Origin of the sequence: Aurantiacibacter hainanensis, assembly GCF_036321025.1 — a bacterium.
GTDB classification, from domain to species: Bacteria; Pseudomonadota; Alphaproteobacteria; order Sphingomonadales; family Sphingomonadaceae; genus Alteraurantiacibacter; species Alteraurantiacibacter hainanensis.
The window spans coordinates 1,061,276-1,115,490 of record NZ_JAZAPB010000002.1 but is presented as its reverse complement, the minus strand read 5'-3'; the positions used below and the strand labels follow the sequence as shown (position 1 = coordinate 1,115,490).

Below are 54,215 nucleotides of genomic sequence, written 5' to 3'. Positions count from 1 at the left end.
GACGCGAAGATCACCGGCACCAACGACTATGCCGACATTGCCGGCGCCGACGTCGTGATCGTCACCGCCGGCGTGCCGCGCAAGCCCGGCATGAGTCGTGATGATCTTCTCGGCATCAACCTGAAGGTGATGAAGGCCGTGGGCGAAGGCATCAAGGCCAACTGCCCCGAAGCCTTCGTGATCTGCATCACCAACCCGCTGGATGCGATGGTCTGGGCGCTGCGTGAATTCTCCGGCCTTCCGCACAACAAGGTGGTCGGCATGGCAGGCGTGCTCGATTCCGCGCGCTTCGCCACCTTCCTCGCCTGGGAATTCGACGTCTCGGTGAAGGACGTGAACGCCTTCGTGCTGGGCGGCCACGGCGACACCATGGTGCCCGTCACCAGCTACACCACCATCAACGGCATCCCGGTGAACGACTTCGCCAAGATCAAGGGCGTATCGGAAAGCCGCATCGACGAGATCGTGGATCGCACCCGCAAGGGCGGCGGCGAGATCGTGGGCCTGCTCGGCAACGGCTCGGCCTACTATGCCCCCGCCACCAGCGCGATTTCGATGGCCGAGGCCTATCTCGGCGACCAGAAGCGCATCCTGCCCTGCGCCGCGCACCTCACCGGCGAATACGGCGTTGACGGCCTCTACGTTGGCGTGCCTGCCGTGATCGGTGCCGACGGCATCGAGGGCGTGGTGGAAATCGACCTCAGCGACGAGGAAAAGAACAACCTCCAGGTCAGCATCGACGCGGTCAAGGAACTGCTCGAGGCCTGCAAGGGCCTGGACGGCAGCCTGAAGTGATCGCTTTCGCCGCCCCTCTCTTCCTTCTTGCAGCGACTACGTCTGCGCCCGCTGTCGACGAAGCCAGAGCCCATGAGATTTTCTGGGACGCCTGCGTCGACGGCGAGGCGAGGTTTGAGCGGGGTGAGGCAATCCCAGTAGATTATGGTGATCTGCCGCCGGCGATCCGCAATTGGTATTGGCGCATGGAAGATGAAGTCGTCGCCTACAGCGTCGGCGACACCGGGAAGCTCTTCCTGGTCCTCTTCGAACACGCAAGGCCCAAGGGTAACGATTACTCCAGTGGTTGCGCGGTCATCGGGGAAAACCTCTCGATTCAGGCCGCAGAGCTCTTCGTACGCATCAACCTGACGACCGAAGGCGCGCAAATCGGACGTTGTGATGGGGAATTCCATCAAGAATGCCCGAACGGAGAATATTTCGACCTCTATCCCGAGGACTATTCGTATGTTGTGTCGGGGCGCGAATTGCGCGGCGAGTACCTAGCCCTGCAAGTCGCGCGCATTCCAGAACGTATTCGGGATCGTCACCGCGTCGCGATTTCCCGTCGCCGATAAACTTATCATGCGCGCCCTGCCGCGCAGTTTGAATGGAGCAGTTTGAATGTCCATCCTCGTAGACAAGAACACCAAGGTCATCACCCAGGGCATGACGGGTGACACCGGCACGTTCCACACCCAGCAGGCGCTGGACTACGGCACGCAGATGGTGGCGGGCGTCACGCCGGGCAAAGGCGGCACGACGCATATCGGCCTGCCCAACTTCAACACCGTGCGCGAAGCCAGGGAAGCCACCGGCGCCACCGCATCGGTGATCTACGTGCCGCCGCCCTTCGCGGGCGACGCGATCCTTGAAGCGATCGAGGCCGAGGTCGAGCTGATCGTCGCCATTACCGAGGGTATTCCGGTGATGGACATGATCACGGTGAAGCGCGCGCTGACCGGCTCCAAGTCCCGCCTGATCGGCCCGAACTGCCCCGGCGTGCTGACGCCCGAAGAGTGCAAGATCGGCATCATGCCCGGCTCCATCTTCAAGAAGGGCAGCGTGGGCGTCGTCAGCCGCTCGGGCACGCTCACCTACGAGGCCGTGCACCAGACCACGCAGGTGGGCCTGGGCCAGACGACCGCTGTCGGCATCGGCGGCGATCCCGTGAACGGCACCAACTTTATCGACGTGCTCGACCTGTTCCTGGACGACGACGCCACCAAGTCGATCATCATGATCGGCGAGATCGGCGGCAGCGCCGAGGAAGAAGCGGCCGAGTTCATCAAGCAGGAAGCCGCCAAGGGCCGCCGCAAGCCTATGGTCGGCTTCATCGCCGGTCGCACCGCCCCTCCGGGCCGCCGCATGGGCCACGCGGGCGCCATCGTGTCGGGCGGCAAGGGCGGCGCGGACGACAAGATCGCCGCGATGGAAGATGCGGGCATCCGCGTCTCTCCCAGCCCCAGCGAGCTGGGCACCACGCTGGATGCATTGCTGAAGGAACTGGCCTGACCGCCAGCCTTCATTGAGTCTCAAGGAGAGACCGATGGGTAAAGAGCCGGACAATTTCCTTCCCGAACTGCCGTCGCAGGAAGGCGCGCAGCCGGGGCCGTCGTGGGGCAACCCGCGCTGGCCCCTGGCCGACAGCGCTGGCGACTGGGCGCAGGCCATGGACCCGACCGACATGGTCGCCGTGGTGAAGGATGCAGCCGCCAGGGCTGGCAAGCCCACCGATACCGCCAGTATCGAGGCGGCGGCGCGCGATTCCATCCAGGCGATGATGCTGATCCGGCTCTATCGCGTGCGCGGCCACCTGGGCGCAGATCTCGATCCGCTGGGCATCTCGCACCGCGACAATCCCGAAGAACTGACGCTGGCCTGGCACGGTTTCGAGGGGCAGGAAGACAAGGAAGTCTACGTCGGCGGGGCCTTCGGCTTCGACTGGGTGCGGGTCGGCACGCTCTACGAGGCGCTGCGCAACACCTATTGCGGGCACGTGGGCCTGGAATACATGCACATCGCCGATACCGAGGAACGGCGGTTCCTGCAGGACAAGTTCGAGAGCCCGGAAGACACCATCCAGTTCACGCCCGAAGGCAAGCGGGCGATCCTGAAGGCGGTGATTCGCGGCGAGGAATACGAGAAGTACCTCGCCAAGAAGTACGTCGGCACCAAGCGGTTCGGTCTCGACGGCGGCGAAGCCATGATCCCGGCGCTGGAAGCCGTCATCAAGTACGGCGGCTCCCTGGGCGTTCGCGAGATCATCTACGGCATGGCCCACCGCGGCCGGCTGAACGTGCTCGCCAACGTGATGGCAAAGCCCTACCACGTGATCTTCCACGAATTCTCCGGCGGCAGCGCCAACCCCGACGACGTCGGCGGATCGGGCGACGTGAAGTATCACCTCGGCACCAGCACGGACCGCGAGTTCGACGGTATCAAGGTGCACATGAGCCTGGTGCCCAACCCCTCCCACCTCGAGGCGGTGGACCCGGTTGTTCTGGGCAAGACCCGCGCGCAACAAGCCTTCCGCGACGACCTGGACGATCACGAGCAGGTCCTGCCCGTGCTGATCCACGGCGACGCGGCCTTCGCGGGCCAGGGCGTGGTGTGGGAATGCTTCGGCCTTTCCGGCGTTCGCGGCTATTCCACCGGCGGCTGCATCCACTTCGTGATCAACAACCAGATCGGCTTCACCACCAGCCCGAAGTTCGCGCGCAGTTCGCCCTACCCGTCCGACGTGGCGAAGGGCGTTCAGGCGCCGATCCTGCACGTGAACGGCGACGATCCGGAGGCGGTGACTTTCGCCTGCAAGCTGGCCATCGAGTACCGGCAGCGCTTCAAGCGCGATATCGTGATCGACATGTGGTGCTATCGCCGGTTCGGCCACAACGAGGGCGACGAGCCCAAGTTCACCCAGCCGCTGATGTACGACGCGATCAAGAGACATCCGCGCGTTTCGGAAATCTATTCCGAGCGTCTCAAGAGCGAGAACGTGCTGGAAGAAGGCACCGCGCCCGACATGCGCAGCGAGTTCATCGCCCATCTCGACGAGGAATTCGAGGCCGCCAAGAGCTACAAGCCCAACGAGATCGACTGGTTCGCCGGTCGCTGGAGCGGTCTGCACAAGCCGGCCGACCCGGAAACCGCGCGCCGCAACGTGCATACCGCGATCGAGGAAAAGCTGTTCAACTCGCTGGGCCGCACGCTGACCACGGTCCCCGACGATCACGAGATCCACAAGACGCTGGGCCGCGTGCTCGATGCCAAGCGCGAGATGTTCAAGACCGGCGAGGGCTTCGACTGGGCGACGGCGGAAGCGCTGGCGTTCGGCAGCCTCGTGACCGAAGGCTTCGGCGTGCGCCTGTCCGGCCAGGATTCCGGGCGCGGCACCTTCAGCCAGCGCCATGCCATCTGGGTCGACCAGAAGACGGAAGACAAGTACATCCCGCTCGCCACGCTGCCGCACGGCAAGTTCGAGGTGTACGATTCCACCCTCAGTGAATTCGGCGTGCTCGGCTTCGAATACGGCTTTGCCCTGGCCGATCCCAAGACGCTGGTTCTGTGGGAAGCGCAGTTCGGCGATTTCGCCAACGGCGCGCAGGTGATGATCGACCAGTTCATCGCCGCGGGCGAGGTGAAATGGCAGCGTGCCAACGGCCTCGTGATGCTGCTGCCGCACGGATACGAGGGACAGGGCCCGGAACACTCCTCCGCCCGTCTCGAACGTTTCCTGCAGCTGTGCGCGAACGACAACATCCAGGTCTGCAACATCACCAGCCCGGCCAACTACTTCCACGTGCTGCGCCGCCAGATGCTGCGTCCGTTCCGCAAGCCGCTGATCATCATGAGCCCGAAGAGCCTGCTGCGCCATCCCAAGGCGAAGAGCGACGCTTTCCGCTTCCAGGGCGACCATCATTTCCAGCGCATCATGTCGGACAAGACCGAGATCGCCGATACGAAGGTGCGTCGCCTGGTGCTGTGCAGCGGCAAGGTGGCCTACGACCTGATGGAAAAGCGCGACGAGGAAGGCCTCGACGATGTCTCCATCGTGCGGATCGAGCAGCTCTACCCCTTCCCCGGAGAGCCGCTGGCCGTGCGTATGAAGCGCATGACCAACCTGGAAGAGGTGGTCTGGTGCCAGGAGGAACCGCACAACAACGGTGCGTGGTTCTTCGTGCAGAACCGCATCGAGGATGCGCTGACTGCCGCCGGGCACGACGGCATGCGCCCGCGCTATGCCGGCCGCGAGGAGGCTGCGTCTCCCGCCACCGGTTTCGCCAGGCGCCACCAGGCACAGCAGGAAGCGCTGGTGTCGGTCGCGCTGGGCCTCTCCGAACGCGGAAACACCGCCGCCCAGCGCAAGACGCGCAACACCAAGTAAGTCAGACCCGACAGGCAAGGAACGCTAAGTCATGGTAACCGAAGTTAAAGTCCCCACGCTTGGTGAATCGGTCACCGAGGCCACTGTCGGCGAATGGCTGAAGCAACCCGGCGACGCGGTGGAGGCCGATGAGCCCATCGCCAGCCTGGAAACCGACAAGGTAGCCGTGGAAGTGCCCTCGCCCGTTGCGGGCGTGCTGAGCGAGTTCACCGTCGAACTGGGCGAGACCGTGGAAGTGGGCGCCGTGATCGCGCGCGTGGAGGAAGGCGCCGAGGGCAAGGCTTCAAAGCCGGCCGCTGCCAAGTCCGACGACAGCGCGGACAAGGAAAGCGCCAAGGAAATGGAAAAGCTGCCCGACGACGATGGCGGCAAGGGTGGCTCTGCCGGGGGCGATGCGCCGACCATGTCGCCCGCCGTACGCCGCGCGGTGCTGGAACACGGTGTCGATCCCACAACCATCAAGGGCTCCGGCAAGGACGGCCGCCTGACCAAGGAAGACGTGCTGGCCGCCGCCAAGGCCAAGGGCTCGGGTGACGCCGCGCCTGCGCCCACGCCCTCCCCGTCGCCCTCGCCCGCTCCCGCCCCCTCCGCCAAGGGCGAGCGCCGCGAGGAACGCGTCAAGATGACGCGCATGCGCCAGACCATCGCCAGGCGGCTGAAGGGCGCGCAGGAAGAAGCGGCGCTGCTCACCACCTTCAACGATTGCGACATGACCGCCGTGATCGAGGCGCGCGAGGCCTACAAGGACCTGTTCGCCAAGAAGCACGGCATCAAGCTGGGCTTCATGTCGTTCTTCGCCAAGGCCGCTGCCCTGGCGCTGAAGGACGTGCCCGCCGTCAACGCGCAGATCGACGGGGACGAGATCGTCTACTACGACTACGTCGACCTGTCGGTGGCCGTCTCCGCGCCCAACGGGCTGGTGGTGCCCGTGGTGCGCTCCATCGACCAGATGAGCTTTGCCGAGATCGAGCTCGCCATCGCCGACTATGGCAAGCGCGCCAAGGAAGGCCAGCTGACCATGGAAGACATGCGCGGCGGCACTTTCACCATCTCCAACGGCGGCGTGTTCGGTTCGCTGATGAGCACGCCGATCATCAACCCGCCGCAAAGCGCCGTGCTTGGCCTCCACCGCATCGAGGACCGTCCGGTGGCCGTGAACGGTGAAGTCGTGATCCGCCCGATGATGTATCTCGCCCTGTCCTACGATCACCGCATCATCGACGGGCGCGAAGCTGTGACCGCGCTGAAGATCATGAAGGAAGCGATCGAGGATCCGATGCGGATGCTGATCGACCTGTGAGGGCTTCGCATATGAAACTACCCATCGTCTTGCTGGTTCTGGGCACCGTCTCGCTGAGCGGATGCGACGCTGCGTCGGACATCGCGGGCGATGCGCTGGAAGGCGAATTGCGGAATGCCGTAACGGCGCAGTGCCAGCAGGTCGCCGAGAATGCGAGCATCGCGGCCCCTCGGATAAGCCAGGTCTGCGAATGCGTGGCCGACACCTACATCGAAGATCCCGATCTCACGCTCGATGACATCAGCAGGGAACGCGTCACCTCCATCGTGAACGATTGCGCGGCCTCTACGGACCCCGATCTCGAGACCATCGAGTCGATTCCGGCGGAGGAAGCCGGTGGCTGAGAACCGCGACAACGACGTACGGATTATCGGTGACGATTCCGGCGGACGTGTCGCGGCAATCGCCGGATTGAAGATTATGGCGGAAGCGATCAAAAATCCGATGTGGATGCCGATCGAGCCTTGATGCAAGCCGATGCACAGGATCTCAAAGGGGAGCTGACTTTTGCCAATCAGGCAGCCCATCGCTGGGACGACTTCTGGCGGCGCTTCGGTGGCGCGCCCGACCTGCGCGACAAGACCTTGCTGGATTTCGGCTGCAATCGCGGAGGCTCCGTCCACCGCGCCATGCAGGAAGAGGCCGCGCGCGCAATCGGCGTCGACACCAATCCTGTCACCACGTCCTTCGGCAGCGAGAAGCTCTCGCGCAGCTGGGGCGACCGTGCGCAGATCCTTTGCGGCGACATTCGCGACCTGGAAATCGACCCCGTGGATGTCGTCATGTCGACCAACACCATGGAACACGTCGAGGATATCGAGGGCTCGCTATCCGCGCTGGTTGCGGCCTGCCGCCCGGGTGGCGAACTGTTCATCGGGTTCAGCCCGCTGTGGTATTCGCCCTATGGCCACCACCACTATCCGCGAACGCGCCTGCCCTGGATGCACCTGCTGCGAGGCGATGATTTCGTGCTTGATGATCTGGCCAGACATGTCGGCCTGCGATACGAGACCCTGCAACAGGCCGGCTTCAACCGCGCGACGCCGGACCGTTTCCGGGCCGCGCTCGCCGCGCAGGATGTCGAGGTCCTGTCGGCAAGGCGCAACATCGGGCGCTCTCGCTGGCGATCGTTCGTTTCCCAATCGATGCTGGCGCTGGCCGTGATACCGGCGCTGGAAAAGTATGTGACCGTGGGCTTCTATTGGCATCTGCGCAAACCGCCCGCGCAAAAGGAAGGTAATTCATGAGCGACTACGACGTTCTTGTCATCGGAGCCGGTCCCGGCGGTTATGTCGCGGCAATCCGCGCGGCCCAGCTGGGTCTGAAAACCGCCTGCGCCGAGAGCCGCGAAACGCTGGGCGGCACCTGTCTCAATGTCGGGTGCATCCCGTCCAAGGCCATGCTGCACGCGTCGGAGTACTTCGATGCCGCCAGCAATGGCACGATGGAGCACATGGGCATCGAGGTGACGCCCAAGCTCAACATGGACAAGCTGCATGGCCAGCGGATCGAAGCGGTCGAAGGCCTGACCAAGGGCATCGAGTTCCTGTTCAAGAAGAACAAGGTCGACTGGAAGAAGGGTCACGCCAAGTTCGTGGATGCCAACACCGTCGAGATCGGCGGCGAGAAGGTGACGGCGAAGGAAGTGGTGATCGCCACCGGGTCCAGCGTCACCCCTCTCCCGAACGTAGAGGTCGACAATTCCAAGCACGTGGTGGTGGATTCCACCGGCGCGCTGGAACTGCCCAAGGTGCCAGAGCACATGGTGGTGATCGGCGCGGGCGTGATCGGCCTCGAGCTGGGCAGCGTCTGGCGCCGCCTCGGCGCGAAAGTCACCTGCATCGAATTCCTCGACGAAGTCCTGCCCGGCATGGACGGCGACGTGCGCAAGGAAGCGCGCAAGATTTTCAAGAAGCAGGGCATCGAGTTCAAGCTGTCGACCAAGGTCACCGGCGTATCGGTGAAAGGCAAGACGGCCACGCTCACCCTCGAACCCGCCAAGGGCGGTGAAGAGGAAACCATGCAGGCAGATTGCGTGCTGGTGTCCATCGGCCGCAAGCCCAACACCGAAGGGCTGGGCCTGGAGAACATCGGCCTCGAAACCAACGAGCGCGGCCAAATCGAGGTGGACGGCGAATTCCGCACTTCGGTCGAAGGCGTGCGCGCGATCGGCGACGTGGTGCCCGGCCCCATGCTGGCGCACAAGGCCGAGGACGAAGGCATCGCCGTCGCCGAATGGATCGCGGGCCAGACTGGCATCGTGAACCACGACGTGATCCCCTCTGTCGTCTACACCTGGCCCGAAATCGCCGGCGTCGGCCTGACCGAGGAGCAGGCTATCGAGAAGATGGGCGGCGACAAGAAGGCCGTGAAGTCCAGCAAGTTCCCCATGATGGCCAACAGCCGTGCCAAGACCAACCACGAGCCCGATGGCTTCGTGAAGGTCATCGCCGAGGCCGAGAGCGACCGCGTGCTGGGCGTCTGGGCCATTGCCTCCGTCGCCGGAACGATGATCGCCGAGGCCGCGCTGGCTCTGGAGTTCGGCGCGACGAGCGAGGACATCGCCTACACCTGCCATGCCCACCCCACCCATCCGGAGGCCCTGAAGGAGGCCGCCATGGGCGTTCAGGGCAAGCCGATCCACATCTGAGGTGGTGATCAGGGATCGCCTACCCGCGCTGCTGGCGCTGGCGATCCCGGTGCTGGCAGGTTCGCTGTACATGTTGCTGGCCGGGGCCCCGTCCCGCTATGCAATCACGAACTGCGCGGCGCTGGCCCTCGCCTGCCTGTGGATCGTCGGCGGGCGCGGGCCGCACACGTCCACCAGCCGTCACCTTCTGACAGGCACCCTGCTGCTGGTGCTGCTGGCACCGCTGGCGGTCAGCCCACAAGTCCCGTCCGTGACAGGAGAGGTGGTGCGGCGCTGGTTCCCCCTCGGTCCGCTCACCTTGCACACCGGGATGCTGGTCACGCCCGCCCTGTGCATGCTGGCGGCGCGTCACCGCACCCTGGGCGCTCCGACCCTGCTCGCCGCCCTGGTGATCGCCTACCTGCAGCCCGATGCCGCCACCGGCTTTGCCCTCACCTTCGCCGCTGTCGGGCTTCACCACGTAACCAGGGACTGGAAGGTCGGCATCGTCGCCGTGATCGGCTTCTTCGCCTCGCTGGTGATGGCGGTTCGCGGTGAACTGCCGGCACAGCCGTTCGTGGAAAGGGTGCTGGTGGACGCAGCCGCGATCAACCCCGCCCTCGCCATCGCCTTGGGATTGGCGCTGGCCGCCGCTTTCGCCCTGGTGCTGTTTTCGATACCCTTCGACCGTACGAAGCGCTTTACCCTTGCGGGGCTCCTGTTCGGCTTTGCGCTGCTCGCGCTGATGTCGAGCTATCCCGCCCCGCTGATCGGCTATGGCGCGGCGCCCATTCTCGGCTTCGGCCTTGCCCTCGGACTGCACAGGATACCGCAACGATGACAGATATTTCGCCCTTTCACCTCGCCTTTCCGGTCGACAACCTGGAGGCCGCCCGACATTTCTGGGGCGAGGTCATGGGATGCCCGGAAGGCCGGTCTACCAGGGACTGGTGCGATTTCGATTTCTACGGTCACCAGATCGTGGCGCACCAGGCCCCCTCCATCGTCGCCAAGGCCGGGCACGGCACCAATCCGGTCGACGGAGACGATGTGCCCGTACCCCATTTCGGCATCGTGATGGACATGGACGACTGGAAGGCCCTGGCCCAGCGGCTGATCGAAAAGGGCGTGGAGTTCGATATTGCGCCGCGCGTGCGGTTCGAAGGCCAGCCGGGAGAGCAGGCGACGATGTTCTTCTGCGACCCCGCCGGCAACGCCATTGAGATGAAGGCCTTTGCCGACCGATCCAAGCTTTTCGCCACGGAATAAACCGACTATCGGGCGCGCATGGCTCATCAGAAAATCATGCGACGCTTTGCCAAGTGGCATATCTGGCTTGGCTGGCTTGTCGGCGTTCCGGTGCTGATGTGGACCGTCACCGGTCTCATCATGGTATGGCATCCCATCGAGTACGTGCGCGGAAACCATCTCACCGCCGAGATGCCGCCGATCCAGACCCAGGCGCTGGTCCTGCCTCGTCTGAGCGGGCCGGTGCGCAGCGTCACTCTGGAAAGCCTTCCCGATGGGCCGGGCTGGATCGTTGTGGAGGAAAGCGGCGCGCGTTTCCGCTATTCGCCGGAGGACGGAAGGCTCTACAACCCCGTGCTCGAAGCCGACGCGCGCGATATAGCCGAGGCCGCCTATGCCGGCCCCGCCGAGCTTGAAAGCGTCACCTATTTCCCCGCCGACGTGGCACCGATGGACCTGCGCACGCCGGTGAATTCGTGGCAGGCGCGCTTTGCCGACGACACGAACGTCTACATCCACGCGCAGACCGGCGAAGTGCTGGCGGTGCGCAGCGGCTGGTGGCGCATTTTCGATTTCGTCTGGGGCCTGCACATCATGGACCTGGAGACTCGCGAGGACACCAGTCACCCGATCCTGATCGTCTTCGCCGCGCTCGGCGTGGCGGGGTCGCTGCTCGGCTGCATCCTGATGTTCCGGCGGCGCAAGGCCAAGGTAAAGGTCAAGGCGTGATCGCGCCCGTCCTGCCCCCGTTTCTGGACCTGGGCGGAACGGCCGTTTTCGCACTCTCGGGCGCGCTTCTGGCCGCCCGCCTGAACCAGACGTTCGTCACCTGCGCCTTCTTCGCCCTGCTGACGGGCGTCGGCGGAGGCTCCGTGCGCGACGCGCTGCTGGGCGTGCCGGCCTTCTGGCTGAGGGATTTCTGGGTCGCGCCCGTCATCCTCGTGGTGGCGCTGATCGCGTGGTTCACACCGCGCAAGTGGTGGGAAGGCAGCTGGCTTGAATGGGCCGACGCGCTGGGCCTGGCGCTGTTCAGCACGCTGGGCGTGGCCAAGGCGCTGGCCTTCGATGTCGCTCCAATTGCAGCGATCATCCTTGGCGTGGTGACAGGCTGCGTGGGCGGCATCGTTCGCGACGTGATCGCGGGCGTGCCCTCCATCCTGATGAGGCCGGAGCTCTACGTCACCGCCGCGGCGCTGGCCTCCTCGCTGTGCGGCGTGCTGATCCTGGCCGGCATGCAGCAAGCCTGGGCCATGGGAATCGCCGCGCTGGCAGGCTTTACCCTGCGCGGCGCAGCGATGTTCTGGAAGATCGAATTGCCCGCCTATGCGCGGGAGGTATCGGACTAGCGCGCAGGCTGCTGGAAATCAGGGGTCTGCGCGGTGGTGTAGCGGCCGTCCCCTTCCCAGCTCTCGTCCGGTTCGGCTTCCGACTGCCAATCCTCGCCGTAACCTTCTTCGCCAGGGAGCGGGCCACCCGGATAGGCAGGACGCGGACCATCGGCTGCGGGCACGTCAGCCAAGGGCTCGTCATCGTAGGAATAACCCTCGTCCGCCGCCGTGCGCGTGGATGCGCGGGCACGGGCATAGTCGGCATCGTCCCACTGGTCGCCGGCCGCTGCGGCGGCGGCGGGCGTCTGCGAATAGGCGACGGAGCCGTAGTCGATACTGCGGATCTGGCCGCCATTGTCGATGAAGCAGGTCCAGCGCTCGCCGTTGTCCAGAACGCCCTCGACGTTCCAGCCGCTGGCGGAGCGATCCGCCCGGTCGACGCTTTCCACGCGGCTGTCGCGGTATTCCACCTCGTCCACGCACATGTCGACGGCGCCTTCGATGCCGCGGCTGTCGTAGTCGCGATCCCGGTCGTAGCGGATATCTTGCCGGCGCGGTTCGTACCGGTCGCGGTCGCGATTGCTGTTGGCCGAACCGATGATCGCAGCGAGCGCGCCGAGCACGACGACACCGGCCACGACGTCGCCGGCATCGATGCCGCGATCACGGTGACGGTGGCCGCGATAGCGACGCCACTGGTTCGCTTCGGCCGGGGCACCCGTATCCACCTTTGCGGTATGGACCTGCGCAGGCGCGCCAGCAGCAGGTATGTCCAGCGCGGCGGCAGGCGTGGCGATCATGGAAAGCGCGGCTGCCATGGCTACACCGCTGGCATATCTGGACGAACGATAGATCACGGATGGTTCCCCCTTGGGAATGGTATTGCCGACACAGCTAGGCGGTCCAGACTGACTTCAGCCTGAACCGCCTATGCGTGTCATGTCGATGGTCTGGCGATCAGAGACCGCGGATGCCGTCGATGTCGATATCGACCACGCGGCCCCTGCGGATGTCGCATTCGAAGCGGCCTTCATCCCAGCCATCGTTGCGATAGCCGCGACGGTAGTCGCCCCGGCCCCAACCGCGACGGTCGCGATAGCGATAATCGTCGCGAACGGCGATGCGGCCCTTGACCTCGAAGCCGCGGCGTTCACGGTCGACATCACGAATTTCGTAGACTTCGGCACGGCTGCCGGTGCGGCGCTGGGCATAGCGTTCGACTTCGCGGACGCACTGCTCCACGGCATAGCGGCCGTTGTTGGCATATCCGCCACGGTAATCGCCGCGATAGCCTCGGCGGTCATACCGGTCGTAGCGGTCGTAGCGATCGTTATCTCTCGAGGACAGGATGGCGGCGAGGCCGCCCAGGACGACGGCACCGGCGATTACTTCGCCTGCGGAAATGCCGTTGTCGCGGTCACGATAGCGATGATCGTCCGCCATGGCGGGAGACGCCGAGGCCACCGCCATCGCGCCAGCCGCGACAGTTCCGAGCGTGCCCTTGGCGAGAGCTTTGGTAATGGGCTTCATGAGGTGTCTCCTTCTCATCCGGGTGACGGGATTGCCACCGTCGAGTAAGGTTCTACCGCACGGGCCGTGAGGTGACGCTGAACTCGCGTGTTAGCGAGCGTTCAGGAAAGCACGCCCTTTCCTGAACTCGATTCAGGATGGCTGAAGGCCGGTCCACTGGGCCAGGAATGCCGCGATATCAGAGGCTTCCTCTATGGCCTTGTCCGTCGGCTTGCCCGATCCATGGCCTGCGCGGGTTTCCACCCGGATCAGCTGCGGGCGGTCGCCCAGGTCCGCATCCTGCAAGGCTGCAATGTACTTGAAGCTGTGTCCGGGCACGACGCGGTCATCGGTATCGGCGGTGGTCACCAGCAGGGCGGGATAGGGCGTGCCGCGGCGAACGTTATGGTACGGCGAATAGCCCCGCAGGATATGCCAGTCCTCCTCGCGGTCCGGGTAGCCATAGTCGTCCACCCAGTAACGGCCGGCAGTGAAACGGTCGAACCGCAGCATGTCCATTACGCCCACGGCGGCATTGCCCGCCGCGAACAGATCGGGCCGCTGGTTTACGACTGCGCCCACCAGCAGGCCGCCGTTCGAACCGCCCTGGATGGCAAGCCCCTTCTGCGGCGTTATGCCTTGCGCGATCAGATACTCGGCCGCGGCGATGAAATCGTCGAAGACGTTCTGCTTGTTCGCGCGTCTGCCGGCGTCGTGCCAGGCCTTGCCGTATTCCCCTCCGCCGCGAATGTTGGCGACTGCATATGCGCCGCCCGCTTCCACCCAGGCCAGCCGGCTGGTGGAAAAGCCTGGCGTCAGCGATACGTCGAAACCGCCGTAGCCGTAGAGCAGCGTGGGAACCGCCTTCCCGCTGTCGGCCACGTCGGCGCGGCGCATGATGAACATGGGTACGCGCGTGCCGTCCCTGCTCTCGTAGAAGCGTTGCTCGACCACGAAATCGTCAGGATCGAAGCTCAGCTCCGGCTCCGCGAAGACGGTGCTGTCTCCGCTCGCGATGTCGTAGCGATAGATCGTCGCCGGACGATTGAAGCTGGAGAAGGCGTAGAACATCTCCGGGCTGTCGGGAGAGCCGTAGAAACCGCTGGCGCTGCCGATCCCCCCGAAGTCGATCTCGCGCACCAGTTCGCCGTCAAGCCCATGGACATAGGCCGCGGACGACGCGTGCTCGAGGTATTCGATCACCAGCTTTCCGCCCACCAGCGCCGCATCGGCGATGGGCTGTTCGCGTTCGGCGATCACTTCAGTCCAGCCCGCTTCGGGAGCGTCCATGTCATACGAGACGAGGCGGTAAAGCGGGGCGTCCTTGTTGGTGACGAAGAACAGGCGCGAGCCGAGCGAATCGACCGGCCGCCAGCTGTTCTCGAAGCCGGTGACCAAGGGCTGCGGATCCCAGCCTGCCTCGAGATCGATCACGTGCACTTCGTAGCGGGCATCGGTGCCGGTGGAGGACATGATCACCGCCCAGCGGCCATCGGTCGACGTTTGCGCGACGTGGTTGCGCTCGGGATGGTCCGGCGTCGCGAAGACCAGCCGATCCTCATCCTGGCCGGTCTCCAGGGCATGGTAATAGACAGCCTGGTCCATGTTCAGCGCCTGGAAGTCTCCCCCCGCCTCCGGCTCGGGAAAACGCGAATAGAGAAATCCGTCATTACCCACCCAGGCGAGGCCGGTGAACTTGGCCCAGCGTATGTGTTCGCCCAGCTGCTCTCCGGTATCCACGTCGAGAACGTGGAGGATGCGCCAGTCGGTGCCCCCGTCCTGCACGCTGTAGAGCAGCTTTCTCCCATCGGGAGACGGCACCCAGCCACCAAGCGCGGTGGCGCCGTCCGCAGCCCATTCGTTGGGATCGATCAGCAGTCGCGGCTCCGCATCCAGACTGTCGCGCACGTACAGGGGCGACTGGTTCTGCAGGCCAGTGTTGCCCGTGTAGAAATACCGTCCGCCACGCTCCACGGGTACGGAATAGCGCTCGAAATCGAAAAGCTCGCCGATGCGCCGCTTGAACCAGTCACGGGCGGGCAGGCCTTCGAGGTAGGCGTCGGTAACGGCATTCTGCCGCTCCACCCAGCCGGCGACCTCGGGGTTGTTACGAACGTCGTCTTCCAGCCAGCGGTAGGGATCGGCAACCTGTTCGCCGAACAGGGTCTCGACGAGGTCGCCCTTGCGGGTTTCGGGATAGTCGGGTGCAGTCATGTGAGTTCCGGACCTAGTCCTTCAGCGCCGCCAGCGCGTCGCGCGTGAAAGCGACGATATCGAAGCCGCTTCCGCCTGCCGGGTCTTCCCCGCGCCGCACGATCACGACATCCTCGCTGGGGATGACGACGACGTATTGGCCGCGATTGCCACGCGCGGCGAAGGCATCGTCCGGAATGCCGTCGAACCCGCTCATGATCCACCATCCTGCGCCGTAGCCCCATTCGCCGTCGGGTTGCGGCCCGCTGGGCGCGGAGACGTAGTCTGTCCACCCTTCGGGCAGCACGCGGGTGCCATCGGGCAGCAGACCGTCGTCGAGGTGGAGCTGACCGAGCCGCGCAAGATCGCGCGCGGTGGTCCAGACCTGGCTGGAAAGGACATAATTGCCCTGCCAGTCCGTCTCGGCGACTGTGTGCGCCATGCCTGCGTGCGCGAAGAATTCGGCGGGCGAATGCTCGGCAAAGGTTTCTTCGATCGCGTAGACGGCCATCAGCGTGTCGTTGTTGGCGTAACGCCAGTAAGTCCCCGGCGCATGGAGCAGCGGCCAGTTGGCGGCGCGCTCATCCACCGTGGTGCCGCCGTAGTAGAGCGGATCGGTGCGGTTGCCCGGCGTATCCGAATAGCGACCCGTCGCCATGCGCAGGGCATGATCCACCGTGATGGCGGCGCGGGGATCGCCCGTTCCGGCACCAAGCCCTGCCGAAGCCGCGACATCGGCCTCCCCTCGCTCGACGGCAGCGCCCACCAGGGTGGCCGCGATGCTCTTGGCGACGGACCAGGTCCGCTGGGGCACGTCCGGGCCGAAGCCTTCGGCATAGCGTTCCTGCCGCACGGTGCCGTCTTCCATCACGAGGATTGCAGTGGTGCGGCTGTCGGCGCCGTAGTCCGGCGTGAAGGCCCGTTCTGCCACGCCGTCCAGCTCCGCGCCGGAAGGCCCGCTCGGCAGGGTCGAAGACGAGGCGACCTGCGCGGTTAGCGTCGCTTCGGCCTGCTCCGGGGGAGAGGCTCCGATTGGCAGGATGTTGCAACCTTCGCCCGCCTCGTGAACGGCGATGCGCGGGGGCATGGCCTCCGCCCAGTCGACTTCCACCCGCTGAACCATGCTGGAGGCGCGCACGTAGCCATCGGCGCTGGAGACGTTCACGGCCTCGTCCAGATCGCTGGCCTGACCCTGACGGACGACGCGATATGCCAGTTCGGGCACGATTTCATCGAGCGGCGCCTGAATGCCCGTGAGTTCCCATTCCATCACGCTCTCGGGCGTTCGCACTGCTCCGTTACGCTCCGCATTGGCAATGGCGCTGCACAGGAACATGGCCTTGTAGCCTGCTGCGAGCGCGCGGTCGTACCGGGCGTCTAGGTCGGCTTGCGACTGGGCGAGAACGGGAAGCGGGGCGAGGAGCAGCGCGGTGGCGGCTGCGATTGATGTGCGGATCATGCGCCCCTTGTGACACCGCCTGCGCAAAAGAAAAGGGCCGCGCGGATGTTCTCCGCGCGGCCCTTCGTGTGTTCGTTTACGAGCGCTTACGCTTACGCGTCCTCGTATTCGTCCTCGGTCATCACCGGGCCGGAATCCTGGCCCTTGGCTTCCTCGTCGCGGTCCACCAGTTCGATGTAGGCGATGGGGGCGGCGTCGCTGGCGCGGTAGCCGGCCTTGATGATGCGGGTGTAGCCGCCTTCGCGATCCTTGTAGCGCTCTGCCAGGACGTCGAACAGCTTCTTCAGCTGGGCATCGTCCATCAGGCGGCTGGCCGCCAGGCGACGGTTCGACAGGCCGCCACGCTTTGCCAGCGTGATCAGCTTCTCGACGTAGGGGCGCAGTTCCTTGGCCTTGGCCGTGGTGGTGAGGATCTGCTCGTGCTTGATGAGAGCCGCCGCCATGTTGCGGAACAGCGCGGTGCGGTGCTGCGACTTGCGGCTGAGCTTACGGCCGGAAATGCCGTGACGCATATTCTATACTCCAGTTCGAAAAGGGCCCGTCTTACGGAAGCCCAGTGCAGGCCGGAAAACGGGGTCCGGCCCAAACCCCTTTGCGGCAATTAGCCGAGCAGTTCCTGCTCCAGCTTCTTGGCCATTTCCTCGATGTTCTCCGGCGGCCAGCCGGGGATGTCCATGCCGAGGCGCAGGCCCATCGAGGAAAGGACTTCCTTGATCTCGTTGAGCGACTTGCGGCCGAAGTTCGGCGTGCGGAGCATCTCGGCCTCGGTCTTCTGGACCAGGTCGCCGATGTAGATGATGTTGTCGTTCTTCAGGCAGTTGGCCGAACGCACCGACAGTTCCAGTTCGTCCACCTTCTTGAGGAGGTAGCGGTTGAGCTGGTTGGTGTCGCTTTCCTGCGGCTCTGCGGCAACGCCGATCATGGCGCTGGAAGGCTGCGGGATGCCGTCCTCGAAGTGGACGAACAGCGTCAGCTGGTCCTGCAGGATGCGCGCGGCGTAGGCGATCGCATCCTCGGGGGTGACGGTGCCGTCGGTCTCGATGGTCAGCGAAAGCTTGTCGAAGTCCAGTTCCTGGCCGACGCGGGCGTTCTCGACCTTGTAGCTCACCTGCTTGACGGGCGAGTACAGGCTGTCCACCGGGATCAGGCCGATCGGCGCATCGGCCGGACGGTTCTGCACGGCGGGGGCATAGCCCTTGCCGGTATCGGCGGTGAGTTCCATGTTCAGCGTCGCGCCCTCGTCGAGGTGGCAGAGCACGAGGTCCTTGTTGAGGACTTCGATGTCACCCGAAACGGCGATGTCGCCGGCCTTCACTTCACCCGGGCCGGTGGCGGAAAGCTGCAGGCGCTTGGGGCCCTCGCCTTCCATCTTCAGCGCGATCTGCTTCACGTTCAGGACGATGTCGGTCACGTCCTCGCGCACGCCGGCCAGCGAGGAGAATTCATGCAGCACGTTCTCGATCTTGATCGAGGTGATGGCGGCACCCTGAAGGCTGGCAAGCAGGACGCGGCGCAGAGCATTGCCCAGCGTCAGGCCGTAGCCACGCTCGAGCGGTTCGGCGACGAAAGTCGCCTTGCGCTTCTTGTCGGCGCCTTCCTTGATGTCGAGAGTGTTGGGCTTCTTCAGTTCCTGCCAGTTCTTCGTATTGACGGACATGGACTTCCCCTAAAGGTATTTCGTGGCGCAAAGGCCGCGGAGCGCTGGAACGCCGCGGCCGATGCGAGTGACTGTTTGCGGGACGAGAGCCCCGCGGCAGGCTTCGATCAGACGCGACGACGCTTGGACGGCCGCACGCCATTGTGCGGGATCGGCGTCACGTCGCGGATGCTGGTGATGGTGAAGCCCACCGCCTGCAGCGCCCGCAGCGCGCTTTCACGACCCGAACCCGGGCCCTTGATCTCAACCTCGAGCGTCCGCACGCCGTGTTCGGCGGCCTTCTTGCCAGCGTCGTCGGCGGCGACCTGCGCGGCATAGGGCGTGGACTTGCGGCTGCCCTTGAACCCCATCATGCCGGCGCTGGACCAGCTGATCGCATTGCCCTGCGCATCGGTGATGGTGATCATGGTATTGTTGAAGCTGGCGTTGACGTGAGCAACACCGCTGGAAATGTTCTTCTTGTCGCGGCGCCGGATACGGCCTGGTTCGCGTGCCATCGTCTTTGTTCCTTATATACCTAAGAAGGGAAAAGCGCGGGAGTTCCCGAGCTTACTTCTTCTTGCCGGCGATCGGCTTGGCCTTGCCCTTGCGGGTGCGGGCGTTGGTGTGGGTGCGCTGGCCGCGAACGGGCAGGCCCTTGCGGTGACGCAGGCCGCGATAGCAGGCGAGGTCCATGAGGCGCTTGATGTTCATCGCGGTGTCGCGACGAAGGTCGCCTTCCACGGTGTAGTCAGCGTCGATCGTTTCACGGATCTGGAGGACTTCGGCGTCCGTCAGGTCCTGCACGCGGCGGGAATGATCGATGCCCAGCTTGTCGGCGATCTTCTTCGCCGTGGTCGGACCGATACCGTGAATATAGGTGAGCGCAACGATAACGCGCTTGTTGGTGGGGATGTTTACCCCGGCAATACGAGCCACTTAATTCTCCATGCTCCACAGGGGATGCGCCGCGAAGGGACGCCCCTATCTCATCGCTAAAAATATCCGTCCGACGGTGCCGATAGCGAAAACAGGAGGCCGGCCGAAAGCTGCCGCCTGATGATGTCTGTCGATACGCATGGACGAATAGAGCGCGCAGATAGGGTGATTCCCCTCGCGCGTCAACAGGTCAAAGCGAGCCAACGGAAAGTTCCGTTGCCCGCTGGAGCAATCCCTGCTCCGGATCCGCTATATACCGCGCCAGCGCGGCCTAGTCAAAATTCGCGTCAGCTCTCTTCAACAGCGCCGCCCAGCCTCTCGACCAGACCGTTGAGGAATTCGGTCTGCACGCCGTCCACGACGGGCGCGAAATCGGCGGCGGCAAAGCGCGCCTGGCCGCCGGTCACGTATTCCCAGTTGATCCGCGTGCCCTGCTCCACTTCTTCCAGCGTGACGGTAAGCGTGCCGACCAGCCCTTCGGCCTGGAGCGGGCCAAGCGAGCCGGACATGCGCAGGGTGCTGCCCGGCATCACCATGATCACGCGCATGTGCTCGACCGAGCCTTCACCCGCGCCTTCGGCACCGGGAAGGGTTTCGCAGAAGCAGCCGCCGGCCCGCGCGTCGAGACTGAGATTGGCGGAGTCGTTCGACCAGGTATGGCTCCACCAGTTTTCCGGGTGGACGAGCGCTTCCCACACGGCGTGGCGATCCGCGGTGACAACGGCGCTGTCACGCGTGGCGAAGCCGCCGCTCGAGGATTCCACCACTTCCGCGGCGGCGGGCGCCGCCAGGAATGTCGCTCCCAGAGCAATCGCCAATGTTCGCATCTGTCCCTCCGCCCACTGGCGGAGAGATAAACCGAACCCTAGGCGGAGGCCAAGACCTTCTCGATGGCGGTGGTTACGGCATCGATGGAATCCATGCCGTCGACCCGCTGCACGATGCCGCGCCTTTCATAGAAGGGCAGGATCGGCGCGGTCTTGGCGCGGTATTCCTTCATGCGGGTGCGAACGGTGTCTTCCGTATCGTCGGGACGGCGCTTGAACTCGGTAGAGCCGCACTTGTCGCAGACACCGGGTGTCGCGGGCAGCTTGTGCCGTTCGTGGTATCCTTCCCCGCAATTCGCGCAGGTGAAGCGACCCGTGACGCGGTCGACCAGCGCCTCTTCATCCACCACCAGTTCGATCACGTGGGTCAGCTTGCGATCATGCTTGGCGAGCAGTTCGTCCAGCGCCTCGGCCTGGGCCTCGGTGCGGGGATAGCCATCGAAAATGGCGCCCACGTCATCGCCCATCGCGGCCAGCTCGGCATCGATCAGGGCGGACACGATCTCGTCCGACACCAGTTCGCCGCGATCCATGATCTCCTTGGCCTTCACTCCAACGGGAGTCTGCGCCTTCACCGCGGCGCGCAGCATGTCGCCGGTGGAAAGCTGACGCATTCCGTGATGCTGGACCAGATTGGTGGACTGCGTCCCCTTCCCCGCCCCGGGAGGCCCCAACAGGATGATATTCATGAAAGTGCGAATCCCCTCTTCGAAGAGACCGCATCGCTATCCTAGCGCATGCGGCCCTTCAACTTGGCCTTCTTGATGAGGTCCCCGTACTGGTGGGCCAGCAGGTGCGACTGGATCTGGCTGATGGTGTCGACGGTCACGTTGACGACGATCAGCAGGCTTGTGCCGCCCAGGAACAGCGGCAGGCCAGTCTGCGCGATACCCCATTCGGGAATGATGCAGACTGCCGTCAGGTAAATGGCACCGACCACCGTGATGCGGGTCAGCACGTAATCGAGATAGTCGGCCGTTCGCTTGCCCGGACGGATGCCCGGAATGAAGCCGCCGTTCTTCTTCAGGTTCTCCGCCGTGTCCTCGGGATTGAAGACGACCGCGGTGTAAAAGAAGGCGAAGAACATGATGCCGAGGCCGTACAGCAGCATGTACAGCGGCTGCCCGTGCGCCAGGTACTGGTTGAGCGTGACGATCACGCCGCCCCAGGTGCTGGAGGTATCGACGGAATTGCCCGCGAACTGCGTGATCGTCAGCGGCAGCAGCAGCAGCGAGCTGGCGAAGATCGGCGGGATCACGCCGGCGGTGTTCAGCTTCAGCGGCAGGTGCGAACGGTCGGCCTGCATGCCGCCGCGTTGCGTTGCTCGCTTTGGATACTGGATCAGCAGCCGCCGCTGGGCGCGCTCGAAGAAGCAGATGACGAGGATCAGGACCACGACCATCACCACGAGTCCGCCGATCAGTACGCCGCTGATCGAACCGGTGCGGCCACCTTCGAACAGGTTCGCCGTGAACGTGGGGAACTGGGCGACGATGCCCGCCATGATGATCAGCGACACGCCGTTGCCGATGCCGCGCGCGGTGATCTGTTCACCCAGCCACAGCAGGAACATGGTGCCACCCACCAGGTTGATGACGGCCACCACCCGGAACATGACGCCGGGGTCCACCACGGCCTGCAGGCCGCTCTGTGCACCGTAGGCTTCCAGTCCGCTGGCCAGGAACCAGCCCTGGATGGCGCAAAGGAACACCGTGCCATAGCGCGTGTACTGGTTGAGCTTCTTGCGCCCGGCCTCGCCTTCCTTCTTCAGCGCCATCAGGCTGGGATGCAGCGAGGCAGCCAGCTGGATCACGATCGAGGCGGTGATGTAGGGCATCACGCCCAGCGCGATCAGGCTCATGCGCTCCAGCGAGCCGCCGGAGAACATGTTGAACATGTCGAGGATGCCGCCACGGGTCTGGTCGTAGAGCGATTCCAGGATCAGCGGATTGACGCCGGGAAGCGGCACGAAGCTGAGGAAGCGGAAAACGATCAGCGCACCGATGGTGAACCAGATGCGCTGCTTGAGTTCGGTGGCCTTGCTGAAGTTCGAAAAACTCAGCGAGCTTGCCAGATTGTCGGCGCGTGAAGCCATGAGAAGTCTGTAATCCTGGTGTTTACGCCGGTCCCTCCCGGCTCAGGAAGGCTAGATAGGGACACGCGGGCCGGTTGTCGAACCCGCGTGTCCCGAAAATTCCGATTATTTACCGGACTTGGCGGCCTTGTTCGCTTCGCGGCGGGCAGCCTTCTTCTCGTGCTCGGGCTTGCCCTTGTCGATCACCTCGACCGAACCGCCGGCCTTTTCGACCGCTTCGACAGCAGACTTGGAGGCACCGGCGACCTTGAAGGTCAGCTTCGCGGTGAGTTCACCCTTGGCCAGCAGACGTACGCCGTCCTTGCCGCCACGGGCAACGCCGGCAGCCTTCAGGGTCTCGTGATCGATGGTGGACTTGGCGTCCAGCTTCTTGGCATCGACGAGCTTCTGCACCTGGCCGAGGTTGACCTCGGCATAGTCCTTGCCGAACGGGTTGTTGAAGCCACGCTTCGGCAGACGCATGTGCAGCGGCATCTGGCCGCCTTCGAAGCCCTTGATGGCCACGCCCGAACGGCTCTTCTGGCCCTTCTGGCCACGGCCGCCGGTCTTGCCCTTGCCCGAGCCGATGCCGCGTCCGACGCGCATACGGCCCTTGCGGGCGCCTTCGTTGTCACGGATGTCGTTCAGTTTCATAGTTTTGCACTCGCTTTCGCTGTCTTCGCGCTGAAAAATGGAAGCGGCCCGCTACGCCAGCGGGCCACGACCGTCAATTGTGTTTCGGTGTCGCGGAAGGCGTCAGCCCTCCACGATCTCCACCATGTGCGGCAACTTTGCGATCGCGCCGCGCACTTCCGGGGTGTCCTTCAGTTCGACGACCTTGTGCATCTTGTTGAGGCCAAGGCCGATGAGGATCTTGCGCTGATCCTTCGGACGACGGATGGGCGAGCCCACCTGCTTGATCTTGATGGTAGCCATCTGACTTTACTCCGTGATCGCTTCGGCTTCGGCCTGGGCCTCGGCTTCGCTCACCTGGCCGCCGCGACCCAGCAGGTCGGCAACCTTCTTGCCGCGACGCTGGGCAACCGACTTCGGCGAAGACTGGTTGTTCAGCGCATCGAAGGTGGCGCGGATCATGTTGTAGGGGTTGGACGTGCCGATCGACTTGGTCACCACGTCGGCGACGCCAAGACTTTCGAACACGGCACGCATCGGGCCACCGGCGATGATGCCGGTACCGGCAGGCGCCGAACGGACGTTCACCTTGCCGGCGCCGAAGTGGCCACGACCGTCGTGATGGAGGGTACGACCTTCCTTCAGCGGCACGCGGATCATCTTCTTCTTGGCGGCGGCGGTCGCCTTGTTGATGGCTTCCGGCACTTCGCGGGCCTTGCCGTGGCCGAAGCCGACGCGACCCTTGCCGTCACCCACCACGACCAGCGCGGCAAAACCGAAGCGCTTGCCGCCCTTCACCACCTTGGCGACGCGGTTGATGTGGACGAGCTTTTCGATCAGCTCCTCGCCACCGTCGTCGTCACCGCCGCGGCCACGACGATCGTCGCGTCCGCCACGCCCTCGGCCACGGCCGCCATCGCGCCCGCCACCACGGTTGTCGTCGCGGTTACCACCACGGCCACCGCGCTGACGCGGACGGCCTTCGTCGCCGCCGGCCGCGGACTGGTTGGCGTGAGCCTCAGTCTCGGCCAGCGTCGGGGTCGGCGTGGAGCCGTCGATGTTTTCCTCGACCTTCGTCTCGGCCTTGGCAGCCGCCGCTTCGGGCGTTTCCGCGGCGCCGGTTTCCGGCTTGGTCTCTTCGTTCTTGTTTTCGTCGGCCATCATCAGAACTCCAGCCCGCCTTCGCGGGCGGCATCGGCCAGCGCCTTGACGCGGCCATGGAACAGGAACCCGCCGCGATCGAACACGACAGTCGTCACGCCCGCCTTCTTGGCGGCTGCGGCGATTTCGCTGCCGACCTGCTTGGCGGCTTCGACATTGGCGCCCGAGGCCTTGCCACCCAGCGTGCTGGCGGCAGCGACGGTGCGACCATCGGAATCGTCGATGATCTGCGCGTAGATGTGCTGGCCGGTGCGGTGCACCGACAGGCGGGGCTTGCCACCCGCACGCTTGCGGAGCGCGGTGCGCACGCGGCGGCGGCGACGTTCAAAGAGGGAAAGCTTTGCCATCTTACTTCTTCTTTCCTTCCTTGCGGAAGATGTACTCGCCGCGATACTTCACACCCTTGCCCTTGTAGGGCTCCGGCTTGCGCCATTCGCGGACCTCGGCAGCGAACTGCCCGACCTTCTGCTTGTCGATGCCCGAGATCTCGACCGTGGTCTGGTCGGGCGTCTTCACCTCGATACCTTCCGGCACGTCGAGATCGACGTCGTGGCTGAAACCGAGCTGCAGCTTGAGCTTCTTGCCCTGCGCCTGGGCGCGGTAGCCGACACCGGTGATCTCCAGCGTCTTGGTGAAGCCTTCGGTCACGCCATCGACCAGGTTCTGCACCAGCGTACGCTGCATGCCCCAGTAGCCACGCGCCTTCTGCGTCTTGTTCGCCGGCTGGACGGAGATTTCCTCGCCTTCGATCTTGTACTCGATCAGGTCGGACGTCGACATGGAAAGCTCGCCCTTGGAGCCCTTCACGATCAACTTGCCGTCTTCGATCTTGGCGGTCACCCCGCTGGGGAGCGCCACCGGACGTTTGCCAATGCGGCTCATCAGAACACCTCCGCCAGCACTTCGCCGCCGACGTTTTCCACGCGCGCTTCGTTGTCCGAAAGCACGCCCTTCGGCGTCGAGACGATGGTGATGCCAAGGCCGTTGCGCACCGCCGGCAGCTCCTTGCTGCCCGAGTAGATGCGGCGACCCGGCTTGGACACACGGGCAACGTGCTTGATCGCAGGTTCGCCCTCGAAATACTTCAGTTCGATCCGCAGCGCCTTGTGCTTGCCGCTGGTGTCCTCGCTGTAGCCACGGATGTAGCCTTCGCGCTGGAGCACTTCGAGCACGTTCGCACGCAGCTTGGACGCCGGCGAAAGGACGGAGTCCTTCTTCGCCTGCTGGCCGTTGCGGATGCGGGTGAGCATATCACCCAGGGGATCGGTCATAGCCATTCGTCAGGTCCTCACCAGCTCGACTTGGTCACGCCCGGGATCAGGCCCTTGTTGGCCAGATTCCGGAGTTCGATGCGGTTGAGCCCGAACTTGCGATAGTAGCCGCGCGGGCGGCCGGTGGTGGTGCAGCGGTTGCGCACACGGGTGGGGTTCGCATTGCGCGGCAGTTCGGCCATCTTCAGGCGTGCCATGAGACGCTCGGTATCGTCGAGCGACTCATCGTCGGCAATTGCCTTCAGCTTCGCGTACTTGTCCGCGTACTTCTTGACGAGCTGCTTGCGCTTCTCGTTCTTGTTGATGGAACTCAGTTTCGCCATTGGACTTAAGCTCTCTTCTGCTTGTCTGCGTCAGGGAAACGGCTCACGCCGCTTCCTTCTCTTCGGCCGTCTCGGCCGGGAACGGGAAACCGAACAGCTTGAGGAGCTCTCGCGCCTCTTCGTCGGTCTTTGCGGTGGTGGTGACGATGATGTCCATGCCACGCACCTTCTCGATCTTGTCGTAGCTGATCTCCGGGAAGATGATCTGCTCCTTGATGCCCATGGCGTAGTTGCCATGGCCGTCGAAGCTCTTCGGATTCAGCCCGCGGAAGTCGCGGATGCGCGGCATCGCGATGGTCACCAGGCGATCGAGGAATTCGTACATGCGGTCGCGGCGCAGGTTCACCTTGCAACCGATCGGCATGCCATCACGCAGCTTGAACTGCGCGATCGACTTCTTGGCCTTGGTGATCACCGGCTTCTGGCCGGCAATACGTTCCATTTCCTCGGCAGCGGTCTGGACCTTCTTCTTGTCCTGGCTCGCTTCGCCGACGCCCATGTTGAGCGTGATCTTCTCGAGGCGCGGAACCTCCATCCGGTTCTTGTAACCGAACTTCTCGGTCATCGCCTTGACGATCTCGTCCTGGTACTTTTGCTTCAGGCGGGGCGTGTAATCAGCCATCGATGGTCTCCCCGGACTTGACGGCCACGCGCACCCTCTTGCCGTCCTTCTCTTCGAAGCGGACACGGGTGGGCTTGCCGTCCTTGGGATCGGCGACGGCGACCTTGGAGATCGCCATCGGGGCGGGCACGCGATCGATGCCGCCCTGCGGATTTGCCTGCGAAGGCTTGCGGTGACGGGTCATCACGTTGATGCCCTCGACCAGGATCTTGCCATCCTTCGGCATGACCTGCTGGACAGTGCCGGTCTGGCCCTTGTCCTTGCCCGAGAGCACCACAACCGTGTCGCCCTTCTTGATTTTAGCGGATGCCATCAGAGCACCTCCGGAGCGAGCGAGATGATCTTCATGAAGCCCTTGCCGCGCAGTTCGCGAACCACCGGGCCGAAGATACGGGTGCCGATCGGCTCCTCGTTCTTGTTCACGAGGACCGCGGCATTGCTGTCGAAACGGATCACGCTGCCATCGGGACGACGAACGTCCTTCCGGGTGCGCACGATCACCGCACGGTGCACGTCGCCCTTCTTAACGCGGGCGCGCGGCTGGGCTTCCTTAACGGAAACCACGATCACATCGCCGACAGACGCGGTACGACGCTTAGACCCGCCCAGCACCTTGATGCACTGGACGCGCTTTGCGCCGCTGTTGTCCGCGACGTCGAGATTGGATTGCATCTGGATCATCGATCCGGTTCCTTCTCTTGGCTTGCCGGGACACTCGCCCGGCAGTTCCTAACGTCTAATTCAGTTACCAGGTGTGGCGGCTTCGACCTCGAGGTCGGCTTCCACTGCCTGTCCGCGGCTGGCGACGAGACGGTCCTTCACCGCCCAGGTCTTCGTCTTGGAGATCGGCTTGGTCTCCTCGATGCGAACCTTGTCGCCAACGACGTATTCGTTCTTCTCGTCGTGAGCGTGATACTTCTTCGAACGCTTGATGATCTTCCCGTAGAGCGGGTGCTTCACGCGGCGTTCGACCAGCACGGTCACGGTCTTGTCGGTCTTGTCGGAGGTGACAGTCCCGGTCAGGATACGCTTGGGCATTGTCTACTCCTTACGCTTCCGCGCCAGCCGAGGCGGCGCGCTCGTTCTGCAGCGTCTTGATCTGCGCGATCTCGCGGCGGACAACCTTCACGCGGGCAGAACCCTCGAGCTGGTTGGTCGCGGCCTGGAAACGCAGGTTGAACTGCTCTTTCTTCAGCATGGTCAGCTGTTCGGCCAGCTGATCGTCGGTCTTCGTACGAAGGTCTTCCATCTTGGCCATTATTCGCCTCCCAGGTGCGAGGTGTCGCCGAAACGCGCGACGACCTTGGTCTTGATCGGCAGCTTCATCGCGGCGCGCTCGAAAGCGAGCGCAGCGACGGGGCCGGGGACGCCATCGAGTTCGAACAGCACGCGGCCCGGCTTCACGCGGGCAGCCCAGTATTCGACCGCACCCTTGCCCTTGCCCTGACGGACTTCGGCAGGCTTCTTCGACACCGGAACATCGGGGAACACGCGGATCCACAGGCGTCCCTGGCGCTTCATGGCGCGGGTGATGGCACGACGCGCAGCTTCGATCTGGCGCGCGGTCAGACGCTCGGGTTCCATGGCCTTGAGACCATAGGAGCCGAAGTTGAGCGTCGAGCCGCCCTTGGCATTGCCATGGATCTTGCCCTTGAAGGCCTTGCGATACTTGGTCTTTTTCGGTTGCAGCATGGTTCTCTACCTTAGCGGGCCGGGCGCACGCCGGACGTCTGCGATTCCATCATCAGGCGGTCCTGCGAGGTCGGGTCGTGACCCAGGATCTCGCCCTTGAAGACCCACACCTTGATGCCGATGATGCCATAGGCGGTCAGCGCCTCGGCTTCGGCATAGTCGATGTTGGCGCGCAGCGTGTGAAGCGGCACGCGACCTTCGCGATACTGTTCCACGCGGGCGATTTCCGCACCGCCCAGACGACCGCCGCACATGATCTTGATGCCTTCGGCACCAAGGCGCATGGCCGACTGCATCGCGCGCTTCATCGCGCGGCGGAAAGCCACACGGCGAACCAGCTGGTCGGCGATGCCCTGGGCGACGAGCTTGGCGTCGATTTCCGGCTTGCGGATCTCGACGATGTTCAGCTTCACTTCGCTCTCGGTCATCGAAGCCAGCTTGGTGCGCAGCTTCTCGATGTCGGCGCCCTTCTTGCCGATGATGACACCGGGACGCGCGGCATAGATCGACACGCGGCACAGCTTGGCCGGACGCTCGATCACGACCTTCGAGATCGCTGCCTGCGGCAGGCTCTCGATGATGTGCTTGCGGATCTCGATGTCTTCCTTGAGCAGCTTGGCATAGTCGCCACCCTCGGCGTACCACCGGCTGTCCCAGGTACGGTTGATCTGCAGGCGCAGACCGATCGGATTGCTCTTGTGACCCATCTTACGCCTCTTCTGCTTCGCGTACGACGATCCGCAGCCGGCTGAACGGCTTGAGGATACGCGTGGACTTGCCACGGCCGCGCGTTGCGAACCGCTTCATGGTGATCGACTTGCCGACGCTCGCTTCGGCGACGACCAGGGCGTCGACGTCGAGATCGTGGTTGTTCTCGGCATTGGCGATTGCCGATGCGAGCACCTTCTGTGCATCGCGGGCCATCGCGCGCTTGGAGAAAGAGAGGATGTTCATCGCTTCCTCGGCCTTCTTGCCACGGATGAGGGCGGCCACGAGGTTCAGCTTCTGCGCGGAACCACGGATGGTGGTGCCGACAGCCAGCGCCTCGTTGTCCGCCACGCGGCGGGGAGACTTAGCCTTTGCCATTAGCGCTTACCCTTCTTGTCGGCAGCGTGGCCAGGGAAGCTGCGCGTGGGCGCGAACTCGCCAAGCTTGTGACCGACCATTTCCTCGTTGACCGAGACGGGCACGAACTTGTGCCCATTGTAGACGTTGAACGTCAGGCCGACAAAATCGGGCAGGATCGTCGAACGGCGCGACCAGGTCTTGATCGGCTTGGTGTTGTTCGCTTCCTGCGCTTCCTGCGCCTTCTTCAGAAGGCTCAGCTCGACAAACGGACCTTTCCAGACGGAACGTGCCATGGTGCCTTACCTCTTCTTCTTCGCGTGACGCGAACGGATAATCATCTTGTCCGTCTGCTTGTTCTTACGGGTGCGGGCGCCCTTGGTCGGCTTGCCCCACGGAGTGACCGGGTGACGGCCACCGCTGGTGCGGCCTTCACCACCACCGTGCGGGTGGTCGACCGGGTTCTTGGCGACGCCACGCGTCAGCGGCTTGATGCCCATGTGACGCCGGCGACCGGCCTTGCCCAGGTTCTGGTTCTGGTTGTCGGGGTTCGACACCGCGCCGACCGTGCCCATGCAATCGGCACGCAGGTAACGCTGCTCGCCGCTGTTGAGACGCACGATGACCATGCCGCGGTCGCGACCGACCAGCTGCACGTAGGTGCCTGCCGAACGGGCGATCTGGCCGCCCTTGCCCGGTTTCATCTCCACGTTGTGGATGATGGTGCCCACCGGCATCTGACCCAGCAGCATCGCGTTGCCCGGCTTCGTGTCGACCTTCTCGCCGGCGATGATCTTGTCACCCGGTGCGAGACGGTTGGGAGCGATGATGTAGGACAGCTCGCCGTCCTCGTACTTGATCAGCGCGATGAAGGCGGTGCGGTTGGGATCGTATTCGATCCGCTCCACGGTCGCTTCCATGTCCCACTTGCGACGCTTGAAGTCGATGAAGCGGTACTTCTGCTTGTTGCCGCCGCCCTTGCCGCGCGAGGTCACGTGACCCTTGTTGTTGCGGCCGCCGGTCTTGGTCTTGCCCTCGGTCAGCGACTTGACCGGGCCACCCTTGTGGAGGCCGGTCTTGTCGACCAAGACGAGGCCACGGCGAGCGGGGCTTGTCGGATTGAATGTTTTCAGTGCCATCGGATCAGCCCACGCCTTCGGTGATGTCGATCTGCTTCGCGCCCTCGGCGAGGGTCACGATAGCCTTCTTGGAATCGGTCCGCTTGTAGGGCTTGCCGCGCCAGCGCTTGGACTTGCCCTTCGAAACGATCGTGTTGACGCTCTTCACCTGGGTGTCGAACAGCGCCTCGACCGCTTCCTTGATCTGCGGCTTGGTTGCATCGTTCGCCACCTTGAACACCACGGCGTTGTGCTCCGACAGGAGGGTCGCCTTCTCGGTGATGTGCGGAGCGAGAATCACGTCATAGTGACGCGCGTCGATTTCCTGCTTCTTAGCCATTGAAACGCGCCTCCAGCTTCTCGACCGCGTCCTTGGTGAGGACCAGCGTATCGTGGTTGAGGATGTCGTAGACGTTGGCGCCGACAGCCGGCATCACGTCCACGCCCGGAAGGTTGCGAGCCGCCTTGGCGAAGGCATCGTCGACGCTTTCGCCGCCGATCACCAGCACCTTGCCGCTCCAGCCATTCTTGTCGAAGTGGCCCTTGAGCGCCTTGGTCTTGGCATCCTTCAGCTCGAGGCTGTCGAGAACGATCAGACCGTTCTTCGCCTTGCTGGAGAGCGCCATCTTGAGACCGAGGGCACGCACCTTCTTGTTCAGCGACTGCTCGAAGTCACGCTTGCGCGCACCATGAGCCTTGCCGCCGCCGATGAAGATCGGTGCGCCGCGGTCGCCGTGGCGGGCATTGCCCGAACCCTTCTGGCGGCCCCACTTCTTGCCGGTACGATTGACGTCCGAACGCTCACGCGTCGGGCGGGCGGTGCCGCGGCGGTTTTCCAGCTGCCACGTAACGACGCGGTGCAGGATATCGGCGCGCGGCTCGACACCGAACACGGCATCGCTGAGCTCAACGTCGCCGGCGGCCTTGCCGTCGATTTTCTGGACCTTGACCTTCACGATCAGGACTCCTCGTTCTTGTCATTGGGATCGGCCTCGGGCGTTCCGCCCTCGGTACCGACACCCGAATCCTGCTGCTGGATCAGCTTTTCCTGCATCTCCGGCGAAACTTCGGGGTTCACAGCGTGCTCTGCCGCGCTCTCGACCAGGCCGGCATCGGCTTCTTCGTGCTCGATCTGATCGGCGTTGCGACGCAGCGCGCCGGGGAACGGCGCATTTTCCGGCATCGGAAGCTTCACGGCGTCACGAACCAGCAGCCAGCCGTTCTTCGCACCCGGCACGGAGCCGCGAACGAAGATCAGACCACGATCGGAATCGGTGCGCACGACTTCCAGGTTCTGCTGGGTGCGCTGACGATCGCCCATGTGGCCGGCCATCTTCTTGTTCTTGAAGACCTTGCCCGGATCCTGGCGGTTACCCGTCGAACCGTGCGAACGGTGCGAGATGGAAACGCCGTGGGTCGCGCGCAGACCGCCGAAGCCCCAGCGCTTCATCGCGCCGGCAAAGCCCTTGCCCACCGTGTGACCGGTGATGTCGACCTTCTGGCCGGCAATGAAGTGGTCGGCGGTGATGGTCGCGCCGACAGGCAGCAGACCTTCTTCGTTTTCCACGCGGAACTCGGCAACCTTCATCTTCAGGCCGACTTCGGCCTTGGCGAAGGCTTCGCGCTGCGGCTTGGCAACGTTCTTCTGCTTCGCCGTGCCAGCGCCGAGCTGGACCGAGAAATAGCCGTCGCGATCGGCCGTGCGCTGTCCGGTAACCTGACACCCTTCCAGCGACAGGACGGTCACGGGAACGTGACGTCCGTCCTCCTGGAACAGGCGGGTCATCCCGACTTTTTTCGCGATTACGCCAGTGCGCATCGTCAAAACTCCTACACAGAGGCACAAGGGGACCATCCCCAGGTGCTTGCCAGCCCGAATTTTTCGAAACGTCGCCCCGTCCGGGCTGAATTGCTCGCACGGCAAGCTGCCGATTGAGCGAGACGGGGGACGCAGCCCGGATCAATCCGGCGGTATCCCTATGTCTTGCCGGGCAACCAGAACTGCTGGCTATCCGGCGGGGCCAGTAGGAGCCCCGTATCTTTCCGGCGGTTTAAGGTCCTGCCAGAAGGACCGGTCGATCTGGCCTAGGCCAGCTTGATCTCGACGTTAACACCCGCAGCAAGGTCCAGCTTCATGAGCGCGTCGACCGTCTGGGCGTTGGGCTGCACGATGTCGAGCAGCCGCTTGTAGGTGCGCACCTCGAACTGCTCGCGCGACTTCTTGTCGATGTGCGGGCCGCGGTTCACGGTGAACTTCTCGATACGCGTCGGGAGCGGAATAGGACCACGGATAAGCGCGCCAGTGCGGCGTGCAGTGTCCGCAATCTCGCCAGTTGCCTGGTCGAGCACGCGGTGATCGAAGGCCTTGAGGCGAATACGAATATTCTGTGCGTCCATAATTCCGTCTACCGATGCGAAAGAGCCAAGCGAGCTTTCAACAGTTGCCGTATCCGGCCCGCCAAAAATAAAAAGGCCCGCCCCGCTTTTGCCCGGTTTCCCGGAACGGGCGGCCTTCCAATTAAAATTCGTTTTGATGGAGACGAATCTCCATCGGTTGGCGCGCATATACGGGGGAGCGGTCTGCCATGCAACCCCCGAAATGCGTCATTTTTCGGACACCGTGCCCGCGCCGTTCAACGCGGCGCTGCACTGGAGCTCCTACCGAAAAGGGTCCGGCTCTCAAGATGAGAACCGGACCCGTTTTCAATCCCTGGCGCCACTGGCTGGCGCCGCCGGATTACTTGGTGATCTTCGAGACCACGCCCGAGCCGACCGTGCGGCCACCCTCACGGATAGCGAAGCGCAGGCCTTCGTCCATGGCGATCGGGGCGATCAGCTTCACGCCGATCGTCACGTTGTCGCCCGGCATGACCATCTCGGTGCCCTCGGGAAGGATCACTTCGCCGGTCACGTCGGTGGTGCGGAAGTAGAACTGCGGGCGGTAGTTGGCGAAGAACGGCGTGTGACGGCCACCTTCGTCCTTCGACAGCACGTAGACCTCGGCGTTGAACTCGGTGTGCGGCGTAACCGAACCCGGCTTCGCGAGAACCTGGCCACGCTCCACCTCTTCACGGCCCACGCCGCGGATCAGGGCACCGATGTTGTCGCCAGCTTCACCGCGATCGAGCAGCTTGCGGAACATTTCCACGCCGGTCACGGTCGTCTTCTGGGTGTCCTTGATGCCGACGATTTCGACTTCGTCGCCAACATTCACCACGCCGGTTTCGACACGGCCGGTCACAACCGTACCACGACCCGAGATCGAGAACACGTCTTCGATCGGCATCAGGAAGTCCTGGTCGACCGGACGGTCGGGCTGCGGGATGTGCTCGTCAACGGCCTTCATCAGCTCGAGGATCGAGTTCTTGCCGATTTCGTCGTCGCGCCCTTCCAGGGCGGCCAGGGCCGAACCCTTGATGATCGGAATGTTGTCGCCGTCGAAGTCGTAGTCGCTCAGCAGTTCGCGAACTTCTAGTTCGACCAGCTCGAGCAGCTCTTCGTCGTCAACCTGATCGACCTTGTTCAGGTACACGACCAGCGCCGGCACGCCGACCTGACGCGAAAGCAGGATGTGCTCGCGGGTCTGCGGCATCGGGCCGTCGGCAGCGTTCACCACGAGGATGGCGCCATCCATCTGTGCCGCGCCGGTGATCATGTTCTTCACGTAGTCGGCGTGGCCCGGGCAATCGACGTGCGCATAGTGACGCGCATCGGTCTCGTACTCGACGTGCGCGGTCGAGATGGTGATGCCGCGCTCGCGCTCCTCGGGAGCCTTGTCGATGTTCGCGAAATCGACAGCCGCGCCGCCGAAGGTCTCAGCCATCACCTTGGTGATAGCGGCCGTCAGCGTGGTCTTGCCGTGGTCGACGTGACCGATGGTGCCGATGTTGCAGTGCGGCTTGTTCCGCTGGAATTTTTCCTTCGCCATTTTTCTAAAAACCTCTGTTAGTCAAAAATTGAATTTCACCGGGAGAGGAAGCGGCACCCGTTGAACAAGGCGCCGCCCCTAGACGCTTGCCTTCCCTTAGGCAAGCTTCTCCTTGATCTCCTGCGCCACGTTCGACGGAACTTCGTCGTAGTGGCTGAACTGCATCGTGTACTGGGCGCGGCCCTGGGTAAACGAACGCAACTCGTTGACGTAGCCGAACATGTTGGCCAGCGGCACGTGGGCCTCGACCACCTGCGCGTTGCCGCGGGTGTCGGTGCCCTGGATCTGGCCACGACGGGAGTTCAGGTCGCCGATCACGTCGCCCATGAACTCTTCCGGCGTCACCACTTCCACCTTCATCACCGGCTCGAGCAGGTTGATGCCGGCCTTCTCGGCCGCTTCGCGCATCGCGCCGCGACCGGTGATTTCGAACGCGACCGTGCTCGAGTCGACGTCGTGGTACTTGCCGTCCAGGAGCTGGATCGTGAAGTCGATGATCGGGAAGCCGACGAGGTAGCCGCTTTCGGCCTGCTCGCGCATGCCCTTCTCGACCGAGGGGATATATTCGCGGGGAATATTGCCGCCCTTGACCTGATCGTCGAAGATGATGCCCTGGCCGCGTTCGCCGGGGATCACCTTGACCTTGGCTTCACCGAACTGGCCCGAACCACCCGACTGCTTCTTGTGGGTGTAGGTCACTTCGACTTCGCGACGGATGGATTCGCGGTAGGCCACCTGCGGCGCACCCACGTTGGCTTCCACCTTGAACTCGCGCTTCATGCGATCGACGAGAATGTCGAGGTGAAGCTCGCCCATGCCCTTGATGATCGTCTGGCCCGATTCGTGGTCGGTCGAGACGCGGAACGAGGGATCCTCGGCAGCCAGACGGTTGAGGGCGACGCCCATCTTTTCCTGGTCGGCCTTGGTCTTGGGTTCCACGGAAAGCTCGATCACGGGCTCGGGGAATTCCATGCGCTCCAGGATGATCGGAGCGTTCGGGGCACACAGCGTGTCACCCGTGGTGGTTTCCTTGAGACCCGCGATGGCGACGATGTCGCCGGCGAATGCTTCCTCGATGTCCTCGCGGTTGTTGGAGTGCATCAGCAGCATGCGGCCGATCTTCTCGCGCTTGTCCTTCACCGAGTTCAGAACGGTGCCCTTCGAGAGCTTGCCCGAATAGATACGGGTAAAGGTGAGCGTGCCGACGAACGGGTCGTTCATGATCTTGAAGGCGAGCGCGGAGAACGGCTCGTCATCCGAAGACGGACGCTTCTCTTCCTTGTCCTCGTCACCCGGCACGACGCCGCGGATCGCGGGAACGTCGGTCGGGGCCGGCATGTAGTCGACCACGGCGTCGAGCAGGGGCTGAACGCCCTTGTTCTTGAACGCCGAGCCGCACAGCACCGGCACGAAGGCCTGGGCCAGCGTACCCTTGCGGATCAGCTTCTTCAGCGTGGCGGCATCGGGCTCTTCGCCGTTTTCGAGGTAGGCTTCCATCGCGTCGTCGTCCTGCTCGACGGCAGTCTCGACCAGCTTCTCGCGGTATTCGGCAGCCTTGTCGGCGAGGTCAGCGGGGATGTCGACGTAGTTGAACGTCGCGCCCAGGCCTTCCGATTCCCACACGATGCCGCGCATGTTGACGAGGTCGACCACGCCCTCGAGGTCGCTCTCGGCACCGATCGGGAGATACAGCACCAGCGGCGTCGCGCCGAGGCGGTCGATGATCGACTGCACGCAGTAGTAGAAGTCGGCACCGGTGCGGTCGAGCTTGTTGATGAAGCACATGCGGGGGACCTTGTACTTGTCCGCCTGGCGCCACACGGTTTCGGACTGCGGTTCTACGCCCGCGACGCCGTCGAACACGGCGACCGCGCCGTCGAGCACGCGCAGCGAACGCTCGACTTCAATGGTGAAGTCGACGTGTCCGGGAGTGTCGATGATGTTGATGCGGTGCTTGGGACCCTGGCCATCCTCGGCCGACCAGAAGGTGGTCGTCGCCGCCGAGGTGATGGTGATGCCGCGCTCCTGCTCCTGCTCCATCCAGTCCATCGTGGCGGCACCATCGTGCACTTCGCCGATCTTGTAGGACTTGCCGGTGTAATACAGAATACGCTCGGTCGTGGTGGTCTTGCCGGCATCGATGTGAGCCATGATGCCGATGTTGCGATAGCGCTCCAGCGGATAGTCGCGGGCCATGTTCAATTCCTCAAAAGGTTCGGGGCGTAACGGATCGCGCCCCATATAGTCTCGAATGTGACAGCTTGAAGGCCGGGACGAAGCGCCCCGGCCCGCAAGCGAAACGCCCTACCAGCGGTAGTGCGAGAAGGCGCGGTTCGCGTCCGCCATGCGGTGCGTGTCCTCGCGCTTTTTCACGGCATTGCCGCGGTTGTTGGCGGCATCCATCAGCTCGGCCGAGAGGCGCGCGCTCATGGTGGTTTCGGCACGGCCGCGCGCGGCGGTGATCAGCCAGCGGATGGCCAGCGCCTGGGCACGCTCGGGACGCACCTCGACCGGCACCTGGTAGGTGGCACCGCCGACGCGGCGGCTGCGCACTTCGACCTGCGGCTTCACGTTGTTCAGCGCATCGTGGAACAGCGCGATCGGATCGGTCTTGGCGCGGGCCTCCACCGTATCCAGCGCGGAGTAGACGATACCTTCGGCAACGGCCTTCTTGCCGTCCAGCATCAGGTTGTTCATGAACTTCGACAGCACCTGATCTCCGAACTTGGGATCGGGCAGGATTTCCCGCTTCTCGGGACGACGACGACGTGACATTTTTCAGAACTCCTTCGGAGTGTCGGCGACCCTCTGCGGGGCCACCTTGCGGTGCCAGACCGCGTGAGACTTACTTCGGACGCTTGGCGCCGTACTTCGAACGGGACTGCCTGCGGTCCTTCACGCCCTGCGTGTCGAGCACGCCGCGCAGCACGTGGTAACGCACGCCGGGAAGGTCGCGCACACGGCCGCCGCGGATCAGCACCACGGAGTGTTCCTGCAGGTTGTGACCTTCGCCGGGGATGTAGGCGATGATCTCGCGCTGGTTGGTCAGACGGATCTTGGCCACCTTGCGCAGTGCCGAGTTCGGCTTCTTCGGGGTCGTCGTGTAGACGCGGGTGCAAACGCCACGCTTCTGCGGGCTGGACTGCATGGCTGCAGACTTGCTCTTCGTCTTCACGGGCTTGCGCGGCTTGCGCACCAGCTGGTTGATAGTCGGCATTGTATTCCTTCACCGTTTTTTGCGGGTCCGTCCCCTTCGTTCCCCGCACCTGTCGGAGGGCGACATCGCCTTCCAGGCACTTCGCCCTGCGACAAGCGTGGGCGAACGGGTTGGACCCATGCGAATGGTGCTTTTACGAGCACCTGTTGGACTGTATCGGGATCGTGCGAAGCCGCCGGTGCCGCCGCGAGGGCAGAGCCAGCGAACATGTCGCGCGAGCCTGAAACACTCCACCAGATGCACCTGGCACCGGGTTACTTTGACGGCTGCCCCACGGATTGCTCCGCAATAGAAAAGGGCTCCTGCAAACGGGAGCCCCGGGACATGACCGGCAATGTTCAGCTCTATCTGACCGGGGACTCGCTGGTTGGAGCGTGGCCTCGGATGGGGGCGCACTTAGTTGGATTTGGGTGGGGGGTCAAGGGTGTGGAGTTCCTATCGCGCAACCTAGTGAAAAGAACTGAGCTTCACTAGGACGTGCCACACCATTCTTTATTGGGGACGAGATGCAACCACCTGCCAACGACTGGCCAAACACCGAGACTGCGCGGAAAGGCCTCTATTTCGCTCAGACGGCACTGCTGCTTCTTGATGACAGATCCTATGAAAGCTTTCGCGTGCAGTCACTAGACACGCTGGCTCGCTTAGCAGAAATTGAGCGAATAGCCGAGGAAATCACTGATCACGGCGTTAGCTATAAGAATCTCGTCGACCCCTGCAAAGAATTAGGCCAAACATTAAAGAACGATCTTGCCGCCCAATCAATCATCGGTAACGAAAGCGAGTTCTATATAAACTATTTCTTCTCAGTCGACGATGGGAAAGCCCGACAATACGGCAGCATAGGACAAGCGGCAACCTTCCTATATCGGAAACTTTTGAATTATTATCAGAAACGGCAAGAGAATGATATCATTTCAATCTTCGACGATGAAGATTTCTATCAGTCCATTTACGGCAAGACTGACATCTACCTTTCTTTTCTGATCAATGCCGGATATAATAAAGCCTATATAAAGAAATGCCTGGAAGACGTATTTTTCAACGATCCGATTACCAGATTCGACAAGAGAAAAATTCGCCGCTTTTTCGCATATTTTCCCCGCGACGAAAAGGAATTCGAAGTTTGGATACCTGTATTCGGTTCAACTGAAAAACTTCTCGCGAGACTTGGTATCGATCGATTTAAGCCCACACCCGGTTCTGCGATACCGTCAGCGCTGAAAAGCTTGATCGCTGCTTCGCCGAATGTATCTGCAAGTGACAGTTTTCTTAAAGTTATCGAGCCGTCCCGCGATGCGTTCACGGCCGCCAGAGATGCGGAAATCTTTCCTCGCATATTCCGCTCGATTACGATCCTCCAAGACAAAGGGGTTAGCCTTAAAGGTCGAGACTACAGTTTTGTCCGCGAAAAGAATGCCTCTCAATATCAGCTAGTCCAAAGAGGATCACACAATCTACAGGAATTGAATGAGGCTCTAACTAAACCCTACGCAAAATTCGTCCGGCGCTACGCACTTACCTCTCTAACAAAATTCGAGATTTCGTCAGTCGAGAGGATTATTAGTTCTTCTGAAAATGTAGCACACTCGCGAAATAATACCTCATCTGAAACTCAATTAATTTCCGTTTGGTCTGCGATTGAAATATTGTTCGGAGACCCTCCCGATGATGACACAAGGATTAAGCACTATAGAAAATGCTTAGAGCCGTGCATCTGCCTTAATTATCCGTGGCGATATTCGACGGCTGTATTCAACGCACTGCGCAAGAGTCATCGCAAGGCACTGGACGTCGCTTTTGGTGAAGCGGGGATAGAAACATCAATGGACGATTCACGCAAATTCCAAACGCTAATGTTCTCTCCGAATTTCGATAAGGAAAGAACAGACCTTCTCGCTAAGCTTCATGCGAATCCATCAGCAGTTCAAACGATTTTGAATCTGAGGGAACGGTTTAAATCGGTTTCTCATACGGCTGATACGGTAAAGAGACACGGTGAGCGAATAGGTTGGCAGGTATCAAGAATTTACCGCGCCAGGAATCAATTTATTCATTCAGGTAACGTTCCGAGTTACATCGACTCTCTCGCGAAGAATGCATACGAATATTACAGGACGGCTCTTCAAAACATCATTTTTAGAGCGGAGAATGCTGACGGACGAAGCGATATCGATATGATCGTCCACTCAATTGAGAATTCCATGGATTACGAAGCTAAACGTCGGAAGAAGTTCAAGGCGGCTAACCCCGACGAAGAGTTTCGTGAGTTGATGCGTTGTTTAGCACGCCACTAAGGCAGATTACGCCTTCCCTGCATCTTGGGAGCGATTTGGGTCGATGCTTCCCCCGGCGCATGACCTAGCATACCATTATTTGTTTAGCCTCAAGCGCCAGCGTTCGGGTGGGGCTTTGCCACGTCTGCGACTCCCGCTCACTTGGCTTTCCTCCGCTTCGCTCCGGGCGGCCATTCGGCCTTGCGGCGCGCTGACGCGCGCCGAGCATCGCCAGCCAGAAATCTCTTTCCTACGCCGCAGGTAAGTTGCTTCACCCGGCGCATGACCGACGACCACTCCCACGCCACGCCCTCGCCTGACCTTCCCGACCCGATCGACAACCATCTCCCCGATACCGAACCGCCCGCCCTCTCCCACCAGTCTCGCGGCGAGGACGCAGCGGTGCGGGCGCGGTCGCGGGCGACCAGTTACGTCACCGCCCCGCCCCCACCCGTCGCGGAGGACGATCCGCTGCTCGATTTCGCGCCGGTGCCGCACACGGCTCCGCGCCGCAATTCCATCACGCCCGATCGCCAGCGCCGCTTCATCGCCCATCTCGCCGCCACCGGCATCGTGAAGCAGGCGGCAAAACACATCGGCGCCAGCCTGGAGGCTCTCTACAAGCTGCGGCAGCGGCCCGGCGCGGCGGAGTTCTGCCGGGCGTGGGACATGGCGGTGGATCGCGGGGTCTCCCGGCTGGAGGACTGCGCGCTCGCCCGCGCGATCGAGGGGGAGGAGCGCATGGTCGTCTCCGCCGGAAAGGTGCTGGGCACCGAGCGGCGGCATAACGAGGCGCTGGTGATGTTCTTCCTGCGCCAGCGCCGCGCGGACCGCTATGGCCCCGACATCGGCCCCGGCCATCCGCTCTACGAGCGCATCAGGGCAGAGGTGCTGGAAGAACAGCGCGCCAACCGTCCCAGCAAGGAAGAGGTGCTCGCCCGCCTCAACGCCAAGATCGACAGGATGCGCGAACGCCGCGCGGCGGCGGAGCGGCTGCTGGCGGAGGATGAGCAGACACGCTCCTGACCCGGCCCGGCGCATCGGGCGGGGCGTCCCTCCCCACCGGGCCGAGCACGAAGGCGGTACAGAGGCCGTGGCCCGCCCCCGAACGCCGCTGCATCGCCCGTCACGCCGCCACCGGCATCGCGGCGCTTGCAGGCCTTAATGCTGGGGTCGATAGGCCGCCTGCACGGTCGCCATGCGTTTGCCGTCCGGACGCACGAGATGCGCGAGCGTCTCGATACGCTCGTCCGTCCTGTCGCACTTTTCCAGCTGGAAGGTGATCTCGCCGTCGTCTCCGCTGTTGGCGAAGTAGGAAATCGTGCGGGAGATCGTATCGAGCTTGCCGTCCGGCGCGATGTGCCTTGCCAGGCATATGTCATGGATCGCCGGATAGGCCGCGAAGTAGAGCAGGCCCACGCCGTTGATGTCGTGGAAAGGCACGATCCTGTACGTGGTGGTGAACAGCACGTCGCCGATCTCTCTCGCTCTCGTTTCCTTGTAATCGGTCACGACTTCGGGCGGCTCGGCCACGTTGGGGATGGCGAAATTCTCCGGCAGCGGCGGCTGGCCCTTGGCCAGCGTGGAGTTGTCGCCCTCGACACCGAAGCGGGCGAAGCTCGACATCATTTCGAGCCGGGCGCTGGTATTCGCGGTGGCGATGTCGAAGCTGGAGAAGAACATGCCTGCGCCGAAGCGCCGCATGCTGCCCGACATCTGCAGGTGATCGTTTTCCCGGAACGAACCGAGCGAGCCGTCGATCGCCAGGTTGATGCGGGTGAAGGTCGCGTAAAGGCGGTTGCCGTCCTGGTCCTTGATGGCATTGCTCTTCACCCCCAGGGCGCCGCAGATCATCTGCCAGTGGGCATCGCCCATTTCCTTGAGCAGCCACTGTTCGGAAAGCCCGTTCACGCCCATTTGGGGCATGCCGATCTCTCGCGTCGCCTGGAAGCTCGCGTCCGCCCCCCGATGGCTGTCGGGCGCGGGCGCCGGCGATCCGCCAAGGAGTGGAAGCGCGTCCATGGGCCGGTTCACCTTTTCCCACTCCGTGTCGGCTATCTCGCTGCCGCGGTGCGCCTCGATCCTGGCCCGGATGGTGATCAGTTCGAAACTGTCGATGCCGCCGTCGGCGAAGGGCAGGTGCGCGGGCGCCTTGCCGAAGAATTCTGCGAGCAGATCCTGCCGGTCGGCTGCCACCGGCGCGGTGGAAGTCGGCGGGTTGTCGGCGGGTTCGTCGGGCTTCATGTCGTTGCCCCTGATCCGCATGCCATGTCTGCCAACACGGATTCCGCGCTCGACCACACGTGCGGGATTCCCCGCCACGATCGTGTTCGGCTCGACATCCGAGTAGACGACGCTGCCCGCCCCTACGACCACGTTGTCGCCGATGGTAACTCCGGGCATGATGATACTTCTGCCGCCAATGAAGCAGTTGCTGCCGATTACCGTGTCGACGTGCCGTTCGTTGATGAAGTCGTGCGAAAGGACCGTCGAATGAAAGGCAATCGCCGTATGATCGCCAATCCTGATGCCTTTCGGGTTCGTCAGATCGAGCTTCGCCGTCCTGGAAATCAGACAGTCCTTGCCAATGGTGATTCCCCGCGCCCTGAAGCGCATGACGACCAGGGCTGACAGCATGTGATGCAGTCGGCTGCTCAATCTCATCTGAATGGATCCCTTTGATTGATCGGGCAGGGCCTTAGTCGAAACGATTCGGCGAAGTCTACGCCGCAATCAGATATTCGACCGTCGCTGGAGGGCTGAAGTATGAAGGTCGTGCCCGAAACCTTCGCCAACCCCCTGTCTTGTCGCCGCTCCGAATCCCGACTACACTCCGGACAAAATCAATCTGGCCGCCAGAGCCTCTTGGGAGAACCGACCACATGATCCGCCGCCTCAGCCTAGCACTTGCTTCCACCGCCGCGCTGGTGATGGCCGTGCCCGCCGTCTCGCAGGAACGCCCCGCCGACCTCACCGAACTGCCGCCGGTGCCCACCGACTACACGCCGGACCGGCTGCCCTGGGGCGACTACGACTTCACGGGCACCTGGCCGATCGAGCCGATCAACAACGGCCGCATCCTGTTCCAGCGGCCCGCGCAGTACGGCGACCGCTTCTGGGTGACGGACGAGGAATTCGAACGCCGGCTGGAGGCCGCGCGCGGCAACGACGGGCGCTTCACCCAGGCGAACGAAAGCGGCATCGGCGCATCGGGCACCACCGGGCTGGAGCAGTGGTTCCTCGACACCGACTGGGCCAAGTCCACCTCCATGCTGGTCTCCCCCGCCGACGGCCAGCTTCCCGAGCTGACGCCGGAAGCGATGGAACTGTTCCAGAAGGGCCGCAGCGGCTGGGTGCCGGGTCAGGCATACGACTGGGTGGACGATTTCGACAGCTGGGACCGCTGCGTCAGCCGCGGCTTCCCCGCCTCGATGTACCCGTTCCGCTACAACAACGGCATCCGCGTGTTCCAGTCGCCCGGCTACGTCACCATCGTGCTCGAGATGCTCGGAACGCGCACGGTGAAGCTCTACGACAGCGAGGCCGAGGCCCGCGCCGCCAAGTGGAACGAGCCGGTCGAGGCCTGGATGGGCAACTCGCGCGGCTGGTGGGAAGGCAAGACGCTGGTGATCGAGACGACCAACATCGTCAGCGGCGATTCCGCGACCGAAGACGTCTACGAACGCTCCGCCTCGCCGCTCAACATGGCGACCCAGTTCACCGGCACGATGGAAGTGCCCGCCTTCAACACCGTGCCCATGAGCACGCAGGCGATGACGGTGGAGCGGCTGACCATGACCGGGCCGGATACCATCATCCACGAGCTCACCTACTCCGACCCCGAGGTCTATACCGAGCCGTGGACCACACGCCTCGCCTGGACCCGCGACGAGGACTACGAGTTCTTCGAATACGCCTGTCACGAGGGCAACTACATGCCGCGCGACTACATCAGCGCCAGTCGGGCGCAGCAGGCCCGCATCGCACAGGGCCTGGAAGAGCCGGTGACGGCCGAGAACGACGACCGCAGCCGCTTCGCCCAGCCGTTCGACTGGGATCCCGGCGTCGGCCCGCGCCCCGGTCCGCCGCCCGTGGGAGGCAACGACAGCGATGACGAGGAAGAGGCCGAAGGCTGACCTCTAGAGCCTGGAGACAGTACCACGCAAAAGGGGCGGGAGGATCGAACCTCCCGCCCCTTTTCGTTTGCCTTGGCGATGCCGGATCAGTCGCCGCCGTGCCAGCCCGCGTCGGCGCGCTGTTCCATCCCTTCGGTTATCACCAGGGTATAGCTGCCCGACGATCCGCCATAGCCCTGCGCGCGGATGCGCAGCGCGTCGAGCAGCGCAGGCTCGTCGGCGATCAGGCCGAGGTCCACCGGCAACATCGCGTCGAGCTCGCCGCCGCCATCGTCGTCGCTGTCCACCACGGCAAAGCCCAGCGGCGTGTCGAAGCCCAGTTCGATGAAGGGATCGATCTCCCCGCCGAAGTCGGGATCCCCCACGCCGCTTGCGGTCATGCGAATGGATACCTCTCCCGAACCGCGGCGGATCGCCGCCTTGGCGTCCTCGCTCAGCTGGTAGTCGATGTGGTTGGGCATCATCGTCCCACTCCCGGTCTCGTCCCAGCCGGAAGCCAGTTCCCCGCCGGCCTCGTCGTCGATGCCGATAACCTGCAGCGGCAGCTGGGCCGATATGGCCCGCCGTTCGCGGACGCGCAGGCGGTATTCGCCGCCGTCTTCGCCATAGCTGCTGGCGGCGATAGTGTAGGTGCCGCTGTCGGTGAACATGTGCCGCAGCAGGGAATTGAGGTTCTCCCCGCCATCATCGTCGGAGGCGACCACCTCTCCGCTGGCGTCGCGAAGTTCCAGGTAGGGATCGAGGTTTTCGCCCACCGCCACGAGGGCGATTTCCACCATCTGCCCGGCCTCGCCCGCGATGGTGAACAGGTGCTCGTCGCCCATCAGGTTGCCCGTCTCCCTGGCACCGTAGTCCACGGCGCGCGTGCCCACTGCAACGCTGTCGATCAGGGAGATGCGCAGTTCGAACGGGCCGCCATAGCTCTCGCCCTCGACCCATTCGGCGTCGAAGCTGTCCACTTCGATGGCGATGCGGCGGCTGGTTTCCTGCGCCCCGATACGCGCGCGCGAATTGAGCTCGCCGCCGCCATCGTCGTCTTCCACGATCAGTTCGCCGGTGCTCGCGTCCAGCACTCGCAGCACCGGGTCGAGGTCGCCCTTGGCGACGGCATCTATCTGCAGTGCGGTGTCTGCCGGAACGGTAAGGTTGAAGACCGACGCCGCGCCATCGACCTCTCCCTGGAACACGCGCACGTCGCTGTTCTCGTCGTCCAGATCGCGCACCTGCGCCACGGCGGGCGTGCACAGCATGGCGCCCGCGCCTGCCAGCAGCAGCGCCGAACGGCGCATTGATTGCAACATCATAAAGTCCCTTTTCAACCCGCGACCCCTTGCAACGGGCGTGTCAGCATATCCATTCAAACGCGTCAAAGCCAAGTAAACGCTATCCCCGCCATTCGTCGGACAGCAGCGCCCACAGCCAGGTGTCGGTCCAGCCGATGTGCGTCTTCATCGTGTGGCGCAGGTGCCCTTCGCGGGTAAAGCCCAGCCTTTCCAGCAAGGCGTTGGAGCGGGTGTTGCGCGGATCGACGTCGGCAAAGATGCGGTGGAACCCCTCTTCCCGGATCAGGTGGGTAATCAGCGCGCTGACGCATTCGCGGGCTATGCCCCGCCCCTCGTTACCCGGAACCAGGATGTAGCCGATCTCGGCGACCTGCTCCACCTCGCTGCTGGCCACCATCCGGAACACCGGCTTTCCCCCCTCGTGCGGCTCTGCCACCCAGGTACGCCCGCCCCATTCGGTATCGAACAGGTAGTCGCGCAGTTCGTCCCGGTCGTCGAACGGGCCGCGCCCCCAGTAGCGCATGGCCTGGTCGCTGGAGAACGCGGGCCACAGCGCGGCCTCGTCCCCCTGCCGAAGCGGGCGACATGTAAAGCGCGCGGTGGAGATGACAGGTGTTTCAGGCACGAGGCTCCCTAATCCCAAAACCGGGCGGCTGTCGAACGGTCCCCTGCCACTTTGCTGTCGATGAATGGCCTGCCGGGTTTCAGCCGCAGTCGCGTATGCACACGGTCGGGGCCATGGGAACAAGCGTGCCGCTGACACGCAGTTCGCTGCCGTTGCCAAGCTTGAACGTGGGAACGCGAAAGTACTCGAGCGGGTCGACGTTGCCGGCGGCTATCGTGTAACCGACCGAATATCCCGCGCTGGCGGATCCGCTCGCGCCTGCCGCCGATCGAGCTGGCGATGCGGCCCCGCCCCGGCGCGTCTGATTGATCGCTCCGGCAGCAGAGTTGATCGCCCCAGCCGTCGCTTCGCCTACGGAACGGGCAGCCGCTCCGGTGCGCTCACCCGTCCCGGAAAGGATGACCGCCGACTCGGCTGCGTCCTGCGCCAGGCATGGCTGCGCGGCAAAAAGAGCCATCGCGCCAGCCAGATAGATCCCCGTACGATGTCCAGAATATTGCATGGCCGCCCCCCGTTGCTGAACCATGCGGGAAGCCTGCGCCTGTCACCCCCGTTTGGCAAGTTCGCCAGCTCGAGCGGCGTCTTGCCGTTGCCGGAGCACCGCGCGTGCGGCACCGTGACCGAATGGCTGGTTACGGCCCGGTTGCGGGCACGAACCCAGCCTATTCTTTCTTCGAAGTTCTGCGATGCGAATGCAGGAAAGAGCCGATAGCGCACGCGACGGCGTTCTCGGCGCTTCGCGGGTCCCGCAGGGGTCCGCTGAGGGTCACCTGGAGGCGATACTTGCCGATCTCGCTGGTCCCGAAGTCGATCGTGCAACGGGTCTTCCCGTCTTCCGCACAGGTCGCAGTCTGGCTGCCCCGGATGTTTTCGGCCAGAGCCCGTTCCGCGGCCTCCCGCACCTCCTCGTGCAAGGCAAATATGTCGACGTCGGGCTCGAACGTCATTTCGAACGAATGCTCGAGGCTGCCACCGGAGTGGGCGAGGACTTTTGCAGGCGACGCGAAAAGCAAGCTGTAAGGCAGGGTGACCGTACGGCCAGTGGGCACGTTCGAGCCGTGCTGGCTTTCGAATTCCTTCAGCCGCGTCGCAAGTAGGTTGAGATCGAGAACCTCCCCCTTCGTCGCGCCGACTTCGATCACGTCCCCGACAGAGAATGCCCTCGTGAAGGTGCGAAGGGCCGCGCCGGAGAGACACAGGAGCAGTTCCTTGGTCGCCACGACGATGGCGACGGCAACCGCCGTCAGCGACAAGGCAAAGGTTCGCAGCTGCGGTGCCCAGATCATGATCAGGCCGATCACCGCGACGAGGATGAGCAGGTTGCGGAAGTTCGCCGTCCAGCGCCGGGCGGCCTGCTCCGTCAGATCGTCCCGCCGTTTCAGGGCACGGCCCGCGATCAGCCGGGCGGCGAACAGGACCAGCAAAAGCGAAACCGAAGCAAACACATCGGAGGTGTAGAGTGCGGAGGGAATCTCGAATCTCATCAGTTCTCCGTTCGGAACGCCTTGTCTCATGCCCGGCCATCAGGGGCATTTTGTAGATTGGCCCGACTGCGCGACGCGGCAGCACTTGTAAACCTTGTCGCCGCTCATATCTGACGCGCGTTACCGGGCCCCTCTGGCGATAGCTGCTTCTGCATCGCGATGTCGGAACAAGTGGTTTTTCACAATCATTTGATTGGGCGAGGTTCAATATGAAATTCATTTCCAAGGGCAGCGACGCGCCAATCCTTCGCATCGGGACGTGCCGATGGACCTAGCGCTTTACATACTCGACGTGGCCATTGTTCTGGCGGCGGTGATGTCGGCGTGGTTCTGGCTGCAAGCGGCGGGCAAGCCGCAGCGCAGGGTCAGCAAGTTCGAGGATTTCAACCATGCGGACCTTAACCGCCTGGTGACTGCGCTCAATCGTGCCCGCATCCTGAATGCGCGCGCCGCGGTGGCAACTGCGGCGGCAGCCCTGCTGGGCGGCCTGCGCATCGCACTGGAATTCCTGCCATGACCTACCTGCTCCTTGTTCTCGGCCTCATCCTGCTCATCGCCGGGGGTGAACTCCTGGTCCGCGGCGCCGTTCGCATCGCGGAACATCTCGGCCTTTCGCCGATGCTCATCGGCCTCACCATCGTCGGGATGGGCACATCCATGCCCGAACTGGCGGCAAGCGTTCAGGCTGCCCTGGCAGGATCGCCAGGTATTGCACTGGGCAATATCGTCGGCTCCAACATCGCCAACCTGCTTCTTATCCTGGGGCTGGCGGTGGCGCTTTCTCCATTTGCCGTTCCCCGCGGAGTTCTCTGGCGCGACGGCGGAGTCGGGCTGGCCTGCGCCCTGATACTGATCGTCGCGGGTTACACGCTCGGTCTCACCCGGGGCGTCGGCATCCTGCTGGTCATCGGCATGCTGGCATACGTCTATCTTGCCTTCCGCCAGGAGAAAGCAGGGGCCGGTCATGGCGCCATCTACGACAAGGCCCTGGCGCTTGAAGAGGTCGACCCGGCGCTGGTTCCCTCGGCCGGACCGAAGGGATCGATTGCCCTTGCCGCCGCCTTCTTCCTTGCGGGAATAGTCCTCATCGTTTCGGGGGGCAGCCTGCTCGTCGATGCCGCAATCGCAATTTCGACGAACCTCGGCGTGTCCGATGAGGTGATCGGATTGACGGTGGTGGCAGTGGGCACTTCCCTGCCGGAACTGGTGACCTCGGCGATCGCCGCGATCAAGCGCCAGGGAGAGATTGCGCTCGGCAACGTCCTTGGCTCGAACATCTACAACGTCCTCTTCATCGGAGGGGTGACGGGGATTGTCTCGCCGACGCAGATTCCGGCAGGCATCCTCCAGTTCGACCTGGTGGTGCTGATGGCTGTTTCCGCTGTCGTGATGTTCTTCGCCTTCACCGGCGGCAGGCTCTCGCGGGTCGAGGGCGCTGTGCTCGTGGCCGGCTATGCGGGTTACACTGCGGTTACCGCCGGCCTGGTCTGATTGCGGTCAGGACTTGCTGCCCTCTCCGACCAGGAAATCCACTAGCGCCTTCACCTTCTTCTGCCGCCATTGCGGGCGCGGGGCGACCAGCCAGTAGGCGCGGCGGCATTCTTCCTGTTCTTCCAGCGCTTCGAGGCGGCCCTCGGCCAGCGCTTCCTCCACCAGCGGCAGCGGCAGCCACGCGCGGCCGATGCCGGCGATGGCGGACGACAGGACCTGGCCGGCATTGCCGACCTGCAGCACCACGTTCGCGCCCTCGGGCGCTTCGTAGGTGGGCCAGCTGATCCAGGCGTCCGGCGCGCCCGGCGCGGCGACGCAGACCTTGCAGCCGTCCACCAGCTGCGCGCCTTCAAGCTCTCCCGGCCCTTCGACCAGGCGGATCGCCAGGTCGAGGTTGGCCTCGGTAAAGTCGGCGTTCTCGTCGGCGGTCAGCTGAACGGTGACGTCGGGATTGGCCTTGCGGAACGCGGCCAGCCTGGGCGCGAGCCACTGGGCGAAGAATTCGCGCGGACAGGCGATGGCATAGCTGGACGAGCTTTGCCCCGCCTGCATGGCCTGCACGCTTTCCTCGAATTTCAGGAAACCGTCACGAAGCGAATCGAGACCGGCCTCGGCCTCGTCGGTCAGTTCCAGCCCCTTCGACGTGCGGCGGAACAGGACCACGCCCAGCACGTCTTCCAGCGCGCGAATCTGCTGGCCCACGGCGGCGGGCGTCACCGCCAGCTCGTCCGCCGCACGGGTGAAGGAAAGGTGCCGCGCGGCGGCATCGAATACGCGCAGGGCGTTCAGGGGCAGGTGCGTGCGTTTCATGGCGGCTATCCGGGGCCGGTCTGTAGGAAAGCGCGGGCGCGGCGGCAAGCGGCTTGACCGCGAAACTGCTTGGCCACAAGGGTGCGGCCAAACCAAGTCCCTGGAGCAATTCATGATCCGCACCGTGTTCGGCCTGCTGGCCGCGATGCTTGCCGTTACCACGCCCGCTTCCGAACCGGCGCAGGCGCAAAGTTTCCTCCAGGGCGAATTCGATCCCGCGATACCCACGCTGGAGGAAGTGGCCGGTCACGCTTCGGGAGAGCAGATCACCCGGCCCGACATGGTCATCGCCTACATGGAAGCGCTGGCGCAGGCCGCACCCGATCGCATGCGCATCGTGCAGTATGCCACCAGCTGGGAAGGCCGCCCGCTGGTCTATGCCGTGCTATCCAGTGCCGAGAACATGGCGCGGATCGACGCCATCCAGGCCGACATGCAGCGCATTGCCAACGGCGGCGCGCCGGGGCCGGACAGCGTGCCGGTGACGTGGCTCTCCTACGGCGTGCACGGCAACGAGATCAGCAGTTCGGATGCGGCGCTGGTGCTCGCCTATCACCTGCTGGCCGCCGAGGGGGACGAACTGGTCGACACCATCCTGGCGAACAGCGTCGTCATCATCGATCCGATGCAGAACCCGGACGGGCGCGCCCGCTTCGTGAACGGGTATTACCAGCAGCTGGGCATCATGCCGTCGGGCGACCGCTATACCGCCGGGCATGACGAGCCGTGGCCGGGCGGTCGCTTCAACCACTACCTGTTCGACCTCAACCGCGACTGGTTCGCCCTGACCCAGCCGGAAACCGAGGGCAAGGTGGCCGCCGTGCGCGACTGGCAGCCCGTGGTGCTGGTGGACGCGCACGAGATGGGCGGCGATTCGACCTATTTCTTCCCGCCCAGCGCCGATCCCTTCAACCCCTACATCACCCCCGGGCAGCGCGATAAGCAGGACCTGCTGGGCCGCAACAACGCCGCCTGGCTGGACCGGCTGGGCGTGCCCTACTTCACCCGCGAGGTGTTCGACGCCTTCTACCCCGGTTACGGCGACACCTGGCCCACGTTGAACGGCTCCATCGCCCTGACCTTCGAGCAGTCGAGCGCGCGCGGGCTGGTGTGGGATCGCAGCAACGGCGAGGTGCTGACCTACGGCGAAGGCGTGCGCAACCACTTCGTCACCACCCTTGCCACCGCCGAGACCGTGGCGCGCAACGCCGACCTTTTCCTGACCGATTATGCCGAATACCGCCGCAGCGCGGCGCAGGGCGCGGCGGGCAGCGGCTGGTTCGTGATCGACCTGGCACAGCGCCGCTGGAATGCCGAGGCGCTTGCCCGCCGACTGGCGCACCAGGGCGTGGCCGTGGGCCGGGTGGAAGGCCCCGCCAATGCCTGCGGACGGTCCTACCCCGAAGGCTATCTCTCGGTCTCGATGCGTCAGCCCACTGCGCGGCTGATCCGCAGCCTGCTGGACCGCAACGTGGAACTGCCGGCCGATTTCGTGGAGAGCCAGGAGGAGCGCCGCGCTGTCGACCTGCCGCACGAGATCTATGACACCACGGCATGGTCCGTGGGGCAGATGAGCGGGCTGGACGTGACCGAATGCTCCGGTGCCTCTGCGGGGACGATGGTGCAGGCTGACGATCCCCTGCCCGCCCTCGCCCGCGCGCCCGGCGGCTTCGGCCTCGCCGTGCCGTGGACCGACAGCGGCCAGGTGCAACTGGTCGCCCGCGCCCTGCAGGCCGGCATCGTTGGCCGCGCGACCGACAGCGCCTTCACCATCGGCGGTCGCGAATATCCGCGCGGCACCGTGGTGTTCACCCTGGCCGACAACGACGGCTCGCTGGACGGCCTGCTGGCCCTCGCCCGCGAGATCGGGGCGGAAACCCTGCCGCTGGAATCCGGCTGGGTGGACGACGGGCCGAACCTTGGCAGCTCCAGCTTCGTGCGCCTTGCCGCGCCGCGCATCGCCATGCTGTGGGACGACGGCGTCTCGCCGCTTTCCGCCGGGTCCACGCGCTACGTGATCGAACAGCGTTTCGGCCTGCCGGTCATGCCGATCCGCACCGGCACCGTCGCGCAGGCCGATCTTTCCGACTGGGACGTGATCCTTGCGCCCGACAGCTTCGATTTGCCTGCGGCCGCGCGCAGCACACTGGCGGAGTACGTGAACGACGGCGGAGTGCTGGTGGCCTATGGCAGCACGCTGGGCACTTTCGCCCGCGGAGACGATGCCCTGTTCGCCACCCGCGCCGAGGTGGTGCTTGGCGGCGATCCCGAAGGCGACGAGGAAGAAGGCGATGCCGCCCCAGGCACCGCGATCGAGAGCCTCGAGGATTACCGCGAGGCGATCGTCGATCCCTCGCGCCGACCGGACACCCTGCCCGGCGCGCTGCTGAACACCGAAGTGGACGAGGAGCATTTCCTCGCCGCCGGATACGACGCGGCGCCGCCCACGGTCTTTGCCGATGGCTCCCTGATCCTCACCCCGCTGGCGCTGACGGACGGCACCAACGTGGTGCGCTACGCCGCCGCCGACGAGCTGGTGGCCTCGGGCTACGTGTGGGACGAGAACCGGCGGCAGATGGCCTTCAAGCCCTACATGCTGGCCCAGCCGAACGGTCGCGGCATGGCCATAGGCTTTGCCCACGACCCGACCGTGCGCGGCTACCTGGATGGGCTGGACATGCTGCTGGCGAATGCCGTGATCGTGGCACCGGCAAGAGTGAGGTAGTCCCGGGTTGCGCTCCGACGGAGGTCGGAGCGTAGCAACCTAGACCGAGCTGTTTTCCGGCGCGGCAAGCGGGAAGTGCGGAATCGCGACTTCGAACAGCGAGCCATCGGCGTGGGCGAAGGTGTAGTGACCTTCCATCGCGCCCTGGTTCGTGGTCAGTTCGCAGCCCGAGACGTAGTCGTGGGTCTGGCCCGGCTGAAGCACCGGGGTTTCGCCCACCACGCCCTCACCATCGACGAGGTTCACCATCCCGTTGGAATCGGTGATCCGCCAGTGGCGGCTGCGCAGTTGCACCCTTTCGTCGCGGCCGTTCTCGATCCGGATGTGATAGACCCAGAACCAGCGCCCCGCCCCCACGCGCGATTGTTCGGGCATGAAGTTCACTGCCACGCGAACGGTGATGCCGGCGGTGATGGCAGTGTGCTGGAACAGCGATTGCAGAGCAGCCTGAGTCATCCCCTACAAGGTAGCGGCTTTGACGTGAGTCACAAGGGGCCTGTCGGTCTATACCCCGACCTTGTCGAGCGCCTGGCCCAGGTCGTCCACCAGGTCGAGCGGGTCTTCGAGCCCGATGTTGATGCGCAGCATGCCGTCCTCGATACCCGCCGCGGCGCGCCCCTCCGCACCCATGTTGTGATGGGTCGTGGTGGCCGGGTGGCAGATCAGCGACTTGGCATCGCCGATGTTGTTGGAAATGTCGATCAGCTCCAGCGCGTTGCAAATCGCCATCGCCTGCTCCTTTCCGCCCGGCGCAAAGAAGGCGAAGATCGGTCCGGCGGCCGTCATCTGCTTCTGCGTCAGCGCGTGTTGCGGATGGCTGGGCAGGCCCGGATGCAGCACGCGCAGCCCCCGGTCCTCCAGGAATTGCGCCACCTGCAGGGCATTGGCGCTTTGCGCGGGCGCGCGCAGCGGCAAGGTCTCCAGCCCCTTCATCACCACCCAGGCATTGAACGGCGCGCAGATCGGCCCCGTGTTGCGCTGGAAGGGAGAGAGGTATTCCTCGATCCATTCCCTGCTGGAACACACCGCGCCCGCCATCACGCGGCCCTGCCCGTCCATCATCTTGGTGGCCGAATAGGCGACGATGTCAGCGCCGAATTCCAGCGGCCGCTGCAGGATCGGGGTGGCAAAGGCATTGTCCACCACGGTCTTTATGCCCTTCGACCTCGCCAGGCCGCAGACGAATTCGAGGTCCACTAGGTCCATCGTCGGGTTGGCGGGCGTCTCGAAGAAGAAAGCCTTGGTATTGGGCTGCACCGCAGCTTCCCAGGCGGCATTATCGGTGCCGTCTATCGCCGTGTGGGTGATGCCGAAGCGGCTCAGCACGTTGTCGAGGATCCAGCGGCACGAACCGAAGGCGGCGCGGCCCGCCACGACGTGATCGCCCGCGCTCAGCATGCACAGCAGCGAACTGGTCATCGCCGCCATGCCGCTGGCCTGGACCAGACAGGCTTCCGCCCCTTCCATCGCCGCGATGCGCTGCTGCAGCATGTCCACCGTGGGATTGCGGAAGCGGGAATACTGCATCCCCTCGGCCTCGCCCGCGAAACGCGCGGCCACTTCCTGCGCGGTGTCGAACGAATACCCGCTGGTGAGGTAGAGCGCCTCGCTCGTCTCGCCGTGCTCGCTGCGGCGGGTGCCCGCGCGCACGGCCTGCGTGGCCGGACGCCAGCGGGCGGTGACGGAGGGATCGGATCCGGTGGTTTTCTTCATGGCCGGCACGATCTACGGGCGTGAATCCCTGTCGGCAAGCGGCGAAACGCCGCGAAAGGAGGTGCCATGCACAAACCGCTCAGGACGCTCGTCAACGACTTCGGCTGGATCCACACCGGTGTCGGACTGCTGGGGAACCTACTCTTCGTGCTGGGCAGCATATTGTTTCTTCCGCAGTTCGAGCCCTGGAAGGTCACCGGCGTGTGGCTGTTCATCGCAGGATCGACGCTGATGTTCGTGGGCGCATTCGGCGACCTGCTGGTAAAATGGTACGATCGCGACCACGACTGAGGGGGACGCCCTCTCGCCCGCCCTATTGCACCGCCGTGCAAGCGCGCT

64 protein-coding genes (1 of these 64 cut by a window edge) are annotated in these 54,215 nt (G+C 63.9%); 20 read left to right on the top strand and 44 right to left on the bottom strand.

What is annotated here, in order from left to right; translation table 11 throughout:
* The 13 genes in view from mdh to AAA989_RS12735 are tightly spaced (at most 46 nt apart) and all read left to right on the top strand, a layout consistent with a single transcriptional unit that may run on beyond the window.
* Nucleotides 1–795, top strand: partial view of a malate dehydrogenase gene (gene mdh / locus AAA989_RS12795; protein WP_338244152.1) — the 3' portion only. The gene continues 168 nt to the left of window position 1, outside the view; only the last 795 of its 963 coding nucleotides appear in the window; its start codon lies beyond the left edge, outside the window; it ends in the stop codon at nt 793–795.
* The gene (locus tag AAA989_RS12790) at nt 792–1,352 is read left to right on the top strand and encodes a hypothetical protein (RefSeq protein WP_338244151.1); all 561 of its coding nucleotides are present in this window, start codon (nt 792–794) and stop codon (nt 1,350–1,352) included. Before mdh ends, AAA989_RS12790 begins: the two co-directional genes overlap by 4 nt.
* 46 nt (nt 1,353–1,398) lie before the next feature.
* Nucleotides 1,399–2,289 (top strand): succinate--CoA ligase subunit alpha, encoded by an 891-nt coding sequence (gene sucD / locus AAA989_RS12785; protein ID WP_338244149.1) that lies wholly within the window; start codon nt 1,399–1,401, stop codon nt 2,287–2,289.
* A 34-nt stretch (nt 2,290–2,323) separates the two neighbouring features.
* Nucleotides 2,324–5,161, top strand: a complete 2,838-nt coding sequence (locus tag AAA989_RS12780; protein ID WP_338244147.1) for a 2-oxoglutarate dehydrogenase E1 component — start codon at nt 2,324–2,326, stop codon at nt 5,159–5,161.
* A gap of 31 nt (nt 5,162–5,192) precedes the next feature.
* Entirely contained in the window at nt 5,193–6,461 is a 1,269-nt protein-coding gene (odhB, locus tag AAA989_RS12775; RefSeq protein WP_338244145.1) for a 2-oxoglutarate dehydrogenase complex dihydrolipoyllysine-residue succinyltransferase, read from the top strand.
* Between the two features lie 11 nt (nt 6,462–6,472).
* On the top strand, nt 6,473–6,805 hold the full coding sequence (locus AAA989_RS12770; protein WP_338244143.1) for a hypothetical protein: 333 nt from the start codon (nt 6,473–6,475) through the stop codon (nt 6,803–6,805).
* A complete protein-coding gene (locus AAA989_RS12765) occupies nt 6,798–6,929 on the top strand; it encodes a hypothetical protein (RefSeq protein WP_338244140.1) in 132 nt (43 codons plus the stop codon). The genes AAA989_RS12770 and AAA989_RS12765 overlap by 8 nt, the downstream gene beginning before the upstream one ends.
* Nucleotides 6,908–7,708, top strand: coding sequence for a class I SAM-dependent methyltransferase (locus AAA989_RS12760; RefSeq protein ID WP_338244138.1), 801 nt, complete (start codon nt 6,908–6,910; stop codon nt 7,706–7,708). The genes AAA989_RS12765 and AAA989_RS12760 overlap by 22 nt, the downstream gene beginning before the upstream one ends.
* Nucleotides 7,705–9,111 (top strand): dihydrolipoyl dehydrogenase, encoded by a 1,407-nt coding sequence (gene lpdA / locus AAA989_RS12755; RefSeq protein WP_338244136.1) that lies wholly within the window; start codon nt 7,705–7,707, stop codon nt 9,109–9,111. Before AAA989_RS12760 ends, lpdA begins: the two co-directional genes overlap by 4 nt.
* 4 nt (nt 9,112–9,115) lie before the next feature.
* Nucleotides 9,116–9,931 (top strand): hypothetical protein, encoded by an 816-nt coding sequence (locus tag AAA989_RS12750; RefSeq protein WP_338244134.1) that lies wholly within the window; start codon nt 9,116–9,118, stop codon nt 9,929–9,931.
* Nucleotides 9,928–10,359, top strand: coding sequence for a VOC family protein (locus tag AAA989_RS12745; RefSeq protein ID WP_338244133.1), 432 nt, complete (start codon nt 9,928–9,930; stop codon nt 10,357–10,359). The genes AAA989_RS12750 and AAA989_RS12745 overlap by 4 nt, the downstream gene beginning before the upstream one ends.
* Before the next feature lie 18 nt (nt 10,360–10,377).
* Nucleotides 10,378–11,067: a PepSY domain-containing protein gene (locus AAA989_RS12740; RefSeq protein WP_338244131.1), complete on the top strand. Its 690-nt coding sequence runs from the start codon at nt 10,378–10,380 to the stop codon at nt 11,065–11,067.
* Nucleotides 11,064–11,684 carry a trimeric intracellular cation channel family protein gene (locus tag AAA989_RS12735; RefSeq protein ID WP_338244129.1) on the top strand — a complete coding sequence of 207 codons (621 nt, stop codon included), beginning with the start codon at nt 11,064–11,066 and terminating at the stop codon, nt 11,682–11,684. Before AAA989_RS12740 ends, AAA989_RS12735 begins: the two co-directional genes overlap by 4 nt.
* On the opposite strand, the gene AAA989_RS12730 is transcribed toward AAA989_RS12735, so the two are convergent.
* The 36 genes from AAA989_RS12730 to rpsL form a co-directional block, all read right to left on the bottom strand.
* A complete protein-coding gene (locus AAA989_RS12730) occupies nt 11,681–12,523 on the bottom strand; it encodes a hypothetical protein (RefSeq protein ID WP_338244127.1) in 843 nt (280 codons plus the stop codon). The genes AAA989_RS12735 and AAA989_RS12730 overlap by 4 nt on opposite strands.
* Nucleotides 12,524–12,623: 100 nt before the next feature.
* A complete protein-coding gene (locus AAA989_RS12725; protein WP_338244125.1) occupies nt 12,624–13,196 on the bottom strand; it encodes a hypothetical protein in 573 nt (190 codons plus the stop codon).
* Between the two features lie 132 nt (nt 13,197–13,328).
* Nucleotides 13,329–15,389, bottom strand: a complete 2,061-nt coding sequence (locus AAA989_RS12720; protein WP_338244123.1) for a prolyl oligopeptidase family serine peptidase — start codon at nt 15,387–15,389, stop codon at nt 13,329–13,331.
* A gap of 13 nt (nt 15,390–15,402) precedes the next feature.
* On the bottom strand, nt 15,403–16,827 hold the full coding sequence (locus AAA989_RS12715; protein ID WP_338244121.1) for a serine hydrolase domain-containing protein: 1,425 nt from the start codon (nt 16,825–16,827) through the stop codon (nt 15,403–15,405).
* 92 nt (nt 16,828–16,919) lie between these two features.
* Complete coding sequence (rplQ, locus tag AAA989_RS12710) at nt 16,920–17,339, bottom strand: 50S ribosomal protein L17 (RefSeq protein WP_338244119.1); 420 nt, start codon at nt 17,337–17,339, stop codon at nt 16,920–16,922.
* A gap of 89 nt (nt 17,340–17,428) precedes the next feature.
* A complete protein-coding gene (locus tag AAA989_RS12705) occupies nt 17,429–18,484 on the bottom strand; it encodes a DNA-directed RNA polymerase subunit alpha (protein ID WP_338244118.1) in 1,056 nt (351 codons plus the stop codon).
* A gap of 107 nt (nt 18,485–18,591) precedes the next feature.
* Nucleotides 18,592–18,981, bottom strand: a complete 390-nt coding sequence (gene rpsK / locus AAA989_RS12700) for a 30S ribosomal protein S11 (protein WP_047003266.1) — start codon at nt 18,979–18,981, stop codon at nt 18,592–18,594.
* Between the two features lie 52 nt (nt 18,982–19,033).
* Entirely contained in the window at nt 19,034–19,402 is a 369-nt protein-coding gene (gene rpsM, locus AAA989_RS12695; protein ID WP_338244113.1) for a 30S ribosomal protein S13, read from the bottom strand.
* A gap of 287 nt (nt 19,403–19,689) precedes the next feature.
* The gene (locus AAA989_RS12690) at nt 19,690–20,229 is read right to left on the bottom strand and encodes an SRPBCC family protein (RefSeq protein ID WP_338244111.1); all 540 of its coding nucleotides are present in this window, start codon (nt 20,227–20,229) and stop codon (nt 19,690–19,692) included.
* 38 nt (nt 20,230–20,267) lie between these two features.
* Nucleotides 20,268–20,918 (bottom strand): adenylate kinase, encoded by a 651-nt coding sequence (locus AAA989_RS12685; protein WP_338244109.1) that lies wholly within the window; start codon nt 20,916–20,918, stop codon nt 20,268–20,270.
* Between the two features lie 41 nt (nt 20,919–20,959).
* Entirely contained in the window at nt 20,960–22,324 is a 1,365-nt protein-coding gene (gene secY, locus AAA989_RS12680) for a preprotein translocase subunit SecY (protein WP_338244107.1), read from the bottom strand.
* 105 nt (nt 22,325–22,429) lie between these two features.
* On the bottom strand, nt 22,430–22,957 hold the full coding sequence (gene rplO, locus AAA989_RS12675) for a 50S ribosomal protein L15 (protein ID WP_338244105.1): 528 nt from the start codon (nt 22,955–22,957) through the stop codon (nt 22,430–22,432).
* 102 nt (nt 22,958–23,059) lie between these two features.
* Nucleotides 23,060–23,239: a 50S ribosomal protein L30 gene (gene rpmD, locus AAA989_RS12670; protein WP_338244103.1), complete on the bottom strand. Its 180-nt coding sequence runs from the start codon at nt 23,237–23,239 to the stop codon at nt 23,060–23,062.
* Between the two features lie 6 nt (nt 23,240–23,245).
* Complete coding sequence (rpsE, locus tag AAA989_RS12665) at nt 23,246–24,100, bottom strand: 30S ribosomal protein S5 (protein ID WP_338244101.1); 855 nt, start codon at nt 24,098–24,100, stop codon at nt 23,246–23,248.
* The gene (rplR, locus tag AAA989_RS12660) at nt 24,100–24,444 is read right to left on the bottom strand and encodes a 50S ribosomal protein L18 (RefSeq protein WP_338244099.1); all 345 of its coding nucleotides are present in this window, start codon (nt 24,442–24,444) and stop codon (nt 24,100–24,102) included. Before rplR ends, rpsE begins: the two co-directional genes overlap by 1 nt.
* 1 nt (nt 24,445) lies before the next feature.
* Entirely contained in the window at nt 24,446–24,979 is a 534-nt protein-coding gene (gene rplF / locus AAA989_RS12655) for a 50S ribosomal protein L6 (RefSeq protein WP_338244097.1), read from the bottom strand.
* Nucleotides 24,979–25,374, bottom strand: a complete 396-nt coding sequence (gene rpsH, locus AAA989_RS12650; protein WP_338244095.1) for a 30S ribosomal protein S8 — start codon at nt 25,372–25,374, stop codon at nt 24,979–24,981. The genes rplF and rpsH overlap by 1 nt, the downstream gene beginning before the upstream one ends.
* Nucleotides 25,375–25,385: 11 nt before the next feature.
* Nucleotides 25,386–25,691 carry a 30S ribosomal protein S14 gene (rpsN, locus tag AAA989_RS12645; protein WP_338244092.1) on the bottom strand — a complete coding sequence of 102 codons (306 nt, stop codon included), beginning with the start codon at nt 25,689–25,691 and terminating at the stop codon, nt 25,386–25,388.
* Nucleotides 25,692–25,734: 43 nt separating this feature from the next.
* Nucleotides 25,735–26,313: a 50S ribosomal protein L5 gene (rplE, locus tag AAA989_RS12640; RefSeq protein ID WP_338244091.1), complete on the bottom strand. Its 579-nt coding sequence runs from the start codon at nt 26,311–26,313 to the stop codon at nt 25,735–25,737.
* On the bottom strand, nt 26,306–26,626 hold the full coding sequence (rplX, locus tag AAA989_RS12635; RefSeq protein ID WP_338244090.1) for a 50S ribosomal protein L24: 321 nt from the start codon (nt 26,624–26,626) through the stop codon (nt 26,306–26,308). Before rplX ends, rplE begins: the two co-directional genes overlap by 8 nt.
* The gene (gene rplN, locus AAA989_RS12630; RefSeq protein WP_119584489.1) at nt 26,626–26,994 is read right to left on the bottom strand and encodes a 50S ribosomal protein L14; all 369 of its coding nucleotides are present in this window, start codon (nt 26,992–26,994) and stop codon (nt 26,626–26,628) included. Before rplN ends, rplX begins: the two co-directional genes overlap by 1 nt.
* 60 nt (nt 26,995–27,054) lie before the next feature.
* Entirely contained in the window at nt 27,055–27,351 is a 297-nt protein-coding gene (gene rpsQ / locus AAA989_RS12625) for a 30S ribosomal protein S17 (protein WP_338244088.1), read from the bottom strand.
* Between the two features lie 10 nt (nt 27,352–27,361).
* Complete coding sequence (gene rpmC, locus AAA989_RS12620; protein ID WP_338244086.1) at nt 27,362–27,571, bottom strand: 50S ribosomal protein L29; 210 nt, start codon at nt 27,569–27,571, stop codon at nt 27,362–27,364.
* Nucleotides 27,571–28,005: a 50S ribosomal protein L16 gene (rplP, locus tag AAA989_RS12615; protein WP_338244084.1), complete on the bottom strand. Its 435-nt coding sequence runs from the start codon at nt 28,003–28,005 to the stop codon at nt 27,571–27,573. The genes rpmC and rplP overlap by 1 nt, the downstream gene beginning before the upstream one ends.
* Before the next feature lie 11 nt (nt 28,006–28,016).
* Entirely contained in the window at nt 28,017–28,712 is a 696-nt protein-coding gene (gene rpsC / locus AAA989_RS12610) for a 30S ribosomal protein S3 (RefSeq protein ID WP_338244082.1), read from the bottom strand.
* 1 nt (nt 28,713) lies between these two features.
* Nucleotides 28,714–29,091: a 50S ribosomal protein L22 gene (gene rplV / locus AAA989_RS12605; protein ID WP_119584499.1), complete on the bottom strand. Its 378-nt coding sequence runs from the start codon at nt 29,089–29,091 to the stop codon at nt 28,714–28,716.
* On the bottom strand, nt 29,091–29,366 hold the full coding sequence (gene rpsS / locus AAA989_RS12600; protein ID WP_120078135.1) for a 30S ribosomal protein S19: 276 nt from the start codon (nt 29,364–29,366) through the stop codon (nt 29,091–29,093). Before rpsS ends, rplV begins: the two co-directional genes overlap by 1 nt.
* 6 nt (nt 29,367–29,372) lie before the next feature.
* Complete coding sequence (gene rplB, locus AAA989_RS12595) at nt 29,373–30,209, bottom strand: 50S ribosomal protein L2 (RefSeq protein WP_338244079.1); 837 nt, start codon at nt 30,207–30,209, stop codon at nt 29,373–29,375.
* Nucleotides 30,210–30,213: 4 nt separating this feature from the next.
* Nucleotides 30,214–30,528 carry a 50S ribosomal protein L23 gene (locus tag AAA989_RS12590; RefSeq protein ID WP_338244077.1) on the bottom strand — a complete coding sequence of 105 codons (315 nt, stop codon included), beginning with the start codon at nt 30,526–30,528 and terminating at the stop codon, nt 30,214–30,216.
* Entirely contained in the window at nt 30,521–31,144 is a 624-nt protein-coding gene (gene rplD / locus AAA989_RS12585) for a 50S ribosomal protein L4 (protein ID WP_338244076.1), read from the bottom strand. Before rplD ends, AAA989_RS12590 begins: the two co-directional genes overlap by 8 nt.
* Nucleotides 31,145–31,146: 2 nt before the next feature.
* Entirely contained in the window at nt 31,147–32,007 is an 861-nt protein-coding gene (gene rplC, locus AAA989_RS12580; protein WP_338244074.1) for a 50S ribosomal protein L3, read from the bottom strand.
* Nucleotides 32,008–32,273: 266 nt separating this feature from the next.
* Nucleotides 32,274–32,585 carry a 30S ribosomal protein S10 gene (gene rpsJ / locus AAA989_RS12575; protein WP_010234663.1) on the bottom strand — a complete coding sequence of 104 codons (312 nt, stop codon included), beginning with the start codon at nt 32,583–32,585 and terminating at the stop codon, nt 32,274–32,276.
* A gap of 340 nt (nt 32,586–32,925) precedes the next feature.
* On the bottom strand, nt 32,926–34,116 hold the full coding sequence (gene tuf / locus AAA989_RS12570) for an elongation factor Tu (RefSeq protein ID WP_338244072.1): 1,191 nt from the start codon (nt 34,114–34,116) through the stop codon (nt 32,926–32,928).
* Between the two features lie 96 nt (nt 34,117–34,212).
* Nucleotides 34,213–36,312, bottom strand: coding sequence for an elongation factor G (gene fusA / locus AAA989_RS12565; protein ID WP_338244070.1), 2,100 nt, complete (start codon nt 36,310–36,312; stop codon nt 34,213–34,215).
* A 108-nt stretch (nt 36,313–36,420) separates the two neighbouring features.
* Nucleotides 36,421–36,891: a 30S ribosomal protein S7 gene (rpsG, locus tag AAA989_RS12560; protein WP_338244068.1), complete on the bottom strand. Its 471-nt coding sequence runs from the start codon at nt 36,889–36,891 to the stop codon at nt 36,421–36,423.
* Nucleotides 36,892–36,961: 70 nt separating this feature from the next.
* Nucleotides 36,962–37,333, bottom strand: a complete 372-nt coding sequence (gene rpsL, locus AAA989_RS12555; RefSeq protein ID WP_338244067.1) for a 30S ribosomal protein S12 — start codon at nt 37,331–37,333, stop codon at nt 36,962–36,964.
* Nucleotides 37,334–37,839: 506 nt separating this feature from the next.
* Between rpsL and AAA989_RS12550 the strand changes: the two genes are divergently transcribed.
* The gene (locus AAA989_RS12550; protein WP_338244065.1) at nt 37,840–39,630 is read left to right on the top strand and encodes a hypothetical protein; all 1,791 of its coding nucleotides are present in this window, start codon (nt 37,840–37,842) and stop codon (nt 39,628–39,630) included.
* Between the two features lie 261 nt (nt 39,631–39,891).
* Nucleotides 39,892–40,635: a hypothetical protein gene (locus AAA989_RS12545; RefSeq protein ID WP_338244063.1), complete on the top strand. Its 744-nt coding sequence runs from the start codon at nt 39,892–39,894 to the stop codon at nt 40,633–40,635.
* A 135-nt stretch (nt 40,636–40,770) separates the two neighbouring features.
* Here AAA989_RS12545 and AAA989_RS12540 read toward each other — a convergent pair whose 3' ends face one another.
* On the bottom strand, nt 40,771–42,273 hold the full coding sequence (locus AAA989_RS12540) for a Pnap_2097 family protein (protein ID WP_338244061.1): 1,503 nt from the start codon (nt 42,271–42,273) through the stop codon (nt 40,771–40,773).
* Between the two features lie 218 nt (nt 42,274–42,491).
* Between AAA989_RS12540 and AAA989_RS12535 the strand changes: the two genes are divergently transcribed.
* Nucleotides 42,492–43,745, top strand: a complete 1,254-nt coding sequence (locus tag AAA989_RS12535; RefSeq protein WP_338244059.1) for a hypothetical protein — start codon at nt 42,492–42,494, stop codon at nt 43,743–43,745.
* 86 nt (nt 43,746–43,831) lie between these two features.
* Here the strand turns inward: AAA989_RS12535 and AAA989_RS12530 are convergent, their stop codons facing one another.
* The 4 genes from AAA989_RS12530 to AAA989_RS12515 all read right to left on the bottom strand — a co-directional run bounded on the left by AAA989_RS12530 (nt 43,832) and on the right by AAA989_RS12515 (nt 47,137).
* Nucleotides 43,832–45,034, bottom strand: a complete 1,203-nt coding sequence (locus AAA989_RS12530) for a hypothetical protein (protein ID WP_338244057.1) — start codon at nt 45,032–45,034, stop codon at nt 43,832–43,834.
* A 94-nt stretch (nt 45,035–45,128) separates the two neighbouring features.
* Nucleotides 45,129–45,653 carry a GNAT family N-acetyltransferase gene (locus tag AAA989_RS12525; protein WP_338244055.1) on the bottom strand — a complete coding sequence of 175 codons (525 nt, stop codon included), beginning with the start codon at nt 45,651–45,653 and terminating at the stop codon, nt 45,129–45,131.
* Nucleotides 45,654–45,732: 79 nt separating this feature from the next.
* Nucleotides 45,733–46,110, bottom strand: a complete 378-nt coding sequence (locus tag AAA989_RS12520) for a hypothetical protein (protein WP_338244053.1) — start codon at nt 46,108–46,110, stop codon at nt 45,733–45,735.
* 205 nt (nt 46,111–46,315) lie between these two features.
* Entirely contained in the window at nt 46,316–47,137 is an 822-nt protein-coding gene (locus AAA989_RS12515; RefSeq protein ID WP_338244051.1) for a mechanosensitive ion channel domain-containing protein, read from the bottom strand.
* A gap of 265 nt (nt 47,138–47,402) precedes the next feature.
* Between AAA989_RS12515 and AAA989_RS12510 the strand changes: the two genes are divergently transcribed.
* Nucleotides 47,403–47,654, top strand: a complete 252-nt coding sequence (locus AAA989_RS12510) for a hypothetical protein (RefSeq protein ID WP_338244050.1) — start codon at nt 47,403–47,405, stop codon at nt 47,652–47,654.
* Nucleotides 47,651–48,628: a calcium/sodium antiporter gene (locus tag AAA989_RS12505; protein WP_338244048.1), complete on the top strand. Its 978-nt coding sequence runs from the start codon at nt 47,651–47,653 to the stop codon at nt 48,626–48,628. The genes AAA989_RS12510 and AAA989_RS12505 overlap by 4 nt, the downstream gene beginning before the upstream one ends.
* A gap of 6 nt (nt 48,629–48,634) precedes the next feature.
* Here AAA989_RS12505 and AAA989_RS12500 read toward each other — a convergent pair whose 3' ends face one another.
* Nucleotides 48,635–49,438 (bottom strand): LysR substrate-binding domain-containing protein, encoded by an 804-nt coding sequence (locus tag AAA989_RS12500; protein ID WP_338244046.1) that lies wholly within the window; start codon nt 49,436–49,438, stop codon nt 48,635–48,637.
* A 112-nt stretch (nt 49,439–49,550) separates the two neighbouring features.
* On the opposite strand from AAA989_RS12500, the gene AAA989_RS12495 reads away from it, so the two are divergent.
* Nucleotides 49,551–52,163 carry a M14 family metallopeptidase gene (locus tag AAA989_RS12495; RefSeq protein WP_338244044.1) on the top strand — a complete coding sequence of 871 codons (2,613 nt, stop codon included), beginning with the start codon at nt 49,551–49,553 and terminating at the stop codon, nt 52,161–52,163.
* 39 nt (nt 52,164–52,202) lie between these two features.
* Here the strand turns inward: AAA989_RS12495 and apaG are convergent, their stop codons facing one another.
* Nucleotides 52,203–52,604: a Co2+/Mg2+ efflux protein ApaG gene (gene apaG / locus AAA989_RS12490; RefSeq protein WP_338245527.1), complete on the bottom strand. Its 402-nt coding sequence runs from the start codon at nt 52,602–52,604 to the stop codon at nt 52,203–52,205.
* Nucleotides 52,605–52,667: 63 nt separating this feature from the next.
* On the bottom strand, nt 52,668–53,876 hold the full coding sequence (locus AAA989_RS12485; RefSeq protein ID WP_338244042.1) for a trans-sulfuration enzyme family protein: 1,209 nt from the start codon (nt 53,874–53,876) through the stop codon (nt 52,668–52,670).
* Between the two features lie 66 nt (nt 53,877–53,942).
* Between AAA989_RS12485 and AAA989_RS12480 the strand changes: the two genes are divergently transcribed.
* Nucleotides 53,943–54,167: a YrhK family protein gene (locus tag AAA989_RS12480; RefSeq protein ID WP_338244040.1), complete on the top strand. Its 225-nt coding sequence runs from the start codon at nt 53,943–53,945 to the stop codon at nt 54,165–54,167.
* Nucleotides 54,168–54,215 lie beyond the last annotated feature (48 nt).

What these genes read in the sequence shown, in the direction of transcription:
- AAA989_RS12780 (WP_338244147.1), top strand. Translation starts at nt 2,324, where the DNA reads ATGGGTAAAGAGCCGGACAATTTCCTTCCCGAACTGCCGTCGCAGGAA.
- AAA989_RS12740 (WP_338244131.1), top strand. Translation starts at nt 10,378, where the DNA reads ATGGCTCATCAGAAAATCATGCGACGCTTTGCCAAGTGGCATATCTGG.
- rplO (WP_338244105.1), bottom strand. Translation starts at nt 22,957, where the DNA reads ATGAAACTGAACGACATCCGTGACAACGAAGGCGCCCGCAAGGGCCGT.
- rplX (WP_338244090.1), bottom strand. Translation starts at nt 26,626, where the DNA reads ATGGCATCCGCTAAAATCAAGAAGGGCGACACGGTTGTGGTGCTCTCG.
- AAA989_RS12715 (WP_338244121.1), bottom strand. Translation starts at nt 16,827, where the DNA reads ATGATCCGCACATCAATCGCAGCCGCCACCGCGCTGCTCCTCGCCCCG.
- AAA989_RS12480 (WP_338244040.1), top strand. Translation starts at nt 53,943, where the DNA reads ATGCACAAACCGCTCAGGACGCTCGTCAACGACTTCGGCTGGATCCAC.
- AAA989_RS12720 (WP_338244123.1), bottom strand. Translation starts at nt 15,389, where the DNA reads ATGACTGCACCCGACTATCCCGAAACCCGCAAGGGCGACCTCGTCGAG.
- rpsK (WP_047003266.1), bottom strand. Translation starts at nt 18,981, where the DNA reads ATGGCACGCGAACCAGGCCGTATCCGGCGCCGCGACAAGAAGAACATT.
- AAA989_RS12515 (WP_338244051.1), bottom strand. Translation starts at nt 47,137, where the DNA reads ATGAGATTCGAGATTCCCTCCGCACTCTACACCTCCGATGTGTTTGCT.
- AAA989_RS12510 (WP_338244050.1), top strand. Translation starts at nt 47,403, where the DNA reads ATGGACCTAGCGCTTTACATACTCGACGTGGCCATTGTTCTGGCGGCG.
- rpsN (WP_338244092.1), bottom strand. Translation starts at nt 25,691, where the DNA reads ATGGCGAAACTGAGTTCCATCAACAAGAACGAGAAGCGCAAGCAGCTC.
- rpsJ (WP_010234663.1), bottom strand. Translation starts at nt 32,585, where the DNA reads ATGGACGCACAGAATATTCGTATTCGCCTCAAGGCCTTCGATCACCGC.
- lpdA (WP_338244136.1), top strand. Translation starts at nt 7,705, where the DNA reads ATGAGCGACTACGACGTTCTTGTCATCGGAGCCGGTCCCGGCGGTTAT.
- AAA989_RS12500 (WP_338244046.1), bottom strand. Translation starts at nt 49,438, where the DNA reads ATGAAACGCACGCACCTGCCCCTGAACGCCCTGCGCGTATTCGATGCC.
- AAA989_RS12590 (WP_338244077.1), bottom strand. Translation starts at nt 30,528, where the DNA reads ATGGCTAAGAAGCAGGAAATCGACGCGCGTCACTATGACGTGATTCTC.
- AAA989_RS12505 (WP_338244048.1), top strand. Translation starts at nt 47,651, where the DNA reads ATGACCTACCTGCTCCTTGTTCTCGGCCTCATCCTGCTCATCGCCGGG.
- secY (WP_338244107.1), bottom strand. Translation starts at nt 22,324, where the DNA reads ATGGCTTCACGCGCCGACAATCTGGCAAGCTCGCTGAGTTTTTCGAAC.
- rpsL (WP_338244067.1), bottom strand. Translation starts at nt 37,333, where the DNA reads ATGCCGACTATCAACCAGCTGGTGCGCAAGCCGCGCAAGCCCGTGAAG.
- rplR (WP_338244099.1), bottom strand. Translation starts at nt 24,444, where the DNA reads ATGGCAAAGCTTTCCCTCTTTGAACGTCGCCGCCGCCGCGTGCGCACC.
- AAA989_RS12540 (WP_338244061.1), bottom strand. Translation starts at nt 42,273, where the DNA reads ATGAGATTGAGCAGCCGACTGCATCACATGCTGTCAGCCCTGGTCGTC.
- AAA989_RS12685 (WP_338244109.1), bottom strand. Translation starts at nt 20,918, where the DNA reads ATGAATATCATCCTGTTGGGGCCTCCCGGGGCGGGGAAGGGGACGCAG.
- rplV (WP_119584499.1), bottom strand. Translation starts at nt 29,091, where the DNA reads ATGGCAAAGGCTAAGTCTCCCCGCCGCGTGGCGGACAACGAGGCGCTG.
- AAA989_RS12550 (WP_338244065.1), top strand. Translation starts at nt 37,840, where the DNA reads ATGCAACCACCTGCCAACGACTGGCCAAACACCGAGACTGCGCGGAAA.
- rplB (WP_338244079.1), bottom strand. Translation starts at nt 30,209, where the DNA reads ATGGCACTGAAAACATTCAATCCGACAAGCCCCGCTCGCCGTGGCCTC.
- AAA989_RS12520 (WP_338244053.1), bottom strand. Translation starts at nt 46,110, where the DNA reads ATGGCTCTTTTTGCCGCGCAGCCATGCCTGGCGCAGGACGCAGCCGAG.
- rplE (WP_338244091.1), bottom strand. Translation starts at nt 26,313, where the DNA reads ATGGCTGATTACACGCCCCGCCTGAAGCAAAAGTACCAGGACGAGATC.
- AAA989_RS12545 (WP_338244063.1), top strand. Translation starts at nt 39,892, where the DNA reads ATGACCGACGACCACTCCCACGCCACGCCCTCGCCTGACCTTCCCGAC.
- fusA (WP_338244070.1), bottom strand. Translation starts at nt 36,312, where the DNA reads ATGGCCCGCGACTATCCGCTGGAGCGCTATCGCAACATCGGCATCATG.
- AAA989_RS12530 (WP_338244057.1), bottom strand. Translation starts at nt 45,034, where the DNA reads ATGCGCCGTTCGGCGCTGCTGCTGGCAGGCGCGGGCGCCATGCTGTGC.
- rplN (WP_119584489.1), bottom strand. Translation starts at nt 26,994, where the DNA reads ATGATCCAGATGCAATCCAATCTCGACGTCGCGGACAACAGCGGCGCA.
- tuf (WP_338244072.1), bottom strand. Translation starts at nt 34,116, where the DNA reads ATGGCGAAGGAAAAATTCCAGCGGAACAAGCCGCACTGCAACATCGGC.
- AAA989_RS12725 (WP_338244125.1), bottom strand. Translation starts at nt 13,196, where the DNA reads ATGAAGCCCATTACCAAAGCTCTCGCCAAGGGCACGCTCGGAACTGTC.
- AAA989_RS12690 (WP_338244111.1), bottom strand. Translation starts at nt 20,229, where the DNA reads ATGCGAACATTGGCGATTGCTCTGGGAGCGACATTCCTGGCGGCGCCC.
- rpsH (WP_338244095.1), bottom strand. Translation starts at nt 25,374, where the DNA reads ATGGCTATGACCGATCCCCTGGGTGATATGCTCACCCGCATCCGCAAC.
- rplF (WP_338244097.1), bottom strand. Translation starts at nt 24,979, where the DNA reads ATGAGCCGCATTGGCAAACGTCCGGTGGCGCTCCCCAGCGGGGTGACC.
- AAA989_RS12485 (WP_338244042.1), bottom strand. Translation starts at nt 53,876, where the DNA reads ATGAAGAAAACCACCGGATCCGATCCCTCCGTCACCGCCCGCTGGCGT.
- rpsE (WP_338244101.1), bottom strand. Translation starts at nt 24,100, where the DNA reads ATGATGGCCGACGAAAACAAGAACGAAGAGACCAAGCCGGAAACCGGC.
- rpsS (WP_120078135.1), bottom strand. Translation starts at nt 29,366, where the DNA reads ATGGCACGTTCCGTCTGGAAAGGTCCGTTTGTCGAGCTGAGCCTTCTG.
- rplQ (WP_338244119.1), bottom strand. Translation starts at nt 17,339, where the DNA reads ATGCGTCACGGCATTTCCGGCCGTAAGCTCAGCCGCAAGTCGCAGCAC.
- rpmD (WP_338244103.1), bottom strand. Translation starts at nt 23,239, where the DNA reads ATGGCTACCATCAAGATCAAGCAGGTGGGCTCGCCCATCCGTCGTCCG.
- rpsQ (WP_338244088.1), bottom strand. Translation starts at nt 27,351, where the DNA reads ATGCCCAAGCGTATCCTGACCGGGACTGTCACCTCCGACAAGACCGAC.
- rplC (WP_338244074.1), bottom strand. Translation starts at nt 32,007, where the DNA reads ATGCGCACTGGCGTAATCGCGAAAAAAGTCGGGATGACCCGCCTGTTC.
- rpsG (WP_338244068.1), bottom strand. Translation starts at nt 36,891, where the DNA reads ATGTCACGTCGTCGTCGTCCCGAGAAGCGGGAAATCCTGCCCGATCCC.
- AAA989_RS12535 (WP_338244059.1), top strand. Translation starts at nt 42,492, where the DNA reads ATGATCCGCCGCCTCAGCCTAGCACTTGCTTCCACCGCCGCGCTGGTG.
- rplP (WP_338244084.1), bottom strand. Translation starts at nt 28,005, where the DNA reads ATGCTGCAACCGAAAAAGACCAAGTATCGCAAGGCCTTCAAGGGCAAG.
- AAA989_RS12705 (WP_338244118.1), bottom strand. Translation starts at nt 18,484, where the DNA reads ATGTCCGTCAATACGAAGAACTGGCAGGAACTGAAGAAGCCCAACACT.
- AAA989_RS12495 (WP_338244044.1), top strand. Translation starts at nt 49,551, where the DNA reads ATGATCCGCACCGTGTTCGGCCTGCTGGCCGCGATGCTTGCCGTTACC.
- rpsC (WP_338244082.1), bottom strand. Translation starts at nt 28,712, where the DNA reads ATGGGTCACAAGAGCAATCCGATCGGTCTGCGCCTGCAGATCAACCGT.
- rpmC (WP_338244086.1), bottom strand. Translation starts at nt 27,571, where the DNA reads ATGGCCAAGATGGAAGACCTTCGTACGAAGACCGACGATCAGCTGGCC.
- AAA989_RS12770 (WP_338244143.1), top strand. Translation starts at nt 6,473, where the DNA reads ATGAAACTACCCATCGTCTTGCTGGTTCTGGGCACCGTCTCGCTGAGC.
- sucD (WP_338244149.1), top strand. Translation starts at nt 1,399, where the DNA reads ATGTCCATCCTCGTAGACAAGAACACCAAGGTCATCACCCAGGGCATG.
- odhB (WP_338244145.1), top strand. Translation starts at nt 5,193, where the DNA reads ATGGTAACCGAAGTTAAAGTCCCCACGCTTGGTGAATCGGTCACCGAG.
- AAA989_RS12745 (WP_338244133.1), top strand. Translation starts at nt 9,928, where the DNA reads ATGACAGATATTTCGCCCTTTCACCTCGCCTTTCCGGTCGACAACCTG.